46 protein-coding genes and 6 tRNA genes are annotated in these 47288 nt (G+C 27.7%); 5 read left to right on the top strand and 47 right to left on the bottom strand.

The annotated features are described in order from the left end of the window. Window positions 1–513: 513 nt before the first annotated feature. Entirely contained in the window at window positions 514–885 is a 372-nt protein-coding gene (locus VJ881_00435) for a LysM domain-containing protein (protein HKL74505.1), read from the bottom strand. Window positions 886–1141: 256 nt separating this feature from the next. On the opposite strand from VJ881_00435, the gene lexA reads away from it, so the two are divergent. Then, the gene (gene lexA / locus VJ881_00430) at window positions 1142–1768 is read left to right on the top strand and encodes a transcriptional repressor LexA (protein ID HKL74504.1); all 627 of its coding nucleotides are present in this window, start codon (window positions 1142–1144) and stop codon (window positions 1766–1768) included. Between the two features lie 4 nt (window positions 1769–1772). Here lexA and VJ881_00425 read toward each other — a convergent pair whose 3' ends face one another. From VJ881_00425 to gyrB, 14 genes are all read right to left on the bottom strand, one after another. Further along, on the bottom strand, window positions 1773–2405 hold the full coding sequence (locus VJ881_00425) for a uracil-DNA glycosylase (protein ID HKL74503.1): 633 nt from the start codon (window positions 2403–2405) through the stop codon (window positions 1773–1775). Then, complete coding sequence (locus VJ881_00420; protein ID HKL74502.1) at window positions 2395–3174, bottom strand: histidinol-phosphatase; 780 nt, start codon at window positions 3172–3174, stop codon at window positions 2395–2397. The genes VJ881_00425 and VJ881_00420 overlap by 11 nt, the downstream gene beginning before the upstream one ends. Window positions 3175–3193: 19 nt before the next feature. Further along, a complete protein-coding gene (locus VJ881_00415; protein HKL74501.1) occupies window positions 3194–3820 on the bottom strand; it encodes a hypothetical protein in 627 nt (208 codons plus the stop codon). 41 nt (window positions 3821–3861) lie between these two features. Then, window positions 3862–4707 (bottom strand): diaminopimelate epimerase, encoded by an 846-nt coding sequence (dapF, locus tag VJ881_00410; GenBank protein ID HKL74500.1) that lies wholly within the window; start codon window positions 4705–4707, stop codon window positions 3862–3864. A 25-nt stretch (window positions 4708–4732) separates the two neighbouring features. Further along, window positions 4733–4981: an RNA chaperone Hfq gene (hfq, locus tag VJ881_00405; protein HKL74499.1), complete on the bottom strand. Its 249-nt coding sequence runs from the start codon at window positions 4979–4981 to the stop codon at window positions 4733–4735. 68 nt (window positions 4982–5049) lie between these two features. Further along, entirely contained in the window at window positions 5050–6042 is a 993-nt protein-coding gene (miaA, locus tag VJ881_00400) for a tRNA (adenosine(37)-N6)-dimethylallyltransferase MiaA (GenBank protein ID HKL74498.1), read from the bottom strand. After that, complete coding sequence (gene mutL, locus VJ881_00395) at window positions 6042–7874, bottom strand: DNA mismatch repair endonuclease MutL (GenBank protein ID HKL74497.1); 1833 nt, start codon at window positions 7872–7874, stop codon at window positions 6042–6044. The genes miaA and mutL overlap by 1 nt, the downstream gene beginning before the upstream one ends. Next, window positions 7867–10488 (bottom strand): DNA mismatch repair protein MutS, encoded by a 2622-nt coding sequence (gene mutS / locus VJ881_00390; protein ID HKL74496.1) that lies wholly within the window; start codon window positions 10486–10488, stop codon window positions 7867–7869. Before mutS ends, mutL begins: the two co-directional genes overlap by 8 nt. A 5-nt stretch (window positions 10489–10493) precedes the next feature. Next, on the bottom strand, window positions 10494–11828 hold the full coding sequence (miaB, locus tag VJ881_00385) for a tRNA (N6-isopentenyl adenosine(37)-C2)-methylthiotransferase MiaB (GenBank protein ID HKL74495.1): 1335 nt from the start codon (window positions 11826–11828) through the stop codon (window positions 10494–10496). Between the two features lie 12 nt (window positions 11829–11840). Continuing rightward, window positions 11841–12488 (bottom strand): TrkA family potassium uptake protein, encoded by a 648-nt coding sequence (locus VJ881_00380; GenBank protein HKL74494.1) that lies wholly within the window; start codon window positions 12486–12488, stop codon window positions 11841–11843. Between the two features lie 190 nt (window positions 12489–12678). Beyond that, complete coding sequence (locus tag VJ881_00375) at window positions 12679–14019, bottom strand: TrkH family potassium uptake protein (protein ID HKL74493.1); 1341 nt, start codon at window positions 14017–14019, stop codon at window positions 12679–12681. Between the two features lie 108 nt (window positions 14020–14127). Then, window positions 14128–14286 carry a rubredoxin gene (locus tag VJ881_00370; protein ID HKL74492.1) on the bottom strand — a complete coding sequence of 53 codons (159 nt, stop codon included), beginning with the start codon at window positions 14284–14286 and terminating at the stop codon, window positions 14128–14130. Window positions 14287–14386: 100 nt separating this feature from the next. Continuing rightward, window positions 14387–15643, bottom strand: coding sequence for a chloride channel protein (locus VJ881_00365; GenBank protein HKL74491.1), 1257 nt, complete (start codon window positions 15641–15643; stop codon window positions 14387–14389). 32 nt (window positions 15644–15675) lie between these two features. Then, a complete protein-coding gene (gyrB, locus tag VJ881_00360) occupies window positions 15676–17589 on the bottom strand; it encodes a DNA topoisomerase (ATP-hydrolyzing) subunit B (protein HKL74490.1) in 1914 nt (637 codons plus the stop codon). Window positions 17590–17720: 131 nt separating this feature from the next. Here gyrB and gyrA point away from each other — a divergent pair, with 131 nt between their 5' ends. Further along, complete coding sequence (gene gyrA, locus VJ881_00355) at window positions 17721–20105, top strand: DNA gyrase subunit A (GenBank protein HKL74489.1); 2385 nt, start codon at window positions 17721–17723, stop codon at window positions 20103–20105. Window positions 20106–20163: 58 nt separating this feature from the next. Here gyrA and VJ881_00350 read toward each other — a convergent pair whose 3' ends face one another. The 26 genes from VJ881_00350 to surE form a co-directional block, all read right to left on the bottom strand. Then, window positions 20164–20772, bottom strand: coding sequence for a cell wall hydrolase (locus VJ881_00350; GenBank protein HKL74488.1), 609 nt, complete (start codon window positions 20770–20772; stop codon window positions 20164–20166). A gap of 15 nt (window positions 20773–20787) precedes the next feature. Then, entirely contained in the window at window positions 20788–21603 is an 816-nt protein-coding gene (locus VJ881_00345; protein ID HKL74487.1) for an S-layer homology domain-containing protein, read from the bottom strand. Continuing rightward, on the bottom strand, window positions 21584–23596 hold the full coding sequence (locus tag VJ881_00340) for a hypothetical protein (protein HKL74486.1): 2013 nt from the start codon (window positions 23594–23596) through the stop codon (window positions 21584–21586). The genes VJ881_00345 and VJ881_00340 overlap by 20 nt, the downstream gene beginning before the upstream one ends. Beyond that, window positions 23596–24531 (bottom strand): energy transducer TonB, encoded by a 936-nt coding sequence (locus tag VJ881_00335; GenBank protein HKL74485.1) that lies wholly within the window; start codon window positions 24529–24531, stop codon window positions 23596–23598. The genes VJ881_00340 and VJ881_00335 overlap by 1 nt, the downstream gene beginning before the upstream one ends. Further along, on the bottom strand, window positions 24518–24937 hold the full coding sequence (locus VJ881_00330; protein ID HKL74484.1) for a biopolymer transporter ExbD: 420 nt from the start codon (window positions 24935–24937) through the stop codon (window positions 24518–24520). Before VJ881_00330 ends, VJ881_00335 begins: the two co-directional genes overlap by 14 nt. Further along, entirely contained in the window at window positions 24918–25574 is a 657-nt protein-coding gene (locus VJ881_00325; protein HKL74483.1) for a MotA/TolQ/ExbB proton channel family protein, read from the bottom strand. Before VJ881_00325 ends, VJ881_00330 begins: the two co-directional genes overlap by 20 nt. Window positions 25575–25681: 107 nt before the next feature. Next, on the bottom strand, window positions 25682–26494 hold the full coding sequence (locus VJ881_00320; GenBank protein ID HKL74482.1) for a PHP domain-containing protein: 813 nt from the start codon (window positions 26492–26494) through the stop codon (window positions 25682–25684). Between the two features lie 136 nt (window positions 26495–26630). Continuing rightward, window positions 26631–26891: a stage V sporulation protein S gene (locus VJ881_00315; protein ID HKL74481.1), complete on the bottom strand. Its 261-nt coding sequence runs from the start codon at window positions 26889–26891 to the stop codon at window positions 26631–26633. 107 nt (window positions 26892–26998) lie between these two features. After that, complete coding sequence (locus VJ881_00310) at window positions 26999–27775, bottom strand: TIGR00282 family metallophosphoesterase (protein ID HKL74480.1); 777 nt, start codon at window positions 27773–27775, stop codon at window positions 26999–27001. A 74-nt stretch (window positions 27776–27849) separates the two neighbouring features. Next, on the bottom strand, window positions 27850–29394 hold the full coding sequence (gene rny / locus VJ881_00305; protein ID HKL74479.1) for a ribonuclease Y: 1545 nt from the start codon (window positions 29392–29394) through the stop codon (window positions 27850–27852). Between the two features lie 143 nt (window positions 29395–29537). Beyond that, entirely contained in the window at window positions 29538–30566 is a 1029-nt protein-coding gene (gene recA, locus VJ881_00300; GenBank protein HKL74478.1) for a recombinase RecA, read from the bottom strand. A gap of 84 nt (window positions 30567–30650) precedes the next feature. Continuing rightward, a complete protein-coding gene (gene thpR, locus VJ881_00295) occupies window positions 30651–31217 on the bottom strand; it encodes an RNA 2',3'-cyclic phosphodiesterase (GenBank protein ID HKL74477.1) in 567 nt (188 codons plus the stop codon). A gap of 2 nt (window positions 31218–31219) precedes the next feature. Further along, window positions 31220–32395 carry a tetratricopeptide repeat protein gene (locus tag VJ881_00290; GenBank protein HKL74476.1) on the bottom strand — a complete coding sequence of 392 codons (1176 nt, stop codon included), beginning with the start codon at window positions 32393–32395 and terminating at the stop codon, window positions 31220–31222. Next, the gene (locus tag VJ881_00285) at window positions 32385–33638 is read right to left on the bottom strand and encodes a competence/damage-inducible protein A (GenBank protein ID HKL74475.1); all 1254 of its coding nucleotides are present in this window, start codon (window positions 33636–33638) and stop codon (window positions 32385–32387) included. The genes VJ881_00290 and VJ881_00285 overlap by 11 nt, the downstream gene beginning before the upstream one ends. 163 nt (window positions 33639–33801) lie before the next feature. Continuing rightward, on the bottom strand, window positions 33802–34251 hold the full coding sequence (locus VJ881_00280; protein HKL74474.1) for a phosphatidylglycerophosphatase A: 450 nt from the start codon (window positions 34249–34251) through the stop codon (window positions 33802–33804). 5 nt (window positions 34252–34256) lie between these two features. Continuing rightward, entirely contained in the window at window positions 34257–34811 is a 555-nt protein-coding gene (gene pgsA / locus VJ881_00275; GenBank protein ID HKL74473.1) for a CDP-diacylglycerol--glycerol-3-phosphate 3-phosphatidyltransferase, read from the bottom strand. Between the two features lie 2 nt (window positions 34812–34813). Then, window positions 34814–36142 carry a 30S ribosomal protein S12 methylthiotransferase RimO gene (rimO, locus tag VJ881_00270; GenBank protein HKL74472.1) on the bottom strand — a complete coding sequence of 443 codons (1329 nt, stop codon included), beginning with the start codon at window positions 36140–36142 and terminating at the stop codon, window positions 34814–34816. 58 nt (window positions 36143–36200) lie between these two features. Further along, window positions 36201–36277 (bottom strand) — tRNA-Pro (locus tag VJ881_00265). Between the two features lie 13 nt (window positions 36278–36290). Beyond that, window positions 36291–36587, bottom strand: coding sequence for a DUF2103 domain-containing protein (locus tag VJ881_00260; GenBank protein ID HKL74471.1), 297 nt, complete (start codon window positions 36585–36587; stop codon window positions 36291–36293). Window positions 36588–36659: 72 nt separating this feature from the next. Continuing rightward, window positions 36660–36735: transfer RNA gene (locus VJ881_00255), tRNA-Thr, on the bottom strand. A 41-nt stretch (window positions 36736–36776) separates the two neighbouring features. Continuing rightward, window positions 36777–36852 (bottom strand) — tRNA-Thr (locus VJ881_00250). Between the two features lie 172 nt (window positions 36853–37024). After that, window positions 37025–37594 carry a TetR/AcrR family transcriptional regulator gene (locus VJ881_00245; GenBank protein ID HKL74470.1) on the bottom strand — a complete coding sequence of 190 codons (570 nt, stop codon included), beginning with the start codon at window positions 37592–37594 and terminating at the stop codon, window positions 37025–37027. 40 nt (window positions 37595–37634) lie between these two features. Continuing rightward, window positions 37635–38216, bottom strand: coding sequence for a class I SAM-dependent methyltransferase (locus VJ881_00240; GenBank protein HKL74469.1), 582 nt, complete (start codon window positions 38214–38216; stop codon window positions 37635–37637). Beyond that, entirely contained in the window at window positions 38213–38602 is a 390-nt protein-coding gene (locus VJ881_00235; protein HKL74468.1) for an FxsA family protein, read from the bottom strand. The genes VJ881_00240 and VJ881_00235 overlap by 4 nt, the downstream gene beginning before the upstream one ends. Window positions 38603–38615: 13 nt before the next feature. Continuing rightward, entirely contained in the window at window positions 38616–39071 is a 456-nt protein-coding gene (locus VJ881_00230) for a hypothetical protein (GenBank protein HKL74467.1), read from the bottom strand. Window positions 39072–39108: 37 nt separating this feature from the next. Then, entirely contained in the window at window positions 39109–39870 is a 762-nt protein-coding gene (gene surE / locus VJ881_00225) for a 5'/3'-nucleotidase SurE (GenBank protein ID HKL74466.1), read from the bottom strand. 214 nt (window positions 39871–40084) lie between these two features. Here surE and VJ881_00220 point away from each other — a divergent pair. The 3 genes from VJ881_00220 (at window position 40085) to VJ881_00210 (ending at window position 40341) form a co-directional block, all read left to right on the top strand. Continuing rightward, a tRNA-Pro gene (locus VJ881_00220) sits at window positions 40085–40161 on the top strand. Between the two features lie 14 nt (window positions 40162–40175). Next, window positions 40176–40251 (top strand) — tRNA-Glu (locus VJ881_00215). Window positions 40252–40256: 5 nt separating this feature from the next. Next, window positions 40257–40341: transfer RNA gene (locus tag VJ881_00210), tRNA-Tyr, on the top strand. 46 nt (window positions 40342–40387) lie between these two features. Here VJ881_00210 and VJ881_00205 read toward each other — a convergent pair. From VJ881_00205 to VJ881_00180, 6 genes are all read right to left on the bottom strand, one after another. Continuing rightward, window positions 40388–41320, bottom strand: coding sequence for a RodZ domain-containing protein (locus VJ881_00205; GenBank protein HKL74465.1), 933 nt, complete (start codon window positions 41318–41320; stop codon window positions 40388–40390). 224 nt (window positions 41321–41544) lie between these two features. Further along, window positions 41545–42444 (bottom strand): ABC transporter permease, encoded by a 900-nt coding sequence (locus tag VJ881_00200; GenBank protein ID HKL74464.1) that lies wholly within the window; start codon window positions 42442–42444, stop codon window positions 41545–41547. Next, a complete protein-coding gene (locus VJ881_00195; protein ID HKL74463.1) occupies window positions 42444–43556 on the bottom strand; it encodes an ABC transporter permease in 1113 nt (370 codons plus the stop codon). The genes VJ881_00200 and VJ881_00195 overlap by 1 nt, the downstream gene beginning before the upstream one ends. Beyond that, window positions 43546–45093: an ABC transporter ATP-binding protein gene (locus VJ881_00190; GenBank protein HKL74462.1), complete on the bottom strand. Its 1548-nt coding sequence runs from the start codon at window positions 45091–45093 to the stop codon at window positions 43546–43548. The genes VJ881_00195 and VJ881_00190 overlap by 11 nt, the downstream gene beginning before the upstream one ends. Before the next feature lie 87 nt (window positions 45094–45180). Beyond that, the gene (locus VJ881_00185; GenBank protein ID HKL74461.1) at window positions 45181–46275 is read right to left on the bottom strand and encodes a BMP family ABC transporter substrate-binding protein; all 1095 of its coding nucleotides are present in this window, start codon (window positions 46273–46275) and stop codon (window positions 45181–45183) included. A gap of 119 nt (window positions 46276–46394) precedes the next feature. After that, on the bottom strand, window positions 46395–47138 hold the full coding sequence (locus tag VJ881_00180; protein ID HKL74460.1) for a GntR family transcriptional regulator: 744 nt from the start codon (window positions 47136–47138) through the stop codon (window positions 46395–46397). Window positions 47139–47288 lie beyond the last annotated feature (150 nt).

Genomic DNA, 47288 nt, shown 5'->3' with positions numbered 1-47288 from the left:
GATCATAATATGGTTTGGATTGAATTTAGCTTCTAAAAATATTGATTAATACAACAATATATAAAACAAAAGCCTCCTACAAATTAAAATTCCATGTAGGAGGCTTTTTTATCCACAATTGTTAATACTTTTCCACATAATGTAATTTATGGTTAATAAAGTATGTTTTTATAATATTTTTATAATATAATGATTTATATATAGTTATTTATAAATTTCCTTTTTTATTAGCCGCTCATATTGGAAAAAGTTTTTTATTAACTGTATCATTGATCAGCTTTTCGCAATATAAGAGGAATATTTTTTTATTAATTATATAGTTTTTATTAGATAATCATTGAAAATTATTATAAACCAATTTTTATAATAATGGAATAATTTTAGTTTGATTTTTTAAAAAAACATAATAATTTCGTAAAATGAACATTTTACGAAATTATTAAAGAAATAACTAAAAAATAGCCTATTTAAAGGCTATTTAAGTTGATTAAAAATGATATTTTTATTTGTTGTTCATTCAGAGACTGGAATAATTATTTTTTGACCTGGTTTTAACATAGCGGTTTCAAGTTTATTTATTTTTTTGATTTTAAATATTTTTTTTCTTAGATCTGTATTATCTCCATAATATCTATCAGCAATCTTCCATAAATTATCACCTTCTACAACTTTCACTTCAATCATATTAGGTTCAGAGGAACTTATTGATTCAAATTGAAATACAACTATCAGTAATGCACTTATTGATAGTATTAACAAAATCTTTAAAATAAAAAATATTTTATTTTTTAAACTTTTTATAGAAGAAATATACCAATTGTTACTTTTCTTGTTTAATTTATTATTTCTACCTTTTGTTTGATAATCACCACTTAATTCATACATCTTCATTCCTCCTTTTGAAAGTAAAAAAACTTACGTTCGAAAACATCTGTTCTACTATTAATTATAACAGAACACTTGTTTTGTGTCAAGGAAAAAACTAAAATAATTGAACGGTTGTTTGTGAAAATGAATTGTATGTGTTATAATAATAGTAAATAATACTAATATATTCTTATAATTAAATTTAAAGATAATATTATTCTATTAAACAAAATAATTATTAAGAAAATTTATTTCATAAGGAGGAACTATTAAAATGGAAGAATTAACTGATAGACAAAAACAGATTTTTGATCATATTGTTCAAGAAATTAATAAAAAGGGATATCCACCTTCTGTTCGTGAAATTGGAAAAGCAGTAGGTTTAAAATCACCAGCTTCTGTTCATAGTCATTTAAAAACATTAGAAAAATTAAACTATATAAGAAGAGATCCATCAAAACCAAGAGCTATAGAAATTTTATACAAAAATAATAAAAATCAAGAAAATAAATTAGAAAAAGATATGTTATATATACCTATGGTAGGAAAAGTTACAGCTGGGGTACCGGTTTTAGCAGAAGAAAATATAGATGATTATTTCCCAGTACCAGCAGGTTATTTAAAAAATAGTAAAAAAGATTTTTTTATGTTAGAAGTTAGAGGAGATAGTATGATAGACGCAGGTATTCATGATGGGGATCTTGTAATTGCTCAAAAACAAAATCATGCAGAAAATGGCGAAATTGTGATAGGACTGATTGAAGATGAAGCAACAGTTAAAACATATTATAAAGAAAAAGATCATATTAAACTACAACCAGAGAATGATAGCTATGAACCAATATTAGGTAAAAATATAAAAGTCTTAGGAAAAGTGGTAGGTTTATATCGAAAATTTTAAAATATTATAGTTCACCTCTTTCCTTTAACTCATTAATTCTATCAATACTTTTTCTTATTAATTTGAAATCTCTCCATACAGATTTTTTAGCATGAGTATTTCTCAATAAATATGCTGGGTGAAAAGTTGGTAATATATAATAATTACCTCTTTTTATCCACTGACCTCGTTTTTTTGTAATTGACATTTCTGGATCAACTAAATATTTTAAAGCTGTTGACCCTAGAGTTACTATTACTTTAGGGTCTATTAATTCTATTTCAGATTTTAAAATTGGCATACAAGCTTTTGCTTCAGAAATAGAAGGAGTCCTATTATTTGGAGGACGACATTTAATAATATTACTTATATATACCTCTTCACGATTAATATTTACAGAATGTAATATTTTGTCTAACAACTTACCTGCTTTACCAACAAATGGTCTTCCTATCTTATCTTCATTTGCACCAGGACCTTCTCCTATAAACATAATTTTATTATCTAAAGAACCTTCTCCCATAACAACCTGTTTACATCCTTCTCTTAATTTACATCTTTCACATTTTAGAGCTTTTTCCTTTAATTTTTGATAATCATCATTAGGATACTGTATTAATTTTTGAATAGTTATATTACCATTATTGTCAAAAAACATCTACATCGCTCCTTTTTCGTTTAGTAAAAGTAGCAATTTTTTTTACATCAAATTTTTTTAACTTATTATATACATTTTCTATATTTTCTCCTACTCGATCAGGAGTATGAGCATCTGAACCAAATACAATAGGGATATCCATTTTAATAATTTTTTTCAATATATAATCTGAAGGATAAAATTCGTTAACCGGTTTGTTATAACCATTTGTATTAATTTCAATAGCTATATTTTTTTCTTTAATTATTACTAATAAATTTTTTATAATCTTATTTAAATCCTTTTTAGGTATTTTATTATCGAAAATTTTAATTAAATCTATATGTCCTATAATATCAAATAAATTACATTTTACCATTTCTTCAACTATAGAAAAATATTCTTTATATAATTTTTTTAGATTCCATTCTTTATAACCTTCTATATAATCTGGATGATCTACAGGCCATCTATTTATTTTATGTACTGATCCAATAATATAATCAAAATCATACTTATTTATATTTTTTTTGATTCTTTCTTTTTCTTCACTAATAAAATCTATTTCTAATCCTAATTTTATATTTATTTTACTTTCTCTTTTTATTTTTAGTAAGTTCTCCCAATTAAAATCATCAATAAATTGATCATGATCAGAAAATCCAAGTTCTTTTATACCTTTATTTTCAGCTTTTTTAACAAATTCTTTTAATAATTTTACATTATGAAAAGGTCTAACTCTTTTTTCTAAATGTGATAAGGGATGAGTATGATAGTCAATTAAATACATTTGTTCCTCCTTAAATATTTTATTCTAATATATTTTCTTCTATTAAATTGCCTGTTTTTGAAAACTTAGAAAATGCTTTTAAATAATTTCCTTTTTCATAATAAATATAACCATAAAGCAAATTAGTAAATTCATTAGATTTAATATTATCAGCTTTTATTAATAAATTTTCAGCTATCTTATATTTTTCTAATATAATATAGTTTCCTGCAAGATAGTTAATAGCCCAGACATTTTTTGGTTCAATAGTTATTATTTGATTAAAATATTTAGATGATTCAGTATAATTTTCATTAATAAGATAATAAAAAGCCGCATAATTTAAGTCTAATAAATTTTCAGTATTATTATAATCTATTTCTTTAATATATGGATATATAATTTTATTAAATTTATTTTTTCCAAATTTTCTCTCAATTTTATCCAGTGTGTTTTGAGAATTTGTGATTTCTCCTAAATTGGCATAAGAAATAGCAAGATTATAATTATAAATAACCTCTTTTTTTAAGGAAATATCATTTTTTAAATTATTTATATTTTGCTCTTTATAATCCTGCCAATCAACCATATAAGCTGATTCAGTCATAATAAATATCATAAAAATAGATATCATTAATATAATATATTTTTTGTTAAATATCTTCATAGTTAGCACTCCTGGATTTTGCATCAAAAATAATATAAATTTTATTCAATTTTTACTTTTCCTTCAAATACTAATTTTGCATTTCCAGTCATATAAATAATATCATCTTTTAAATTTATTTTTAGGTTTCCGCCTTTTAATTTTACATTAACATTATTAGAAGTATAACCTTTTTTAGCTGACATAACTGCTGAAGCACATGCTCCAGTACCACAGGCTAATGTTTCACCAACTCCTCTTTCCCAAACTCTCATTTCTAAATTATTTTTATTAATAATTTTAACAAATTCTACATTTGTATTATCAGGAAATATTTCATGGTTTTCTATTTCTTTTCCCCATTTTACTAAAGGAACTTCATCAATATTATTTACATATACTACTGTGTGAGGATTTCCAATAGATAAAGAATTTAAAAATACTTCATTTCCATTAATAATAACTTTATGATCATTAATTTCAGATTTATTGTCTACATTAGCTGGTATTTTATCTTTATGAAATTTAGCTTTTCCCATATTGACTTTAATTTTACTAAATTTATCATTATATGAAAGTACTTCAGTTCTTATAATACCAGCTTTAGTTTCTATATTATAATTTTTTTTATTATTTATTCCTAAGTATTTAATAAAATGTATTAAAGTTCTTATACCATTACCACACATTTCAGCTTCACTACCATCAGGATTAAATATCCTCATTTTATAATCATTATTATAATTATTAGCATTCTCCAAAATTATTAAACCATCAGCCCCAATACTAAAATGTCTAGGACATAATTTTAAAGCTAAAGGCTTATAATCTAAATTTATTTTTCTACCATCAACTAATATAAAGTCATTACCAATACCATGTATTTTGAGAAAATCTAAATGCTTCATAATACCTCCAATTTTGCTGTCACTTTTACTGTTCAGAATTTCCTTTAAGTAATTGATCAAAATTTTCAATATTTTTAACTGTTTCAATAGTAGAAATAGCATGTTTGTAAATTAATTTTTCCTTATCATTTTCTTCAATAATTATTGTAAAATTATCAAATCCAAGAACTTTACCTCGTAATTGGAATCCATTTGTTAAATAAACTATAAGAGGAATTTCATTTTTCCTAACATAATTTAAAAGATTATTTTGTAAATCATATTTATTAGACATTAAAATCTCTCCTTTCTTTTACTATTCTTATTCAAGAAATTAATCAAATATCCTGCATATTTTAAATATTATACTTGATATTTTTTATTTACTAATGTAAATATTTTCTTTAATATTTTAGTTTGCTTTACATTAGATAAATTGAACCAATTTATCTTTTCATCTCTTTTGAAAAAACTTAATTGTTTTTTTGCATAATGTCTACTATCTCTTTTAATTATTCTTTTAGCTTCCTCTATATCATATTCATCATTTAAATATGCTATAATCTCTTTATACCCCAAAGCTTGAACGGCAGTTTTGCTTAAATTATATTTGTTTTTTAAATATTTTACTTCTTCAATTAATCCCTTTTCAACCATCTTTTCTACTCTTTCATTAATTCTTTGATATAACTCTTCTCTATCTCTTTTTAAACCTATTTTTATAGTTTTATATCTTTCTTTTTTATTTTCCTGTTTAGCTTTATAATAACTTTTTGTTTTTCCGGTTATTTCATATATTTCTATTCCTCTAATTACACGACGTAAATCATTAGGATGAAGTTTTTTTGCTAAAGGTGGATCAATTTCTTTTAATATATCATGAACATATTCATTACCATATTTATTTGCTTTTTGTCTTAAATCTTTTCTCAAATCATGATTTGGTTCCATATCCGGTAACATAAATCCATCAACCACAGCATTAATATATAATCCTGTTCCTCCAACCATTAGAGGAACCTTACCTTTATTTATTATTTCAGGAATTAAATTATCAATATATTCTTGATAATCAGCAACTGAAAAATTCTTATTGGGTTCAATAATATCAATCATATGATGCGGAATTTTCTCTCTTATTTTTTTAGAAATTTTTGCTGTCCCAATATTCATTTCTTTATAAATCTGCATAGAATCTGCAGAAATAATTTCAGCGTTTAAAATTTCTGCCAATTTCAAAGATAATTCTGTTTTTCCAACTGCAGTAGGACCTAAAATTACGAATAAAGGATATCTTAAATTATCTTTTTTTTGTAATTTATTAATATAATTTTTTAAAACCTGATTATTGCTCATTATCTTCCAACCCCCCTGTCAATATCCTCTCTAGACATTTTTATTAAAATTGGCCTTCCATGTGGACATCTAAAGGGATTTGAACTATCAAAAAGATCTACTACTATTTTTTTAATTTCATTATTGTTTAATTTTTCATCAGCTTTTATAGCACTTCTACAGGCCATAAACTCAATCATTTCACTTATCATATCTGCACTATTATCAATATTATCTTCATTTATTAATTTATCTATTATTTCTCTTAATTCATTTTTAACTGATTTTTTACTTATTATTTCTGGGACAGATTGTATTAAAACGCTATTTCCTCCAAAAGATTCATATTCGAATCCCAATTTTTTTATTTGATCCTGATTATTATTGATTATTTCAATTTCGGATGGTGTTAATTCAAGATTAATTGGAGTTAATAATTTTTGAGAAACATTTTTACCATTTTTATATTTATTATAAAAATTATCGTATAAAATTCTTTCATGGGCATTGTGTTGATCAATTATATATAAATTTTTCTCAGTTTCTACTAATATATAAGATAAAAATACCTGCCCGAAAATATTTTTGATTGTTAAGTTATTAGAATTATTATTTCTTACAACTTTATAATCTTTTGAAGAATTATTATTTTTATTAAAGTTATTTCTATTATTTTGATTAGTAGTATCATATTTATTTGAATTTTTATTGCTTGAATCTTTATAATTTTTAGTATTTAAATCTTTATTAGTAATGTTGTCCTTAGAAAAATCAAGTTTAATATTTTTATCATTTTTAATTTCATTATCTTTTACTTTATCTTCATAAGATTTATTATTATTTACTTTATATTGGACTGCTGGATTTAATTCATTAAGTTTTTCTTTAATTCCTTCTTTAACTACTGATTTGATTATTTTATTTCTACTAAATTTAATTTGTTTTTTAGCAGGATGGACATTTACATCTACTAGAATAGGATTTAACTTAACAAATAAAAATACAATTGGATATTTATTTTTAGAGATCAAACCTTTATATGCTGATTCAACTGCTTTACTTAAAGTTCTACTATAAACCGCACGTTTATTAACGAAAAACATTTCATGGATTCTTGAAGAACGGGTCAAAGAAGGATCAGAAATATATCCTTCAATTTTTATATATTTATCTTCAAATTCTAAATAATTAAGTTTAGAAAAAATTTCATCTCCATAAATAGCATAAATGGTATCCTTTAATTCTCCACTACCAGGAGTTGAAAGAACATTTTTATTATTATGTTTTAAATTAAATTTTATCTCAGGATAAGATAAAGATTCTTGGGTAATAATTTTACTAATATGGCCAAATTCTGTAGTTTTAGTTTTTAAATATTTATAACGTGCAGGAGTGTTGTAAAATAAATCTTCTACTTTAATGTCTGTTCCTTCTGGACAGGCAGCAGTTTCTTTTTTTATTTGTTTGCCTCCATGGTAGACGATTTTTACTCCTTTTAACTTTTCTTTTGCTTTACTTAAAGCTGTTAATTTAGATACTGAGCTTATACTGGCCAGAGCTTCTCCGCGAAATCCAAGTGTATTTAAAGAATATAAATCACTTATATTTTCTATTTTACTTGTTGCATAACGTGAAAAAGCTTTTTCAATATTTTCTTTCTCAATCCCTATTCCATTATCTTTAACTCTAATTAAATCCTTGCCTCCATTTTCTATTTCAACTAAGATTCTGTCACTATCTGCATCAATTGAATTTTCTACTAATTCTTTTACTACTGAAGCAGGTCTTTCTACTACTTCACCTGCAGATATTTGATTTGCGACTTCTTCTGAAAGTTGTTTTATATCAGGCATCTTTTCTTTCCCTTTCTTTTAATTCTTTTTTTAGTTCATAAATAAAATTCATTGCTTCCATCGGAGTCATATCTAAGACATCTTTTTCTTCTAATTTTGATATTATAGGGTCATTTGACCTAAATAAAGCCATTTGTTTTTTTTCTTTTTGGTTCTTTTTTGATTTTTCTTTTCTTTTTTCTTGTTTTAAATTTTCTAGTTCATTATCTTTTTCAAGACTCATTAAAATATTTTCTGCATTTAAAATAATTTCTTTAGGTAATCCCGCTAGCCTGGCTACTTCAATCCCATAACTTTGATTAGCTCTACCAGGTACGATTTTATGCAGAAAATGAACACCTTCTTCATCTTCTTCAACTAAAACATTTGAGTTTTTAATTCCAGAAAACTCTTCTTCTAAACTTGTTAATTCATGATAATGAGTAGCAAATAAAGTACGTGCTCCTATTCTATCAGGATCATTAATGAATTTACTAACAGCCCAGGCTATACTTACCCCATCGTAAGTGCTAGTTCCACGTCCAACTTCATCTAAAATAATCAAACTATCTTCAGTAGCATTATTAACAATATTACTGACCTCATTCATTTCAACCATAAATGTACTTTGACCAGTAGTTAAATCATCACTAGCTCCAACTCTTGTAAATATTCTATCAACTATTCCAATTTCTGCATTATCAGCAGGAACAAAACTACCTATTTGAGCCATAAGTACAATAAGAGCTACCTGTCTCATATAAGTAGACTTTCCTGACATATTAGGACCTGTAATTATATTAAATCTATTTTCATCTTTATCAAGATAAGAATCATTTGGAACAAACACATCATCCAACATATTTTCTACTACTGGATGTCTTCCGTTCTTAATATTTATAACATCATTATCTTTTAATTCCGGTCTATTATAATTATTTTCAACTGCTATATAAGCCAATGATGATATAACATCAATTTTACTTATAATAGATGCAGTTTTTTTAATTCGATTTATATTTTCTCCTACTTGATCTCTAATCTCCACAAAAAGATCATATTCCAAATCATTAATTTTTTCTTCAGTTCCCAATACCAGGGCTTCTTTTTCTTTTAATTTAGGTATAATATAACGTTCACTATTTGATAATGTTTGCTTTCTTTCATAGTCTTCAGGAACTTTATCTAAATTGGCATTAGTTACTTCTATATAATACCCAAAAACTTTATTAAAACCAACTTTTAATGAAGAAATTCCTGTTCTTTTTCTTTCTTTTTTTTGCAATTCTGCAATCCAATCTTTACCTTCACCTCTAGTTTCTCTTAGTTCATCTAATTCTTCATTGTATCCTTTTTTAATTAAACCACCTTCACTTAAAGAAACTGGTGGATCTTCAACAATTGAAGAAGACAAAAGTTTAGATATATCAGTTAAAACATCAAATTCATTTTGATATTTTTTAAATAAAGAAGAGGAAAGGTCTGAAATATCCTCTTTTAATTGTGGTAATTTAGTTAAAGAAAACCTCAGTGAATCAAGATCTCTAGCATTAGCACTACCATAAGTAATTTTACTTAAAATTCTTTCTAAATCATATATACCCTCTAAATCATTTATTATTTTTTCTAATTTCATATAATTATTTTTTAATTCTTCAATAGCATCAAGTCTATTATTAATTTTTTCTTTATTAATCAATGGCTGATTAACCCATTTTTTTATTAGTCTTCCTCCCATTGAAGTAATAGTTTTATCAATAATATCAAGTAAACTTCCCGCTTTTTTATTTTGTCTTATTGTTGTAGACAATTCAAGATTACGTCTTGTAGCAGAATCTAAAACCATATATTGATTTAGATGATAAGTATTTAATCTATTAATATGTGCTAATATTTTCTTTTGGGTTTCTTCTAAAAATGTTAATATTTCACCAGCAGCTATTGTTGCAATATTTAAATCTTCACAACCAAAACCTGATAGTGAATTAACTTCAAAATGGTCTGTCAAAATATTATAAGCTCTTTTATAATTAAGATTCTTTTTAGAATTAACTAAAAAGTCAATATCTTTTTTTAGACGTTTATATTGATCCATTTCTTTTAAAGTTTCGTCAATAATCATTTCTTTTGGTTGTATTCTATCAATTTCATCCCAGATTTTTTGTATACTATTAAATTCTGTTAAATTAAATTCTCCAGTAGAAATATCTATATAAGAAAATCCATATTTTTTTTCTTGAACTATTATAGAAGCTAAATAGTTATTTTCTTTTGCTTCTAAAAGTTCATTTTCAATAACAGTACCAGGTGTTATTACCCGGATAACATCTCTTTCTACAATACCACTAGATTCAGATGGATCTTCCATTTGTTCACAAATTGCAACCTTATGACCTGTTTCTATCAAATCTGCAATATAATTTTCTGAAGATTTTGCAGGAATACCAGCCATTGGGGCCTTTTCCCCACCACCTTTATTCCTTGAAGTAAGTGCTAAATCAAGAGTTCTAGCTGCTATTTTAGCATCATCAAAAAACATTTCATAAAAATCACCTAATCTAAAAAATAAAATAGCATCTGGATACTTTTTCTTTAGTTTTTTATATTGTTTCATCATTGGTGTTAATTCAGCCACCAAAATCACCTCTTATTAACTATTTCTCCGTATAAAGTCCAACTTTTTACATTATTTATTTTCACATCCACAATCTTTCCTTTTATTCCATCTTCTTTTGGGAAAATTATAAGTTTATTTCTTCTACTTCTTCCCATAAATGTTTCTGGATTGTTTTTACTTTCACCTTCAACTAAAACTTCTACTGTTTCACCTAAAAATCTTTTATTTTCTTCTAAACTAATCTCATTTTGAATACTCATTAATTTTTTTAATCGAGTATCTTTAACTTCTTCATCTATTTGATCATTCATTTTAGCCGCTCTAGTATTTTCTCTAGGTGAATATGAAAAAGTAAAAGCCATATCAAATCTAAGTTTTTTAACAAGATCAATTGTTTTTTCAAAATCCTTTTCAGTTTCTCCTGGAAATCCAACTATAAAGTCAGTAGTAATACTTGGATTATTAATTTCATTTCTAATCATATTAACTAATTCTATATACTCATCTCTAGTATAACCTCTATTCATTTTTTTTAATATTTTCGTACTTCCAGATTGAACAGGTAAATGAAAATGTTCGCATATTTTATTATTATTTTTTATAGTTTTTATAACTTCTAAATCAAGATCTTTTGGATGAGAAGTCATAAATCTAATTCTTTTTAATCCTTCAATTTTATTTAGTTTAGATAATAACATAGCAAAATTAACATTATTATCAAGATCATTTCCGTATGAGTTTACATTTTGGCCAAGTAATGTAATTTCCTTTATTCCATCTTCAACTATATTTTTTACTTCTTTTACAATATCATTTAAATTTCTACTTCTTTCTCTTCCTCTTACATGAGGTACAATACAATAACTACAAAAATTATTACAACCCTGTATTATAGTAACCCAGGCCTTATAATCTCCTTGTCTTTTTACTGGAGTATCAGGAATTAATCCATCTGCTTCTGGCCAAACTTCATAGACTTTTTCTTTTTGCGCTTTTATCTCATTAATCAACTCCGGAACTTTATGAATATTATGAGTGCCAAAAACCAAATCAACATAGGGATATTTTTCATGTATTTTATTAACTATCTCATCAACCTGCATCATACATCCGCCTATCCCAATTATCAATTCAGGATTTTCTTTTTTAAGATTTTTCAACGAACCAACTTTTCCAAATACCTTTAATTCAGCATTTTCGCGAATTGCACATGTATTAAATAAAATAATATCAGCTTTATTTTTATTTTCGGTTTTTTCATAACCCATATTTTCTAACATACCAGCTAGTTTTTCTGAATCATGGACATTCATCTGACATCCATAAGTAATAATTTTATAAAACTTTCTTTTACTCATTTAAAAACCACCTCAAAGTTCTTTTACTGCATCTAAATCTTTATTTTTACCCATAACTACTAATACATCACCTTCTAAAATTCTATCATTAGCTCCCGGGGTAACATTGAGTTCTTTTCCTCTTTTTATTGCCATAACATTAACTCCAAATCTTGTTCTAAGTTCAAGATCAGCAAGTGAATTACCAACCATATTAGGAGTAGCAATTATCTCAACTATACTATAATCTTTAGCAAATTCAATATAATCTAATACATTAGAAGATATTAAATTATGAGCAATTCTCGTACCCATATCTCTCTCTGGATAAACAACTCTATCTGCCCCAACTTTTTTTAGTATTTTTCCATGTAATTTGTTTTGAGCCTTTACAACAACATAAGGTACTCCTAGTTCTTTTAAAATTAGAGTAGCTAAAATATTAGAATGTATATCATCACCAATACTAACTACTGCTACATCAAAATTTCTAACTCCTAAAGTTTTTAATGCTTCTTCATCAGTTGCATCAGCCTCTACAGCATGTGTTACTATATTAGACATATTTTGGACAATTTCTTCATCTATATCAATTGCTAATACATCAAAATCTTTTTCTGCTAAAGTTTCAGCCAGACTTGAACCAAAACGTCCTAAACCAACTACTACGAATTGTTTCATCATTCTTCCTCCTTATCAATTACCTTTATTTACTTTAAATTTTAATTCAATATTAAGCTAAAACATTATATTAATACTAATATTATTTTAGCATTTAATTAGTTATTTGTAAATTTTTTAAAAATTTTGTTCAGTTAAATATAAAAAATCTCTTCAGAAACGAAGAGATTTTTTAAATTACTAATCTTTTTTAGCCAACCATTATTTTTTCTTTTGGATAATGATAAATACCCTTTCTTTGTCTTTCTGCAAAAGCTACTGCTAATGTTAAAGGACCCACTCTTCCTGCAAACATAGTCATAATAATTAATATTCTTCCAATTTTAGATAAAGTAGGAGTAACTCCTGTAGAAAGACCAACTGTTCCAAAAGCTGAAACGGTTTCAAAAAGTATATCAAGAAATGGTTTGCTTTCTGTAATAGTTAAAACTATTGTAATTAATACAATTAATGCCATTGCCAATAATGTAATAGCCATTGCTTTTAAAACATCTTCTTCATCAATTCTTCTATTATAAATTTCTATATCTTTTTTTCCAATAATTTTATTCCACATTGTTATAACCATTATCCCAAAAGTAGTTGTTTTAATTCCTCCACCTGTAGATCCTGGTGAAGCTCCAATAAACATTAAAATTATTATAAAAAACAGTGAGGAACTCCTTAAAGCATTAGTTGGTAGAGTATTAAAACCTGCTGTTCTAGGAGTAACTGATAAAAACATAGCGGATAATATTTTTTCTCCAAACGGTAATTTTCCCATTGTTTCAGGATTATTAAATTCTAAAGCTAAAAGAACTAAAAATCCAACAACTAATAATATTAAAGTCATAATTACAACAATTTTTGATTGTAGTGATGATTTACCAAATCTTTTGTCATTGGTTGATTCTGTCAAAACTCCAAAACCAATACCACCTAAAATAATCAAAATCATAACAGCAAAATTCATAATAATACTTCCAGTAAAACCAACAAGACTATTGCCAAAAAGATCAAATCCTGCATTATTAAAAGCAGAAACAGCATGAAAAATAGAATAATATATTGCTTTTACAATTTTATATTCATGAATTAATTTAGTAAACATAAAAATTGCGCCTGCACCTTCTATTATTAAAGTAAAGCCAAGCACATATTGAATTAATCTAACTAGACCTGAAATCCCAAATTGATTAAGATCCTGTTGAATTACTAATCTTTCTTTTAAAGAAATCTTTTTACCTATTAAAAAAGCCATAAGCGTTGACATACTCATTATACCTAATCCACCAATTTGAATCAATAACATAATTACTACCTGGCCAAATACAGTAAAGGCTGAACTAGTATTTACAACTATTAAACCAGTTACACAGGTAGCAGAAGTTGAAGTAAAAAGTGAATCAATAAAACCTAAACTACCAGTTGCTGTAGTAGCCATAGGTAAACTAAGTAAAATAGTCCCGGTTAGAATCACCGTAAAATAACCTGCTACTAGAATTTGAGCAGGTGATAATTTATATAATTTAATTGATTCTTTGAGAGCCATATAAATCGCCCCTAACATTATATATTGTGGTAATTATACTATATTAAATATTAAATGTAAAGAGCCGGGTTACCCCGGCTAATTTAATCTTTATGTTAAATTTTTATATTATACAGGTTCAAACATATCTTTTCCTACTCCACATTCAGGACATACCCAATCTTCAGGAAGTTCTTCAAAAGGGGTTCCTGGTTCTACCCCATTATCAGGGTCTCCTTCTTCAGGATCATAAACATACATACATACTGTACATTCATATTTTTGCATAGAAATACCTCCCTCCCTAGTAATTATTATTATTTAAATTATAACATAAATTTTATCATTGTCAATATTTTAATAAATATGTATAATTTTATATACATGTTTAATCATTTTTAGGAAATCTTTTAAATAATTTTGGAGAGTATACTGATTCCTCTATAAATTTACTATATACAATTGAAGAAATTACAGAAGCAAAAAGTAAAGGTACTATAGTATTATAATCACCAGTAAGTTCAAATACAATCAGTGAAGCAGTAAAAGGAGCTTGAGTAATAGCCCCCAATGCTGATGCCATTCCTATTATTCCATAAGATATATTTGATATAATAAAGTTATGAAACAATTTATTAATTGATATAGCATATACGAATCCACTTAATCCTCCAATCATCAAAATTGGAGCAAATATTCCTCCTGAACCACCTGAACCTAATGTTATACCGGTCATTATCAATTTGAAAATAATTATAAATATCATTAATAATATTAGATGATCATTAAGAAATATTTCATTTGTTATATTTATTCCAGTTCCCATAATTTGAGGGAGATAATAACCTGTTATTCCAACAACTAACCCACCTAAAGTAGGTTTTATCCATAATGGTATTTTTAGATTGTTGAAAAAAATAGAAATCAAATATAAATTTTTAACAAAAATATAGCCAATTATTCCGATTATAATACCTAAAATTACAAATAAAAGATATTCATAGGATGAATTGACATTAAAAACAGGTATATTAAATATTGGATTTAAATTAAATATAGTATTAGTAAAAATATAAGAACTTAGAGCACTAATTATTACTAAAGTTATTTTTTTTAATTCTAAATCTCTGAACAAAATTTCCATTGAAAAAACAATTCCTCCAAGTGGAGCACTAAACACAGCAGCTATAGCAGCTGCAGCACCACAACCTAAAAGTACTTGATATATATCTTGAGGAAAATCAAACTTTTTATCAATCAAATCTGCCATTCCAGCACCAATTTCTACTAAAGGTCCAATTCTACCCGCCGATCCACCTGTTCCAATGGTAAGAGCTGAAGCAAATCCTTCAACCCATAAATCTCGAAAAGTAAAATGTATTTTTTTAGTTTTAATTGTCTGTAAAATTGCTGGAATGCCATGTCCCCTAGCATTTAAAGCATTGTATTTTAATAAAATTCCAACTAATAAACCACCTATTGCCGGAATAAAAATAATTAAGTAAGTATTTAAAAAAGTTTTATACAAATTATCTTCCAAAAAAGTTATAAGTTCAGCATAAATTAAAGATAATAAGGATACTAAAACACCTATTAAAATAGCAATAAATATTAATAAACTATTATTTTTTATGTTTTTTTTCATGAATTATCACATTCTTTTGGTTTTATATTATATTAAACATCTAATTCTTTTACCATATCAGCATTTTTGAATATAAACTGTTTTCTTAAACTTGCTTTAGACCCCATTAGTCTGGTAAAAACATCATCAGCTTCTATTTCATCATCAATTTCTACCTTTTGTAATTTTCTGTTTTCAGGATTCATTGTTGTTTTCCACAACTGTCTTGGGTTCATTTCACCAAGACCCTTATATCGCTGAATCTCAAAATTAAGATCAGGATTTTCATTTTTAAAATTCTCCAGGTTTGAATCCCGGTATAAATAGCGGTGTTCATTTTTCCAACTTACTTTATAAAGTGGGGGTTGTGCTATATAAACGTGATCATTCTTAATCAGTTCTGGCATATAACGATAAAATAATGTTAAAATTAATGTAGAAATATGAGCACCATCTACATCAGCATCTGTCATAATTATTATTTTATGATATCTTAAATTACTTAGATCAAATTCATCTCCAATTCCTGTACCTAAAGCAGTAATAATTGTTGCAATTTCAGTATTATTTAATATTTTATTTAATCTAGCTCTTTCCACATTCATTATTTTTCCTTTTAAAGGCAAAATAGCCTGAAATTTTCTCTGACGTCCCTGTTTGGCTGAACCACCAGCAGAATCACCCTCAACCAAGAATAATTCTCCTTTTTCAGGATCACGACTACTACAATCTGCTAATTTACCAGGTAAAGAATTTGAACTTAAAGCAGTTTTTCTTCTTGTTAATTCTCTAGCTTTTTTTGAAGCTTTTCTCGCTCTTACAGACTGAAGTGCTTTATCTACAATTTCTTTAGCTATTTCTGGATTTGAATCAAAATATAAATTAAGGTATTCATATAATGCACTTTCTACAATACTTCTTATTTCACTATTTCCTAATTTAGATTTAGTCTGTCCTTCAAATTGGGGTTCAGGTAATTTAACATTAATCACAGCAGTTATTCCTTCTCTTACATCACTACCTCTAAGAGATGACACCTTTTTAGTAAGCATATTATTTCTTTTAGCAAAATTATTAACTGATTTAGTTAAGGCTGTTTTAAATCCAGTTAAATGATAACCACCTTCAGTAGTATTTATATTATTAGCATATGTATAAATCCTTTCGTTAAAACCTTCATTATATTGTATAGCAACTTCTAAATAATACTCATTTATTTCTTTTTCAAAATAAATTACTTTTTCATTAATTAAATTCCTATCTTTATTTAAAAATTCAACAAAAGCTCTTATTCCACCTTGATAATGAAATTCTTTTCTTTTTTTCTCCTCTTTTCTTTTGTCTGTAAGAATTAAAGTTAAATCTTTATTGAGATAAGCAGATTCCTGTAGTCTATGAGCAAGAGTTTCAAACTTATATTCAACCTTTTCAAAAATTTCCGGATCAGGTTTAAAGGTAATAGTAGTACCAGTTTTATTAGTCTTTTCTAATTTTTCTAATTCACCTACTGGTAAACCTTTTTCATATCCTTGCTTATATTTATGCCCCTCCCAGTAAGTTGTTAATGTTAACCATTCAGAAAGAGCATTAACCACAGAAACACCAACACCATGCAAACCACCTGATACTTTATAACTATTATTACTAAATTTACCTCCAGCATGTAAAGTAGTCATAACAACCTGAGCTGCTGTTAATCCGGTATCTGAATGAGTATCAGCAGGTATTCCTCTTCCTTCATCATGTACTGTTATACTATTGTCTTTATTAATTATTACTTCTATTTTATCACCATATCCAGCAAGATATTCATCTATACTATTATCAACTACTTCCCAAACAAGATGATGAAGCCCTTTAATCCCCGTACTTCCAATATACATTCCTGGTCTTTTTCTTACAGCTTCTAAACCTTCTAAAACTTGTATCTTATCTGCATTATAAATTTCTTCATCTATTAATGACATTTTCCCACCATCCTTTGCGGTATTATTATATCATTACATAGCTATTCTTGCAATGATTCCAGGAAATGATGTATAATATCAAATACGGACTTTTATTATTAATTTTAGAAAATTGAAGGGAGAATTTTATTATGTCAGATATAACTCCGGTTACTATTGAAGATAAAATGAAAGATTCTTATTTAAGTTATTCACTAAGTGTAATTGTTAGTCGTGCTTTGCCAGATGTTAGAGATGGTTTAAAACCAGTTCACCGAAGGATATTATATGCATCAAATGAACTTGGTTTGACCCACAAAAAATCCCACAAAAAATCAGCTAGAATAGTCGGTGAAGTATTGGGTAAATATCATCCTCATGGCGACAATGCAGTCTACAATGCTATGGTACGTATGGCACAGCCATTTAATCTACATTATCCTTTAATTGATGGACATGGTAATTTTGGATCAATCGATGGCGATAGTGCTGCTGCTATGCGTTATACAGAGGCCAGACTAACTGAATTATCTGCTGATATATTAGAAGATATAGAAAAAGATACTGTAGGGTTTACTGATAATTTTGATGGTTCATTAAAAGAACCAGAGGTTTTACCAAGTAAAGTTCCTAATCTTCTTGTTAATGGTGCCAGTGGAATCGCTGTTGGAATGAGTACTGATATTCCTCCTCACAATATGACTGAGGTTATTGACGCTTTATTACATATGTCTCGCCATCCTAATGCCAGATTAGAAACAATTATGGATAAAATTAAAGGACCAGATTTTCCTACAGGAGCTAAAATCATTGGTGCTGATGGAATAAAGAATGCTTATGAAACTGGTAAAGGCAAAATTACCTTAAGAGCAAAAAGTAAAATAGAAAAAAGTGGTCGTACAAAACAAATTATTATAACTGAATTGCCCTATCAAACTAATAAAGCAAAACTAATCGAAGAAATAGCCAATTTAGTAAAAAAAGAAAAAGTCTCCAACATTTCAGATGTTAGAGATGAATCTGATCAAGATGGATTGAGAATTGCAATTGATTTAAAACGAGGGGCAGAAAGCGAAATAATTCTTAATAGATTATTTAAATATAGTTCATTACAAAAATCATATAGGATAAATTTACTTGCTCTGCATAATAATAGACCAGTTGTAATGACTTTAAAAGAAATGTTAAATCATTTTCTTGATTTCAGAAGAGAAGTAATCTCCAAAAGAACTAAATACCTTTTAAATAAAGCAGAAAACAGATATCACATTGTTGAAGGTTTAATAAAAGCTATTGATAAACTTGATTTAGTAATATCAATTATTAGAAATTCTGAATCTACTTCAGAAGCCAAAACAAAATTAATAGAAAAATTATTTATTACTAAAGAACAGGCTCAAGCTATTTTAAGTATGAGATTACAAAGGTTAGTTGGAATGGAAACTGAAAAATTGAAAACTGAAGCAAAAGAACTTGAGGATAAAATAAACAGATATAATAATATTCTTAATGAAAAGGAAGTTTTAGATAAGTTATTACGTAAAGAATTAAAAGAAATAAAGGAAAAATATGGAGATGATAGAAATACCGAAATAATAGAAAATGAAGATAAAGCAATAATTAATAAAAAAGATTTAATTAAAGTTAAAAAAGCAGTAATTTCACTTTCACACCGAAATAAAATTAAAAGAACTGATAATTTTGATAATGTAAGAGCAGCTAAAAATGATTATATAATAAATATTGTTGAAGGAAAAACTTTTGATAATCTGCTATTCTTTACTGACACGGGTCAGGTCTATACCCTCGAAGTCCATGAATTGTCAGAACATCACGGGCTTTCTACTGGTGAAAACCTCAAGAAATATTTAAAAATACCACTTAAAGAAAATATAATTGGTATGACATGTATTAATAAACAAAATAAGGATAAATATATAGCTTTAGCAACCGAAAAAGGAATGATTAAAAAGACAAAAATTAGTGAATATAAAACTAATTATACTAAAATTAAAGCTATTAAACTTAATAATAAGGACAAAGTAGTAAGTATGACGATTATAAATGATAATTCAGACATCATGATGGCAAGTAGTAATGGTAAAGTTATTAGATTCGCTGCAGATTCTTTTTCAGATACCGGTAGAAATACCAAAGGTAGTAGAGGGATGAAATTAGAAAACAAAGATAGTATATTAAATATGGGTAAAGTTGATAATAAAAATTATGTTATTGCAGTGACAGAATCTGGTAAAGGTCATCGTTCTCATAAAAAACATTTTAAACCACAAAATAGAAATGGAAAAGGTTTGAATATAGCTGCAGCCAGTAACTATTCTATTCATTCTGTAGTATTAGCAAATAAAAATGAAAATTTATTAATTACAACTATTGAAGAAAATATGCATGAAATTTCAATTGACAAAATAACAGAAGTAGAAAGGCCTGGATATATGTACAAATTAATTGATATAAATAATAATGATAAAATAAAAGAAGTTAAAATCATACCAAACACTGATAAAGATAATAGTTAATCACTAAAAAAAGCCCCTTTATTACAAGGGGCTTAAATCTTAATTTTCTAATAATATTTTATTTCGCAAAAACATGATTACCTATTTCAGTTAATTTATCTCTTGTATTAAGCCACCAGAGTGTTTTTGCAGTTTTTGGATTATAAAAATATAGAGCCCCTTTACTTGGGTCTTTACCGTTTATTGCTTCTTTGGCAGCATTTAAGGCAGTTTTATTAGGTAAAAGATTGATCTGTCCATCCTGAACTGAAGAAAATTGTCCATCCTGATAAACTACTTTTTCAATAGAATTAGGGAAATTGGCGCTTTTAACTCTATTCAAAATTACAGCTCCAACCGCTACCTGGCCTTTATATGGTTCTCCTCTAGATTCAGCATATATAGCTCTTGCTAGAATTTCTACATCTTTATTATCAAGATTTTCATAATCAATATTTACTCTTGAATTATTAGTTGTTTCTGATACTTTATTATTATTTTCTGCTATTTTTGATATTATTACTAACAAAACAGCTACACCTATACCTGTGTATATATCTTCTTTATTAATAGAATCCTCAGCCCTGGCTTTTAAAGAAAAGGCAGGTAAAAATATAAAATTAATTGTCAATATTATTACTAAAAATATAATAAGATTATCACTTGTTTTTAATATTTTTTTATTCATTTATATCACCAAAGGTTAAAAGATTAACATTGCAGCGGCTAAAGCAATAAAATATAATCTTTGTTGTTGATTTTGTTGTTTCAAATCTTCAATGTTTTTATTTTGATCTTCAATTTTTCTATTTAAAGAATTTATCTTACTATTTAAACTATCTACATTAGTTACAGTAACAGCCTGTTGGTCTTTTATATTTTGAATTGCTTCTTGATTTCCTAAATCCTCACCTATATTTTTCAAATCCTCATTTATTACACTAATATCATTATCATTTTCTTTTAACTTTTCTTCTAAATTATTAATAGTGATAGTTTGGTCTTTTAGTTCTTTATTTAATTTTTCAATTTCATTACTTAAGTTTTTCAATTTATTAATTGTTTCAATGATGTTATTAATTTCTTCTTTATTATTGTTAATTATTTCGCGATTTTCACCAATAGCTTCAGTTTGTACAACATTTTTTTCTTTATTATTTTCTAAATTATTAAAAATATCTTCCTGCTTTTTAGCAATTTCCACTAATTCATCTCTAAACTCCAGAGACAATTTTCTTATTTCATCAGTATCATCTTCAGTAATTTGTACATCACTTGTTTGAAGGTCATCTAACATTCTGGCCAATATAGTAGCTAATTCATAACGCGAAACTTTATTTTCACCTTTAAAAGTATCATCTTCATATAAAGTTAAATATCCCCTGTTAATCAATTTTTGTACACTATCATAAGCCCAATGATCTTTTGAAATATCTTCAATTTCAGCAGCATTAACTGAAATTGAAAAAACAGTAATTATAAATAACAAAATAACAAGACTACTGAATATTTTCTTCATCAACAAACACTCCTTTTATATTTTCTATTTTTATTTCATTACCTTCAGAATCAGCAAAAAATAATTGATGCCAGTTTATAGGTAATTCATTACCTTCTTTAATTCTAAACTGAATACTTCCCAAAATATTTCCATTATGATTATCAGGTAAAATATTTTTTAATTGAATTATACCATTACTTTTTATTTCAGCTGAATTCCAATTAACAATTTCACCATCTTTAACAAAAATATCACCTGGATATACCATTATAGCTTTTAATTTCTCTTCATCAAAAGAAATTCTAAGGTCCATATTTTTAATTCGTTCAAAATTTTCAGCACATATATCTACTGTAATTAAATTGTTTTCTACTGGATTTTTATTTGTTTTAAAATATAATGTAGGTTTTAAACCAGGAAGATTAATTTCTTCTTTTGCAGTTTGACTATAACCATGTAGACCGTCAGTAACTACTGCATATTCAAATCCACCTTCAACATTTAAAGATTTTACTTCCCAATTTATTTTAATTTTTTCTCCAGGTTTAACAGGTCCTAAAAATTTACTTGTTTTTTCATAACTTGCTAAAGTTATACCAGGTGGTAAAACTATTTCACTATAAGTATCATATAATGTTGATCCTCCATTATTCGCCACTTCAGCAGTAATAGTAAACGGATTTGGGATAATTCTTCCTTTGTTTACTGTTAACTCATCATTTACTTTCACAGAAGTATTAAGACCTGGAGGACCTACTAAATCAATTGATCTTCTTACTTTATTTGAATCCGTATTATCTGCTTTAACCTCAACAGAAAATTCAGTAGAATCCTGTTTTTGATAAATATCTAATACTTTTGGTTTTACCTGCCATTCTACCTGTCTAATAGAACCAGATTTTAAATTACCAAGATCTTTTTTTACTTCTTTTACAGCAAAGTTATCAGATATATTTAAATTAACATTAACGTTTTTTGCTTCAATATCAGAAGTGTTTTCTATATAGGCAATAACTGGAAAACTTTTATCAGGTTTGTCAAATACAAATTCAGCAGGTGATGTTACACCTAAAGATAATAATCCTGGAACAATTGAAATTCCACCAAGTCCATAATTGGTTATAAAAATCTTACTTTCACCAGGTGCTAATTCATTATTTTCCCAATACATAGCTACTGCACTATCAACTTCATAGCCACCTTTTCTGATAAAATCTTCACCAGGATTATAATCAAAATCCCAGCTTCCATCAGCCAGGCTTCCCCAGTCAGAAAAATACACTTTATCAGGAACAGTAACTCCTGGTCCTTTCAAAGTACCCTGGGAAGTAACTTTGGGTTCACTAATACTATCAAATGCCTGATAAAAATTTGACAATTGATTTTTTGGAAATAATTTATCACTAGTGATAGCCTCTTCCCCCATTCTTAAAGGGGCTCCATCATTTTCACCTAACATAGTATCCAGCATAATTCTTAAACCTATATTTTTACTTTGATTACTATTATTAGTCAATCTATATTTTATTTGAGCAGTATCGTATAATCCAGTCGTTGTACTTTTTACAATAGATAAATTTTGTTCAATATTTATATCATTTATCTTATAAGTTGTCTTTATAGTACCATCTTCAACTTTTGGAGCAGTTATCATTTCTCCATAGTCTGCGTTTTTTCCTGCTCTTCTTTCAGTATTTCCTCCAAAAACATAATTTTCTTCATTAATTCTAATAGTTGTATATGAAGTCCAGGGATTAGGTCTTCCATATACTAAAGGTTTATTTTTATCACTTTCTTTATAAGGTGCTCCTCCTGTAGTTTCAACTGCAAATCTTCCTTTTGAATTATCATTTTGATTTATAACAATAGCAATATATTCATTGGTCATTCTCAAATTATTATATTCATCTACTCTAGTTTCAATATTTTCTTGTGCAACTGAAATACCTGAAAATATTGAAATAAAAATAATTAATAAAATTAAAATATTATATTTATTTGATAAAACCATTAATTATTCACCTCCTTAAAGTCTACTTCACCTAAATTAAGATCTATTACAGGATTACCAGCTTCATTAATTTTAAAATCAACTACTATTGGAATACTATAGGGCATATTATATGATTTAAATTCCCAACCTCGCTCTATTGCCAATCTTGATGTTTTATCTATTTGTTCTATACCGGAAGAATCTGTCATTGTTAGACTTAATAATTCACCAGTTTTATCTATATTTACAACAAATTTAACTGTTCCTTTTTCATTTTCTCCGACAAGATCTTTAGGGTATTGAGGGGTGATTGACTTGGCAATAAGTTCTCCAGATGTTGGTGGAGGTGGAGGAGCTTCCTCTTCTTCCTGTTCTTCTTCTGAAGGATTAGGCTTATTTTTAGTATCAGTATTAGTCTCAGTTTCTTCTTCATTTTGTTGATTAGTTACATTTTCATCATTATTCTGAGATTTATCTTCAACTTCCATTTCAATATCGCTTTCTTCACTACTTATTACTTCAGAATTGTTATTTTTAGATGTAGAATCAGTATTTTCATTAACTTCTTCAACTTCTTCTGTTTCATTTTGTACTTCTTGACTTTCTTGCTCATTTACTTTCTCAACAGTTGTTTCTTGTGCTTCATCTTTTTTTATTTCTTCTGTTTCTTCATCAATTTCAATATTATTTTCCTCTTCCTCAATTTCCTCAATATTTTGATCTTCTTCTATAGTTTCTTCTTTTTCACGTTTATCTTCAGAATTTTGCTTTTCACCAGCTTCCTGACTGGTTTGAGTAATGGGTTTATATTCTACTAATTCAATAAAACCAAAATCTTGAGTTTCATTTTTTTCTCCAAACCCAGCTTGATTAGCAAGAGGAAATGCGAATAAAATTAAAGCATGAATCAATATAGATATCACTATATATTTAAATAATTTATTCTCCTTCATCTTCCTCCCCCTTTGGTTCTGCAGCAAGGGCTAATTTATAGATTCCTGCATTTCGCAAATTATCCATGACATCAACAACATATCTATATTTTACCTCCTCATCTGCATTTATAATAGCAGTCAAATCTCCTAAATTTTCATGTTCATTTTTAATTCTTTCCCCTAAACTATTTAAAGAAATATTATTATTTTGATAAAAATACTCACCATCTTCAGTAACATTAATAATAATATTGTTTTCAGTTTGTTGAGTAGTAGTAACGGCTTTAGGTAATTGCATATCTAAACCCTCAGGGGTAGAACGAAAAGAAGTAAATAGCATAAAAAATACTAAAAGAAAGAAAATAACATCAATCATAGGTATAATATTTATTGATGACTTCTTTTTAAGAGTAGGTTTGAACATTATCCTGCCCCCTATCAGAAACTACTTCAATTATATCAACCATACTGAGATTCATTTCATGTGCTCTTTTTTCAACCTTATTAGTAAAATATGAATAAAATATTGCTGTAGGAATAGCAATTATTAAACCTAAAGCAGTACTTATTAAAGCCGCTGCAATTCCTGAACTAATTTGTGATGGAGCGGCTGCTCCTGCAGCTGTTCCTAAAATATTAAAACTACTAATAATACCTAACACTGTTCCAAGTAAACCAAGGAGTGGAGAAATCATAGCTATTACATCTAAAACTGCTAAATGTTTCTCCATTTTCTTTATTTCATCTTCTCCAACTGCCTGCATTACTTCCCTAACTCGATCAGGATCTTCACTATAATGAGCCAATGCAGTTGATAAAAGTTTTGCGTTTGGTCCTTTTTTACCTTTTAGTTCATTTAAAGCACCCATAATATCACCTTCATCAACTAACATTTCTATTTTTTTAATTAATCGAAAGCCATTATCTTTATGTTTAGCAAAAAATATTAATTTTTCAATAATAACTGCCAAACTTGTAATTGATGCAATTAAAAGCGGTATTGACATTGGTCCTCCTAAGGCTAATAAATCCATTATTTTCTGAAAACTAAATATATTCATTAAAACCACTCCTTTTATTTTCTTCTTATTTTCCCTTATTACTAATTTCTACACAGATAATTAGATTCCTGCCTCTTAGGCAGAAAAGAGAGTTTTGAACTAAAATATCATATTGAATTTTTTAGTGCTTCAACCAATTTATAATCAATTTTCATTTTACCCAATCGAGCTCCATCTTTATTGCCAGGACCATGATCATCTGATCCCCCTGTTATTAATAAATCATTATCATTTGCTAATTTAATATATTTATTAGTTTCATTTAAATTATGTTCATAATAATATGCTTCAATACCTTCAACGCCCATTGATAGTATTTTATTTACTATTTTATCATTTTCTATTAATCCAGGATGTGCTAAAACAGGAATACCACCAGCTTTTTTAATAATAATAATAGCTTCATCTGGTTTTAAGCGATATCTTTCAACATAAGCCTCTTTACCAATAGCTAAATATTTTTCAAAAGCTTCCGAAAAAGTTTCTACATAATTTTTGTTTTTTAAAACTCTAGCTACATGTGAACGACCTACAGCACCTCCATCAGATAATGAAAAAACATCATTATTAGTTATTTTAATCCCCATTTCATTTAATTTATTTACAATCCTTTTTACTCTTTTTACTCTAGAATCATGTAATTTTTTAGTGACATTAATTAAACTTTTATTGTGATAATCAATAAAATAGCCTAAAATATGAACTTCAAATCCTTTATATTTTGTATTAAATTCTATTCCAGGAATTATTTCTAAATTTATTTTTTTACCATTTTTGATTGCTTCATCTAATCCACTAACAGTATCATGATCTGTAATTGAAATAGCCTTATAGTTTAATTTTTTTGCTTTATATACAACTTTTTTAGGACTTAAACTTCCATCAGAAGCTTTTGTATGAAGATGAAGATCTACAGACATAAAATAATCACCACTTCCAAATTAAATATTATCATTCCCACTATAATATAGTATCATATAACTTTATTTTTTAAAACCAAAAAACTGTCTGATATTAATATCAGACAGTTTTATTAAATTCATATTTGTTTTTTTATTAACGAGGTTCAACAATTAATTTTATTGCCGTTCTTTCTTCTCCATCAATTTCAACATCAGTAAATGCGGGAATACAAATAAGGTCCATACCACTAGGTGCTACAAAGCCTCTTGCTATTGCTACTGCTTTAACTCCTTGATTTAAGGCACCTGCACCAATAGCCTGTAATTCAGCATTATTTCTTTCCCTCAATACATTAGCCAGTGCTCCTGCCACTTTATTGGGACTGGATTTTGATGATACTTTTAATACTTCCATGAATTAATAGATCCCTCCTCAATTTTTGGAAAATAATATTCTTCATATATTATATTAGCTATATCTAGAAAAAATTCCTGCATATTTATTGAATTTTTTTATATAATTTAATCTTTTCTACTAATTCTTTCAATATTTACAGTATCCTTTGTATTTTCATCAATTTCAAAAATAGCACCTTCAATTTGACACTGACCAGTACCTACCGAAAATCTTTCTGGCATTTGTGTTTTATATTTTTTAATAACTGCTTCCTTTTTCATTCCAAGAATTGAATCAACAGCTCCAGTTAATCCAAGATCAGTAATATAACCAGTACCATTATTCAGTATTTTTTCATCGGAAGTTTGTACATGAGTATGGGTACCGGCAACTAAAGATACTTTTCCATCAATATAATTTGCAAATGCTAATTTTTCACCTGTTGCTTCAGCATGAAAATCAACTATTATCATATCAGCTGATTCTTTAATTTTTTCTAGATGATTATCAAATACCATTACTGGAGAATTAGCCTCTGGCATATATATTTGACCAATTAAATTTAAAATAGCAATATTTAAATTATTTTTTTTGATAATCGTCCAGCCTCTTCCTGGAACTCCAGGCATATAATTTAATGGTCTTACTAATCTTTTATCATCATCAATAAAATTAAAAATATCTTTATTGTTCCAGGTATGATTTCCCATTGTCAAAGCATCTATACCATAATCATACAATTCATTTGCAACTTTTTCAGTTATACCAAATCCACCAGCAGCATTTTCTCCATTTGCTATAACTAGATCTACACTAAATTCATCTATAATATTATCTAGTAGTTTCCTTACTGCACGTCTACCAGCTCTTCCAACTATATCACCTATTAAGAAAATATTCATATTTAACCAAACCCCTATAATTATATTTTATTTAATAGAAAAAGCTCCTCAAAACGAGGAGCTTTCTTGATATATTATTTTGCATATTCAACATTTCTTGTCTCTCTAATTACAACAACTTTAATTTGACCAGGATAATCCAAATTGCTTTCAATATCCTTAGATATATCTCTACTCAATTTTGAAGCTTTAACATCATCTACTTTATCAGATTCAACAATAACTCTGATCTCTCGACCAGCTTGAATTGCATAAGCTTTATTGACTCCATCAAAGGAATTACCTATTTCTTCAAGCTCTTCAAGTCTTTTTATATAAGCTTCAAGAGTTTCTTTTCTAGCTCCAGGTCTAGCAGCTGATATTGCATCTGCTGCTGAGACTAAAACAGCTTCAATTGATTTAAACTCTACATCTCCATGGTGTGCTTCAATACAGTGAATTACATCTTCACTTTCATTATATTTCTTAGCAAGATCCATACCAATATTAACATGAGGACCTTCAACTTCATGATCAATCGCTTTTCCTATATCATGAAGTAAACCACCACGTTTAGCAAGATTTACATCAGCACCTAATTCAGAAGCCATAATACCTGCTAAATATGAAACTTCCAGTGAATGCTGAAGTACATTTTGTCCATAACTTGTTCTGAATTTTAATCGACCTAATTTTTTCACTAGTTCAGAATGAAGACCATGAACACCGGTATCAAATGTAGCTTCTTCACCTAATTCTCTTATATGACTATCTAATTCATCCTCAGCTTTTTCTACCATTTCTTCGATACGTGCTGGATGAATTCTACCATCAACTATTAATTTTTCTAAAGCAATTCTTGCAATTTCTCTTCTAATAGGATCAAAACCAGAAATTACAACTGCTTCTGGTGTGTCATCAATAATCAAGTCAATTCCAGTAAGACTTTCAAGTGTCCTAATATTTCTTCCTTCTCTACCAATTATTCTACCTTTCATTTCATCGTTTGGAAGATCAACCACTGAAACAGTAGTTTCAGCTACATGATCTGCCGCACATCTTTGAATAGCCATTGAAATTATTTCTCTGGCTTTTTTCTCAGATTCTTCTTTTGCTTGTGCTTCTTTTTCCTTGACCAATTTTGCATATTCATGTTCAAGTTCTTCTTCTTTTTTATTTAATAAATAATTTTTTGCTTCTTCTTCAGTAAAATTAGATATATTTTCTAGTTTTTCTTTAGCATTAGCTTTTATTTCATCAATTTTCTGTTCTTTTTTATCTAATTCTTTTTCTTTTTGAGATAACTTATCACTTTTCTTTTCTAAGTCTTCTGATCTTCGGTCAAGGTTTTCCTCTCTATGCATTAAACGGTTTTCCAATCTCTGAAGTTCATTTCGTCTATTTTGAATTTCTTCATTTGCTTCTTCTTTCATTTTGTGAGCTTCTTCTTTAGCTTCTAAAATAAACTCACGTTTTTTAGATTCAGCTTCTCTTTCTGCATCTTTTCTTATCTTTTTAGCTTCTTCTTCAGCAGATTGGATCCGGGCTTCAGCAATATACTTGCGAATAAAATATCCAATTATTAATCCAATTGGTAGAGCGATTATGGCATACAATACACCTCCATTAATTTTATTCACCCCCTATCATTATTAAATTGTATTTATATAAATCATTTAAAACTAGTATTTGCACCTATAAACATTTTATCCTTTTTAACCTATTATGTCAAGACTCATAAAAAAAAGCCTGCTAAAAAGCAGACTTTTAAGATTTTTTTATTTTATTCTTCCGATTCTTCTTCTGTATCATCTTCATCATCAAGTAAACCAACTTTTTTTCTTATATTATTTTCAATTTCTTCCATAATTTCAGGGTTTTCTTCCATAAATTCTTTTGAATTTTGGCGACCCTGACCTAATCTTTCTTCACCATATGAATACCAGGAACCAGCCCTATCAATTACTCCAGTTTCTTCTCCTAAATCAAGTATACAACCTGATTTTGAAATTCCAGTTCCATACATTATATCAAATTCTGCCTGACGGAAAGGGGCTGCTACCTTGTTTTTAACCACTTTTGCTCTAGCATGAGATCCAATTATTTCGTCTCCATCTTTAATTGTCTGTGATCTTCTTAATTCAATTCTAACTGAAGAATAAAATTTTAAAGCTCTTCCTCCTGGAGTAGTTTCCGGATTTCCAAACATAACTCCAATTTTTTCTCTAATTTGATTAATAAAGATTACGGAAGTTTTAGATTTACTTACAGCTCCAGATAGTTTTCTCATTGCCTGAGACATTAATCTGGCCTGTAATCCTACATGAGAATCTCCCATTTCACCTTCTAATTCTGCTTTAGGAACAAGTGCTGCTACTGAATCAACGATTACTAAATCAACTGCATTACTCCTGATTAATGCCTCAGTTATCTCTAAAGCTTCTTCACCATTATTAGGTTGAGATATTAGCAGATTATCAATATTAACTCCTAAATTTCCAGCATATTTGGGATCTAATGCATGCTCTGCATCAATAAAAGCAGCAATCCCATCCATTTTTTGTGCTTCAGCTATTATATGTAGCCCTAAAGTAGTTTTACCAGAAGACTCATTTCCATAAAGTTCAATTATTCTACCTCTAGGTATACCACCAACTCCGAGGGCTACATCAAGAGGAAGTGCTCCAGTCGGTATAGCATCAACATCTAAGGTAGAAGTATCTCCTAATCTCATTATAGAACCTTTACCAAATTGTTTTTCTATTCTCTTTACTGCATTATTTAATGCTTTTTCTTTCTCATCATTAGCCAAAAATATCACACCTTTCAAATATATAATGATTTAAATTTCAACTCTTATATATATTATAGAACAAACGTTTCAAAAAAGCAAGTATTATTTTATATTTTTGGAAAATATTTCTTCATATTCAGGACCTTTTTGAGTCAATTCACTTTTCATTAAAGAAATATTTTCTACTTTAGAATAAATATTAATAAAATGTTTTTGTTTATTAAATTCATTTAAAGAATTAGCTAATTTATCTATATTTGAATAATCTTTTGAACGCCCAATAGTAATGTGGGGAGTAAAATCTCTTTTTTCTTTTTCAAAATTTAATTCAAACATCTTTTTTTCAATATCTTCATTTATTTTTATTAATTTATTTTTTCCTTGGTGGACTCCTAAATATATAACTTTAGGATAATTTATATTTGGAAAAGCATCTAATGAATTTATTTGAAAATAAAATTTATTAAAATCTTTAATTTCATTTATTTTTTCTTTAATTATAGAGAGTCTATTTTTATTTACATCCCCGAGAAATTTTATAGTCATATGCCAATTTTCTTTTTTTACCCATTTCACTTTTTCATTAACATTATTTTTTATTAATTTCACTTTATTATTTATTAATTTTTTATTTCTATCAGATAGATTAATTGCAATAAAAAGTCTCATTTCTATTCCTCCATTAATTTTTCAAGTAGTTCTTCTGCCTCTTTATGGCTATCACTTAAATGTAAAGTTTCTCTTAATTCAGAAATAGCGGCCTCTTTCATACCTCTTTCTATAAATGCTTTAGCTAAATGAAAATGAGCTTTAGGATATTCTGGATTACTTTCTACAGCAGATGAATAGTGTGAAATAGCCTTATACACATTATCTTCGTTAAGATAAATATCTCCTAATTCAATATATACATCAGCATATTTAGGATTATACTTTAGGGCCTGTTCAAAATAATATTTGGCCCTTTCTATATCCTCATTTATGTTTGCAATTTTACCTAAATAATAAAAAGCAGAATAATTATCCGAATCTAATTCAATCACTTTTTCAAATTTATTTTTTGCAGAATTATAATCTTCTTCAAGAAAATAAAGTTTTCCCAACTGAAATTGAATAGAAAAATTTTCTTTATTTTTATCTAGACCCTGATTTAATATTTCTATTGCTTTTTCATATTCTTGATTATTTATATATATTTCTCCCATATTTGAGTAAACTGATATATTATCTTTATTGAATTCTAAATATTGTTTATAATATTTTAATGCCTTTTTATTTTCATTAATATTTTTATGCAAATTTGCTAAGTTTAAATAATCTTTGAAATTTTTATCAGATAAAATAGAAATTTCATATTCTTTTATTGCTTTTTCATATAAATTCAATCCCTGATATGCTGAAGCTAAATCACTATGAAATTCCGGTGAATCTACTCCTAACATACTTGCTTTTTCTAGTTCGTTTTTGGCTTCACTAAATAGAGCACTATCATAATAACCTTCTTTATTTAAATATAATTTTCCAATTTCCCAGTGAATCCTGGCAAATTCATAACCATTATTTTTTAAATTTTTTATATTATTTTTAGCCATACTTACTTCTTTATTTTTAATATATGATAAAGTTTGATAATATAATGCATCTATATACATTTCTTCATTCACTAAATCATTTTTAAGAAAATCTGAAAAATTTTCAATCGCTTTATTATACTCATGATTATAGTAATATTCAATTCCATTTATCAATTTAATATTATCTTGCTCCTGAGCAAAACCGAAATTTGAATTTATAAAAATTACAGAAACTAATAATAAAATTAAAACTAAATAATATTTATTTTTCATTTTTATTTATCCCCCTTTTAAAATGATCCAACAAATAATAAAATACATATTGAGAAGTCATCCATTTGTTAAAAGATCTTGAATATTTTAAGTTCAATTTATGAACTATATTTTTTTTGCCATAAGATATACCTATATACACTAATCCTACTGGTTTATCAGCTGTACCTCCACCTGGACCGGCAATACCTGTAACTCCAATTCCAATATTTGTTCCAAACTTGTCTTTTATATTTTTAGCCATCATTAGTGCTGTCTTTTTACTTACAGCTCCTTGTTTTTTAATAATTTCTCTATCTATATCTAATAAATTAATTTTAGCTTCATTAGAATAAACTACATAACTACCTTTAAAAACCTTAGAACTTCCCGGGATTTGTGTTAAACGATGACTTATTAACCCGCCCGTACATGATTCAGCTAAACTAATTGTAAGTTTTCTTTTTAGCAGAATATTATAAATCTCCTTAGCTAAATCAGTATTATTTACTCCATATATATATTTACCAACCTTTTTTCTTATTAATTTCTCTTTTTTAGAAATCATATCTTTTAATTTGTTTTTGTTTTCACCTTTAGCCGTTATTCTAAGTTTTACTTCTCCTTCGCCAGCTAAAAGAGCTAAGGTAGGATTATTTTGATTTTCTAATATATTTTTTAATTTGGTTTCTAAAGTAGATTCACCAATCCCAAAAAAATGTAGTGTTTTTGATAAAATTGTTTTTTCTGAATATTTTTGTAATTCTTTCAAAATATAGTTAGAAAACATTTTTTTCATTTCTGAAGGAACACCAGGCAAACTTATTATCATATAATCACTTTCTTTTAATAAAATACCGGGAGCTGTTCCCCAATTGTTTTTAATTACTTTTGCTCCTTCAGGTAAAAATGCCTGACTATAATTATTTTTAGTCATATTATAATTTTTTTGATCAAAATATTCTTTTATAGAATTTAAAAGATTTTCATCCTGATATAAATTTTTATCAGTTGCTTTAGCAATTGCCTGCCGGGTTAAATCATCTTCAGTAGGACCTAATCCTCCAGTAGTAATTACTAGATCAGATCTTTCAATAGCTCTTTTTAAAACATTAATTACCCTTTTTTGATTATCACCAACAGCTGTCATATAATGAATGTCATAACCTAAATCTTTTAAATGTTCTGCTATATATTTTGAGTTAGTATCAACTATATCCCCAAGTAAGATTTCTGTCCCAATTGATATAATTTCAGCCTTCAACAAAATCTCTCCTTTAGTTACTTTATTTTAAATTAATTATATCACAGAAAATATTATATTTAAATCATTCTAAATTTTAGAAAATAATAAATAATAAATAGATATTACCAATAAAAAAAATATCCTTACAAGATTCAAGGATATTTCAAAAATTATTATATTTTTAAAAAATAATGATAATTATGTTTAAAATTATCCAGGAAAAAAAACCTGCTAATAAATCATCAGCCATTATTCCAATACCATAAGGTAATTCTTGAACTTTATCAATTATAAATGGTTTATAAATATCAAAAAATCTAAATAAAATAAAACCTACAAAAATTATTTTAAAATTTAAATCAATAAAAACAAAAGTCACAAGAATACCGGCAATTTCATCAATAACTATCTCTGGGGCATCTTTAACTCCAGTTATTAATTCTTCATAATAGGAAATACCAGTTGCTATTATTATAAAAGGAATAATAAAAAACACATTAGTAACCAGTGGAAAAAATAATATAATAAATACTGCTAATATTGAACCATAAGTACCTGGAGCACCTGGTATTTTACCAATAAATAAACCTGTAGCTAATAATTTGTTAATAAAATGTAAATAATTATTCATAAAAATCAACTCTTCTCTAATTCAAAAAAATCTATATCAGATCTTTTAAAATAAATATATCCTGAATAAATTGTCATTAAAACAGCTGCCCATAATAAAATTTTCTCTAAATAAAAAGGAAAGTCTATTATATTAGGTTCTAATAATAAAGCAATTATTGCAGATATTTGAAGTATAGTTTTTAATTTTCCCCATATACTTGCAGATATTACTATACCTTCACTAGCAGCAACCACTCTCAAACCTGTAACAGCCAATTCTCTCCCAATAATTATGACAGCAGCCCAGGCAGAAATTTCTCCTAATGATACAAATGAAATTAATGCTGCTGTTATTAGTAATTTATCAGCTAATGGATCAACAATTTTACCAAAAGTAGTCACTAAATTATTTTTTCTAGCCAGATACCCATCTAATCCATCAGTTGATGCAGCTAAAATAAATACTAATAAAGCAAAAAATTGAAAAAATTGGCTATTATCATTACTTAAAATTAGAAATCCCATAAATATAGGAACTAATAATATTCTAAGTAATGTTAACTTATTAGGTAAATTCATGTTCAACTCTCCTTTATTGTAGTTGCAAAAAGATCATAATCATTTGCATCTGTTACTTTGCACTTAACAAAATCCCCAATATTTAATGAATCTCCTTCTAAAAATATTTGGTTATCAATTTCTGGTGCATCATATTGAGAACGAGCTTTATAATATCTTTCATTATGTTCAGTTACCAGAACTTCTAGTTCTTCACCAATAAGTTTTTTGTTATTTTCTAAAGAAATTTTTTGCTGAATTTTCATTATTTCATTATAACGATATTCTTTGATCTCTTCATCAACCTGATTCTTCATATGATATGCTGGTGTACCTTCTTCTTTTGAATATTGAAAGACTCCCAATCTTGAAAATCTTATTTTTTTTACAAAATCAACTAATTTTTCAAAATCATTTTTTGTTTCCTGGGGAAAACCAACTATCAGTGAAGTCCTTAATACAATATCAGGTATTTCATTTCTTAATTTTTTTATTAAATTCAATAAATCTTCACTATCCCCTTTTCTTCCCATCTTTTTTCTTACATTTTTTACTGAATGTTGAATTGGAATATCTAAATAATTACATATTTTATCTTCTTTTTTAATAATATTTATTAAATCATCGTCTATACGTTCAGGATATGCATATAAAAGTCTAATCCATTTTAATCCTTTTAAATTAGTTAATTTTTCTAACAAAGAAACAAGCTTTGATTCATCATAAATATCTACTCCATATTGAGTAATATCCTGGGCTATTATAATAATTTCCTTAATACCATTGTTAATCATTTGTTTAGCTTCTTTAACTAAATCCTCAATAGGCCTGCTGTTTAATCTTCCTCTTATCTTTGGAATTGTACAATAAGTACAATTATTATTACAACCCTCAGCAATTTTCAAATAAGAAGTGTAATTATTTGTATAATTACGTGGTAAAGTAGATTTATAATCAAAACTTGGATCATCAGGAACTTCATAAATATTATTTCCATTCATCACTTTTTCTATAACTGTATCTAATTTATCAAAATTGCCTGTACCCAATATTGCATCAATTTCTGGAATTTCATTTCTTATTTCCTCAAAGTATCTTTGAGTTAAACAGCCTGTCACAATAACTGCATTACAATATCCATTTTCTTTATAATAAAGAGCATCAAATATAGTTTCAATAGATTCTTCCTTTGCATCATTTATAAAACCACATGTATTAACAACAATTACATCAGATTCTTTAGCCTGATCTACAATTTGAAATTTATCCTGTATTTTTAGAGATCCACTCATATATTCACTATCGACTTCATTTTTAGGACATCCAAGAGTTTTTAAAAAAACTTTGTACATAATTAACCTCCATTACAATTAAAATAAAAATACTGAGGTATTCACCTCAGTTACAAAATGGTCGGGCTGGCCGGATTTGAACCGGCGACCCCTACGCCCCCAGCATAGTGCGCTACCAAGCTGCGCCACAGCCCGTTTGCTACATTATCTACTTTATATAATCCTGATTATTTAAATATTTGCTTAACTTATCAGGATAATCTGTTACAACAAAAACTTCTTGAATTGATGAACTATTTTTTCCTAATAATTTTATACCACTTGAAGTATTATATTTAACCTGTAAATAAGCTGGAACGCCACTTCCACTTCTTTGATTTATTCGACCGGGTATAATACTTTTTACCTGAGCAATTTTGGCTACTTCTTCCAATAGAGGTTTTATATCTTCAATAATAGTATGTTCTTCTTTTATTTTATTATGTCTATATTTATTACCACTCATTAAAACCACTTCCTTAGCTTCATTATAGCATCAAAAATAATTAGAAGCAAATAAAGGTATATAAATAAAAAATGGAGCTGACGACCGGACTTGAACCGGTAACCTGCTGATTACAAGTCAGCTGCTCTGCCAATTGAGCTACGTCAGCATACCTATTTTAATTAGTAATAATAAATTTGATCATTATTGTGGAGCTGACGACCGGACTTGAACCGGTAACCTGCTGATTACAAGTCAGCTGCTCTGCCAATTGAGCTACGTCAGCACTACATCAATTGATATCCTTCTTTTTTCACAACGCAAAAACAATTATAACTAAGAGAAGCTTATGGGTCAAGTTTAAAAATATAAATTAGAGTAGTTTAAAATAGATTAAAACGTTAATACTCTTATTTTCTTATATTTATTCTGGTATTCTAAATAATCTATTTATAAAATTATTCTTTTGCTATTCCTTTTATAAGAGTATTTAACGACTTTCTAAATAATTCCTTATTATTTTTAATCTCTTTTTCTTTTACATAATAAAAGGCCAAAGATAGTATTAAATCAAAATAAAAATCTGCTTCATTATTATTTTTTAATTTGTTTTTTTCAATACCTAATTTTATAAAATTTATTATATGATTATTAATTTTTTCTTTTATTTTTCTTATTTCGTTTTCTACTTGCGGATATTCTAAAAAAACTTCTCTTGCCTGTCTACTTTCAGTATATCGAATTAAATCCAGAAACATTTTATCTAATTCTAAAAATTTTTCAAAATAATTTTCATCTTTATTTACTGTTACTTTTACTTGTCGCTCGATCGATTTTATTTTATTTAAATATATTTCTTTGATCATATCTTCTTTATAACCAATTATTTTATATAATGTATTTTTTGCCATTCCTGTTTCTGCTGCGAGTTGATCCATATTCCAACCCTTTAATCCATAATTAAGAAGATATTGTGAAGCCTTATGATATATTTTTTTTCGGATGTTTTTATTATTTGCTTTACTCACAGTATTCCTCCCAAATTATTAAATCTTTATAATAAAATTTTTAGATATTTAAACGTTTTCTAATAACTAATACTTCTGGAGGTTTATTTTCCTGGTTTAAATAATAATAATGAAGAACATTATATTTTTTCCTATCTAAGTCAGAGGCATATTCAATAATTTTTTCTTTTTCGATTTTTCCGCCTTCATGACCTGGATAAATAACAATAACAATAATACCTCCATCTATAAGAATTTCTAAACCATTTTTTATAGCTTTTAGAGTCGTATTAGGACGTGTAATTATTTTTTTATCACTTCCTGGTAAATATCCTAAATTAAATAATATAGCTGAAATATCTTCATTTTCAATATGATCTTTCATATTCTCATGACCATCTTCAATTAATTTAACTCTTTTACTATAATTATTTTCAACTAGTTTATTCCTGGTATTTCTAATAGCTTTTCTTTGAATATCAAAACCATATATTTTTCCATTTTTCCCAACTAATTTTGCTAAAAACAAAGTATCATTTCCATTACCCACTGTTGCATCAATAACTACATCTTTTTTTTCAATATACTTTTTAAGTATTTGATGAGAATACTCTACACCCTGTATTAAACTCAAATCCTTCATATTTCAATCCCCCTGCGATTATTTTCAATATATTTTTTTATTTTGTTTTTTGCAATTTTTACAAAAACACTTCTGGTTATTGGAAAAATTAAACTAAATCCAGTTATATCAGTTAATATTCCCGGGGTAAGTAGCATTGTTCCTCCAATTAATATCAAAACACCACCAATTAAATCATCAGCTGGTAATTTACCTAACTCAATTTTATTTTTTATTTTTTTAATAACTTGATAGCCCTGACTTCGAGCAAGAGTTATACCAATAATACCTGTAGAACCAACAATAATAATAGTTGGAATAATACCGATGAACTCTCCTATTTTTATTAATAATGCTAACTCAATCAAAGGTACAGTTGCAAAAACAATTAATAATTTAATAAACATAATTTCCTCTCTTTCAATATTCTTTTCTGAACTCTAAATCTTTCATAATTTCTTTCATCTTGTTTTCAGTAGATTTAAAAGTTATTATAATTTTATCAATACCTTTCTTTTCCCAGGCTTTAAATATAATACTTTTTATAAAATCTAATTCATGTGATTTTTCTATATATTTATTTAAAATACCAACGTTTTCTATTTTTAATATTTTTTTATTATCTTTTACACTTATATCTGAAATTAAAAAGCCAAGTGGATTGTCATTTTTATAATAAATGTAAGCTAAATATCTATTACTGTAGATAATATCTTCAATTTTTTCTTTATTATAGTTAATTTCACAATAATTAGTGCAATTATTTATAAAATTTAATATTTCAGTCGGATTTTTCAATTCTATAAAACTCAGAGCCTTTAACTCAGGAGACACCCAGTTATTTAGTGCTTTTTTATCTAGTTTTTTTATATACATTACTTTTCCTTTATCTTTAATTAAGATCACCTCATAATTAACTTTTCAGTATTTTTTGGATTACCTCTTTTTGAGAAACATTAGTTAAATCAATTTTAAGAGGAGTAAGGGCGACTTTGTTATGATTAACAGCCCAAATATCAGTATTGTAAGAAAACTCTTCTGTAGTCCTTCCTGATAACCAATAATAATCTTCCCCCATAGGATCAACTCTTTTTTCAAAAGTATCAACATAGTTACTACTACCAAGATCAGCAATATAAGTACCATCAAGATTTTCTTCAATTATATCTGGAACATTTATGTTCAATAACATTCTTTCTGGTAATAAATTTAATTTTAATTTATTAAGAAAATCTGCTACAAAATTTGCAGCCATTTCAAAATTGCGTAATTCATCCATTACTAATGAAACTGCTATAGAATTATAACCCATCATCCAGGCTTCAATTGCAGCTGAAACAGTTCCAGAATACAAAACATCATATCCTAAATTACCGCCAGCATTTATTCCTGAAATAATTAAATCTGGTTCAAAATTAATAAATTTTTCAATACCTAATTTAACACAATCAGCAGGTGTACCATCAATTTTATAACTTTTTATATTAGGTATCTTTTTAAATTCTACTTCTTTGGCTCTTAAAGGATCATTAATAGTAATTGAATGAGCAGAAGCACTTCTTTCTCTATCTGGTGCAACCATCACTATTTCATGGTCCCCCTTAGCTAAAGCTTTAGCTAAAGTCTGAATACCATCAGCATATATACCATCATCATTTGTTAAAAGTATTTTCATATCTTAACACTCCTTTCATATAATCATTTTTTTCTTTGTCTATTTATTATACAGTATTAAAATTCAATTTTAAATATCACATTTTACTTGTTTGTATAAGATAGAGTATTATTGAGTATAAATCAGCTAATTTATTCTCATTATGCTTATTATGTTATAATTAACATTGACCTAAGCCGGGTTTTTATATATACTAATACTTGCGTCGTGATAACGGGCTGTGGCGCAGTTTGGTAGCGCACCTGCTTTGGGAGCAGGGGGTCCTCGGTTCAAATCCGAGCAGCCCGACCATTTTTTAAAATTTTGCCCTCATCGTCTAGTGGTCCAGGATACCAGGTTTTCATCCTGGCGACAGGGGTTCGAATCCCCTTGAGGGTACCATATTTGGAGGGGTGCCCGAGTGGCTAAAGGGAGCAGACTGTAAATCTGCCGGCGATGCCTACAGAGGTTCAAATCCTCTCCCCTCCACCATTTTTAAACCAGTTAATTCTGGTTTTTTTACTTTATGTAAAACTTTTTATTTTATTTGTAATTTATTTTTATAAAAAATATTTTTTTCTATTATTTCTCCTCTTTCTCCCCAGGGTCCATATTTTTCTTCATTATATAAAATATAAATTCCTGCACCATTGCCAATTCTTAGTGTTATACTATTATCATTATTAAAAATAAAATCTTCTTCTTGATTATTATTCATAAAACCTTCATATAAAATATCATTGTTATTTTTTTTATTTAAAGTAACCCTTAACCAGCTTTTTTGTCTTGCAACTATTTTAATATTTATATTTTCTTTTTCCTCAGTTTTATCTGGAATGTTATCATCTTTTTCATTTCTTGTAGATTTTTTACTCACATCATTATTTTTATTAAAATTATCTGGAATATCAAAAATAATATCATTTTCCTCTAAATCAAAATTATTTTTAGATTCATAACTATTTCCACTGATATTAAATTTGTTTTTTTCAATACTAGTAATACTATCAATTTCATTTTCATTTAAATTAATATTATCATCTAAGCTATTTTCTAATTTTACATTAGAATTTTCTATTGTAGTATCTGAATTTGCAATATAATTATTATAAATAAAAAATCCTATCGTACCCATAAAAATGATAATTAATATAATTATTGCAATTTTTTTAAAATAATTATTTTTATTTAAATCCATATTATTTAATTCTGCATCTTTATTTTCTTCATCAGGTTTTTTGTTGCTTATATACTGTTCATATTCGTAAATAAATGGATCTGGATTAATACCAATTGCTCTAGCATAACCTTTAATAAATGATTTTACATACACATCCCCTTTAATTTCAGAAAAATCATTATTTTCTAATGCAATTAAATACTTTTTTCTTATTTTTGTTTTCTTTTGAAGTTCTTCAATTGATAATCCATTTTCTTTTCTAGCTTTTTGTAATTCATTTCCTATATTCAAAAATCAGATACCTCCTTATTTAAATTACTTCTCTTTTAATATATTCAATAAATAAGAGTAAATATCCTTTATCTAAATAAACAAAAATCTAATTTATCTTTTATAAATATAAAAAAATCCCCTTTCTAATAAACAGATTATTTTTATTAAATCTGTCTATCATAAGGGGAACTAATCAATTAAAGCTGTCTTCAAATAATTTTATATTATATAATAGAATAATATTAATTTTCACCTTTAGTATAAGGTTCTCCATCTGCTGCAGGTGGAGTTGATTTACCAAAAAATCCAGCTAAAATAACAATAGTTAAAATATATGGTATTGCACTAATTAATTCTGATGGAATAAATGGAAAATCTACTCGTACAGCAACTGCTTCTGCATATCCAAATAACATAGCAGCTCCAAAAGCACCTACTGGATGCCATTTGCCAAATATCATTGCAGCTAATGCTATAAAACCTCGTCCTGCCGACATTTCACGAACAAATGCACTTCCATCACCGATAGACAAATGAGCACCTGCTAGACCGGCTAAAACACCACTCATGAGCACAGAAATAAAACGCCAGCGATTAACTTTCACACCTAATGTATCAGCTGCTGCTGGATGCTCTCCAATAGATCTTATTCTTAAACCCCAACTTGTTTTAAAGAAAAAATACCAAACTATTGGAACTAAAATAAGGGCTACATAAGTTAATACACTAAATCTTACATCAAAAATTCTCATAAAAGGTAACCGAGCAACCATTGGAGATGTACCTTTTACATTAAATAAAACCTGTAAAAGAAATATAGTAAGTCCTGTTGCAAATATATTAATACCAGTTCCTACTACAATTTGATCAGCTTTAAAAACAACACAAACAAGTGCATGTATAGCTCCAAACATCAATCCTGCAATTATTGCAAATAAAACACCTGTCCATGGATTACCATTTATAGAACTTCCATAAGCAGCTGCAAATGCCCCAAAAAGCATCATACCTTCTAAAGCTATATTAATAACTCCTGATCGTTCTGAAAATATACCACCAAGAGCTGCTAAAATTAATGGGGTTGCAAAGCGAAAACTTGCTAGTATTAAAGAAAGTGATAGCATTTCTTTTATAGTATCCATTATTCAACCCCCTCTTTTTCTTTACGTTTACGTAGATACATTTTTAAAATCTGCAAACTGGCTACAAAGAAAATAACAAGTGCCTGAATAATATTAACTATCTCTGAAGGCACACCTGCAAATTGCATTTCTAAACCACCCTGATTTAAAGCTCCAAATAAAAGTCCACCAAAAATTACTCCAATTGGATGAGTTTGACCAATCAAAGCAACTGCTATACCTGTAAAACCATAGCCAGCATCCATACCGGACATAAAGCTAAGATGAGTTCCTAAGGCCTCTCCTGCACCAGCTAAACCTGCTACAGCTCCACCAAGAAACATTGTGATAAACATACTTTTTCCAGGCTTAATACCACCATATTCAGCACCATCACTATTAAATCCTACAGCTCTCATTTCATAACCAAGAGTTGTTTTAAATAATATATACCAGAGAATAATAGCAGCAATTATGGCAAGTACAAAGTTCATATGTAACCTGATACCTGGATTGGTAAAAATATCAGCAAAAGGTAACTTACCCCAAATAGGATGTTTTGGGATTTCCTTAAATCTTAATAACGCAGCAGAAGGTTCAATTTCTGGAGTAGCCATTCTACTAGAAGTTCTTAATTTATTAATTCCATAATTAATTGTCAGAGCAATTGCTATATGATTTAACATAATAGTAGTAATAACCTCATTTGAGCCAAATTTAGCTTTTAATAACCCAGGTAATCCTCCCCATAAAGCTCCGGCTAACATACCTATTAAAATTGCAAGAGGTAAATGAATAAAACCTGGTAAAGAAGTAAAAACATAACCAGCAACACCAGCAGCAAAACCTCCCATTAGAAGTTGTCCTTCAGCACCAATATTAATCAAACCTGCTCTAAAAGGTAAGGCAAAAGCAAGTCCGGTTAAAATTAATGGTGTAGAACGCCAGAGGGTATTTAAAATATTACTAAAACTACCAAATGCTCCATGATATAGAGCCTGATAAGCAGTAACAGGTGATTGGTCTGTTAATAATATAAAAAATATACCAAATATTAATGCAACTACAATAGATAATAATGAAATACCAAAATTGGTCATCATCGATTTAATATGATCCCATCTATTTTCCACTATCTTCACCTCCAGCATCAATAGTTGAACCAGTCATTAATTTCCCTAATTCTCTTTCATCAGTTTCTGATGCATCTAATACATCTACTATTTCTCCTTCAAAAATAACAGCTATTCTATCACTTAATGATAATACTTCACTAAGATCTGCAGACAATAACAATACTCCAGCACCATTATCTCTTCTTTCTATTATTTGCTTATGAATAAATTCAATTGAACCAACATCTACTCCTCGAGTAGGTTGTGAAGCAATTAAAAACTCTGGATCCTGTGAAAATTCACGGGCAACAATTAATTTTTGTTGGTTACCACCAGAAAGATTTTTAGCTTTTGCTTCCATTCCTCCACCACGAATATCAAATTCATCAATTAACTTTTGAGTATAATCAGCTATATTATTATATTTCATAATTCCATTTCGAGAGAATGGTTCTAAATCATGATAACCCAAAATAACATTTTCCTGAAGATTAAAATCCATAATCAAACCACGTTTTTGTCTATCTTCGGGAATATGAGCAACACTTTCTCTTTTTATTTCACGAGCATCAAATTTAGTAATATCTTTATCTCTTACTTTAACTTTTCCACTTTCAATTTTTCTAATACCAGTTAAAGCTTCAACTAATTCAGTTTGACCGTTTCCTTCTACTCCTGCAATACCAAGAATTTCTCCTTTTCTTACTGTTAATGAAACACCTCTTACAGCTGGAATATCACGATTATCACTGACCTTAAGATTATTAACTTCAAATATTTTTTTACCTGGATTTGCCTCGGTTTTTTCAACTTCTAATAGAACCTGTCTTCCTACCATTAATTCTGCAACATCTTCTTCAGTAACATCTTCAGTATCAACTGTATCAACACTTTTACCATTACGTAAAACTGTTATTCTATCAGAAATTGCTTTTACCTCTTGAAGTTTATGAGTTATAAATACAATAGTTTTTCCCTGCTCTTTTAATGATTTAAAAATTTCAAAAAGTTCATCAATTTCCTGAGGAGTTAATACAGCAGTTGGTTCATCAAAAATCAACAATTCAGCTCCCCGGTAAAGAGTTTTAATAATTTCAGCTCTTTGCTGCATACCTACAGAAATATCTCTTATTTCTGCCTCTGGATCAACATAAAGACCATATTTTTCAGATATTTCTTTCACCTTATCTTTAGCCTTCTTTTGATTAAGAATTATACCACTTCGTGGCTCATTTCCAAGTACTATATTTTCAGTAACAGTTAATGGATCAACCAACATAAAATGTTGATGAACCATACCTATTCCTAGATCTATAGCATCTTGAGGACCTTTTAAATTAACTTTTTCTCCATTATAAAAAATTTCACCATTATCCTGGTCATATAAACCATATAAAACTTTCATCAAAGTAGTTTTACCAGCACCATTCTCACCTACTAGGGCATGGATTTCACCTTTTTTGACTGAAAAATTAACATTATCATTTGCTTTTACACCTGGAAATAATTTAGTAATATTATTCATTTCCAAAATATAATTTTCTTCCCTGGACATTATTATTCCTCCCTGAAAATACTAAAAATTTAAGTGAGGCCCTGCATAATTGCAGAGCCCCTTAAGTTAAAATATGATTTTAAATAATTACTCAAGGTCTTCAGGTCTGCCAGTTTCTCCCCAATTTTCTACTTTTATTTCGCCTTTCATGATCTTTTGTTTAATATCATTGATACGATCAGCATAAGGCGCTGTTATTTCTTGCTTCATTTCTTCAATTGTATTTAGTTCTTCTTCACTAATCATACCATCTTCATAAGCCTGTCTCTCTTCAGGTGTAATAGATGTAAGATTTGTAAGACCAACTCCACCACCTGCTAAACTGAAGTATAGATTACGGCCACCTTCATAGTCTCCTTCAACAACATCTTCAACTGTATTAAATACTGCGTTATCTACTCTTTTTAACATACTGGCAATTACATGCCCTGGTTGAATGAAGTTTTGGTTTGAATCTACACCTATTGCATAAACATCTTCTTCTTGGGCTGCCTGGAATACACCAGTACCAGTTCCACCAGCAGCATGATAAATTACATCGGCACCATCATCAATCATACCAAGTGCAATTTCACGTCCTTTAGCCGGATCTCCAAAAGAATCAGCATATTGAGATTGAACTTTTGCATCAGGATTCACATGCTTTACTCCCTGATAAAATCCACCTTCAAAACGGTGAATTAGAGATGAGTTAACTCCACCTACATAACCAACAACATCAGTTTCAGTTACTAAACCAGCTAAAGCACCAGCTAGGAAAGAACCTTCCCATTCAGTAAAGTTAAGGGATACTACATTATCAGGTATATCTTTTCCAAAATCCTGATCAATGTGAGCAAATTTTACATTTGGATAATCTTTAGCAACTAATTCTAAAGTGTCTGCCATTTGAAATCCAACACCAATTACTAAATCAAATCCTCCACCTGCAAAATGACGTAAAGCAGTTTCATCTTCAGATGGATTTGCTGGTTCTACATAATCAAATTCAATACCTAATTCATCTTCAGCTCTTTGTAATCCTTCATAAGCAGCATCATTAAAAGAAAGATCACCAAGACCACCAGTAGAAAGAACAATACCAACTTTAGTGTCCTGAGCTTCTACCTGAGAACCTGCAGAAAACACCATCATTAAAGCAAAAACTAAAACAACAGAAATACTTAAAACTTTTTTAATCAAAATAAAAACCCCCTTGTATATTTTTTTAAATGGTACCAAAATTTATAAATTACAACTATAATATATCATTTTTAGATTATAGTTGCAACATCAAACAAGTATCCTAAATAAAGTAATAATTATCTATTTCTCATAACCTTAAACTGAAATTGATCATTTCTAAAATAATTCTGAGAAAATAATATCATTCTATTTTTTTCATCATAATGAAATTGTTCTAATAAAAGCAAGGGTGAATTCTTTTTAATATTCAAAAAAGATGATACATATTTATCGGCTTTAACAGCAACAATATTAGTAACAGCTCTTTTTACATTAATTTCAAATTTATTATTTAAGATATCAAATAAAGAACTTTCAAAATATTCTTTTTTGTAATTATTATCTAGATATTTTAAAACCAGGTGATCAATACAATAAACTACTGGCGTATTATTTGCTGTTCTTACTCTTTCAATTCTTAATACTTTATCAACTTTTTCATTACTAACTTCATAGATTTTCTCTTTTAAAGATTCAGAAATTTTTATTTCCTTAATATTTAATTTCTTAGTTCCTGCCTGAAATCCTTCATTTTCTATAGTTTCAGTAACACTATTTAATTTTTCAATACCTTTTTTAAATTTAGGGGTTGGTTTATTTACAAAAGTTCCAATCCCCTGTTGTTTAATAATTTTACCTTCTTCTTCAAGAACTCTCAAGGCTTCTCTAAGTGAAGCTCTACTAACATCTAGACTTTTAGAAAGCTTATTTTCAGAAGGTAATTTATCTCCTGCTTTATATTTTCCATTTTCTATTTTTTTTTCTAAATATTCTTTAATTCTTAAATATAATGGCCTTTTATCCTCATTAATTGTAGGCATATAAACCACCTTTACATAATTTTATGAATTATTTAAATATTATTTTAAAAAAACTAAACTTTTATTATTTAATTTTAATACAAGTCATCATACCTGTCTGACATCTGTTTAAATAATACCAAAAATATTGAAATATGTCAAGATTTTAAG

The organism is Halanaerobiales bacterium, from assembly GCA_035270125.1.
In the GTDB taxonomy this organism is placed as follows: Bacteria; Bacillota; Halanaerobiia; order Halanaerobiales; family DATFIM01; genus DATFIM01.
Note: the sequence above shows the minus strand (reverse complement) of the source record. Positions and strands in the feature narration are given on the sequence as shown.

Bases quoted from the DNA above. Each gene is read 5' to 3' on its own strand.
- VJ881_00375 (HKL74493.1), bottom strand. From the start codon at position 14,019: ATGGCTCTCAAAGAATCAATTAAATTATATAAATTATCACCTGCTCAA.
- VJ881_00230 (HKL74467.1), bottom strand. From the start codon at position 39,071: ATGTATATAAAAAAACTAGATAAAAAAGCACTAAATAACTGGGTGTCT.
- VJ881_00200 (HKL74464.1), bottom strand. From the start codon at position 42,444: ATGGATACTATAAAAGAAATGCTATCACTTTCTTTAATACTAGCAAGT.
- surE (HKL74466.1), bottom strand. From the start codon at position 39,870: ATGAAAATACTTTTAACAAATGATGATGGTATATATGCTGATGGTATT.
- VJ881_00420 (HKL74502.1), bottom strand. From the start codon at position 3,174: ATGTATTTAATTGACTATCATACTCATCCCTTATCACATTTAGAAAAA.
- VJ881_00435 (HKL74505.1), bottom strand. From the start codon at position 885: ATGTATGAATTAAGTGGTGATTATCAAACAAAAGGTAGAAATAATAAA.
- miaB (HKL74495.1), bottom strand. From the start codon at position 11,828: ATGAGTAAAAGAAAGTTTTATAAAATTATTACTTATGGATGTCAGATG.
- VJ881_00425 (HKL74503.1), bottom strand. From the start codon at position 2,405: ATGTTTTTTGACAATAATGGTAATATAACTATTCAAAAATTAATACAG.
- VJ881_00260 (HKL74471.1), bottom strand. From the start codon at position 36,587: ATGAGTGGTAATAAATATAGACATAATAAAATAAAAGAAGAACATACT.
- VJ881_00415 (HKL74501.1), bottom strand. From the start codon at position 3,820: ATGAAGATATTTAACAAAAAATATATTATATTAATGATATCTATTTTT.
- dapF (HKL74500.1), bottom strand. From the start codon at position 4,707: ATGAAGCATTTAGATTTTCTCAAAATACATGGTATTGGTAATGACTTT.
- VJ881_00325 (HKL74483.1), bottom strand. From the start codon at position 25,574: ATGAATATATTTAGTTTTCAGAAAATAATGGATTTATTAGCCTTAGGA.
- VJ881_00240 (HKL74469.1), bottom strand. From the start codon at position 38,216: ATGAAGGATTTGAGTTTAATACAGGGTGTAGAGTATTCTCATCAAATA.
- miaA (HKL74498.1), bottom strand. From the start codon at position 6,042: ATGAGCAATAATCAGGTTTTAAAAAATTATATTAATAAATTACAAAAA.
- VJ881_00350 (HKL74488.1), bottom strand. From the start codon at position 20,772: ATGAATAAAAAAATATTAAAAACAAGTGATAATCTTATTATATTTTTA.
- VJ881_00190 (HKL74462.1), bottom strand. From the start codon at position 45,093: ATGTCCAGGGAAGAAAATTATATTTTGGAAATGAATAATATTACTAAA.
- rimO (HKL74472.1), bottom strand. From the start codon at position 36,142: ATGTACAAAGTTTTTTTAAAAACTCTTGGATGTCCTAAAAATGAAGTC.
- VJ881_00370 (HKL74492.1), bottom strand. From the start codon at position 14,286: ATGCAAAAATATGAATGTACAGTATGTATGTATGTTTATGATCCTGAA.
- VJ881_00315 (HKL74481.1), bottom strand. From the start codon at position 26,891: ATGGAAGTATTAAAAGTATCATCAAAATCCAGTCCCAATAAAGTGGCA.
- pgsA (HKL74473.1), bottom strand. From the start codon at position 34,811: ATGAATTTACCTAATAAGTTAACATTACTTAGAATATTATTAGTTCCT.
- VJ881_00335 (HKL74485.1), bottom strand. From the start codon at position 24,531: ATGAAGGAGAATAAATTATTTAAATATATAGTGATATCTATATTGATT.
- VJ881_00320 (HKL74482.1), bottom strand. From the start codon at position 26,494: ATGTCTGTAGATCTTCATCTTCATACAAAAGCTTCTGATGGAAGTTTA.
- gyrB (HKL74490.1), bottom strand. From the start codon at position 17,589: ATGTCATTAATAGATGAAGAAATTTATAATGCAGATAAGATACAAGTT.
- lexA (HKL74504.1), top strand. From the start codon at position 1,142: ATGGAAGAATTAACTGATAGACAAAAACAGATTTTTGATCATATTGTT.
- VJ881_00380 (HKL74494.1), bottom strand. From the start codon at position 12,488: ATGAAACAATTCGTAGTAGTTGGTTTAGGACGTTTTGGTTCAAGTCTG.
- VJ881_00290 (HKL74476.1), bottom strand. From the start codon at position 32,395: ATGAAAAATAAATATTATTTAGTTTTAATTTTATTATTAGTTTCTGTA.
- VJ881_00330 (HKL74484.1), bottom strand. From the start codon at position 24,937: ATGTTCAAACCTACTCTTAAAAAGAAGTCATCAATAAATATTATACCT.
- thpR (HKL74477.1), bottom strand. From the start codon at position 31,217: ATGAGACTTTTTATTGCAATTAATCTATCTGATAGAAATAAAAAATTA.
- VJ881_00235 (HKL74468.1), bottom strand. From the start codon at position 38,602: ATGTTTATTAAATTATTAATTGTTTTTGCAACTGTACCTTTGATTGAG.
- VJ881_00345 (HKL74487.1), bottom strand. From the start codon at position 21,603: ATGAAGAAAATATTCAGTAGTCTTGTTATTTTGTTATTTATAATTACT.
- VJ881_00280 (HKL74474.1), bottom strand. From the start codon at position 34,251: ATGAATAATTATTTACATTTTATTAACAAATTATTAGCTACAGGTTTA.
- hfq (HKL74499.1), bottom strand. From the start codon at position 4,981: ATGTCTAATAAATATGATTTACAAAATAATCTTTTAAATTATGTTAGG.
- mutL (HKL74497.1), bottom strand. From the start codon at position 7,874: ATGCCTGATATAAAACAACTTTCAGAAGAAGTCGCAAATCAAATATCT.
- VJ881_00310 (HKL74480.1), bottom strand. From the start codon at position 27,775: ATGAATATTTTCTTAATAGGTGATATAGTTGGAAGAGCTGGTAGACGT.
- gyrA (HKL74489.1), top strand. From the start codon at position 17,721: ATGTCAGATATAACTCCGGTTACTATTGAAGATAAAATGAAAGATTCT.
- VJ881_00180 (HKL74460.1), bottom strand. From the start codon at position 47,138: ATGCCTACAATTAATGAGGATAAAAGGCCATTATATTTAAGAATTAAA.
- VJ881_00365 (HKL74491.1), bottom strand. From the start codon at position 15,643: ATGAAAAAAAACATAAAAAATAATAGTTTATTAATATTTATTGCTATT.
- VJ881_00340 (HKL74486.1), bottom strand. From the start codon at position 23,596: ATGGTTTTATCAAATAAATATAATATTTTAATTTTATTAATTATTTTT.